The 57,671-nt window shown below is 41.1% G+C and carries 39 protein-coding genes and 2 tRNA genes (1 of these 41 only partly in view); 28 read left to right on the forward strand and 13 right to left on the reverse strand.

Annotated elements, in window-relative coordinates; genetic code table 11:
* The 3 genes from ACYQ28_RS07950 to ACYQ28_RS07960 all read left to right on the forward strand — a co-directional run.
* Positions 1 to 1,189 carry the 3' portion of a lipoprotein-releasing ABC transporter permease subunit gene (locus tag ACYQ28_RS07950; protein WP_460049436.1) on the forward strand. 80 nt of this gene lie to the left of the window's left edge, so the window shows 1,189 of its 1,269 coding nt (coding positions 81-1,269); its start codon lies beyond the left edge, outside the window; the stop codon is at positions 1,187 to 1,189.
* A gap of 386 nt (positions 1,190 to 1,575) precedes the next feature.
* On the forward strand, positions 1,576 to 2,298 hold the full coding sequence (lolD, locus tag ACYQ28_RS07955; protein ID WP_460049435.1) for a lipoprotein-releasing ABC transporter ATP-binding protein LolD: 723 nt from the start codon (positions 1,576 to 1,578) through the stop codon (positions 2,296 to 2,298).
* A gap of 63 nt (positions 2,299 to 2,361) precedes the next feature.
* Positions 2,362 to 3,630: a lipoprotein-releasing ABC transporter permease subunit gene (locus ACYQ28_RS07960; protein ID WP_460049434.1), complete on the forward strand. Its 1,269-nt coding sequence runs from the start codon at positions 2,362 to 2,364 to the stop codon at positions 3,628 to 3,630.
* Here ACYQ28_RS07960 and ACYQ28_RS07965 read toward each other — a convergent pair.
* On the reverse strand, positions 3,627 to 4,166 hold the full coding sequence (locus tag ACYQ28_RS07965; protein WP_460049433.1) for a DUF2062 domain-containing protein: 540 nt from the start codon (positions 4,164 to 4,166) through the stop codon (positions 3,627 to 3,629). The two genes, ACYQ28_RS07960 and ACYQ28_RS07965, sit on opposite strands and share 4 nt — an antisense overlap.
* A gap of 276 nt (positions 4,167 to 4,442) precedes the next feature.
* Between ACYQ28_RS07965 and ACYQ28_RS07970 the strand changes: the two genes are divergently transcribed.
* The 10 genes from ACYQ28_RS07970 (at position 4,443) to pgsA (ending at position 16,246) form a co-directional block, all read left to right on the forward strand.
* A complete protein-coding gene (locus tag ACYQ28_RS07970) occupies positions 4,443 to 7,055 on the forward strand; it encodes a DNA internalization-related competence protein ComEC/Rec2 (RefSeq protein ID WP_460049432.1) in 2,613 nt (870 codons plus the stop codon).
* Positions 7,056 to 7,197: 142 nt separating this feature from the next.
* Positions 7,198 to 7,824: a MotA/TolQ/ExbB proton channel family protein gene (locus ACYQ28_RS07975; RefSeq protein WP_460049431.1), complete on the forward strand. Its 627-nt coding sequence runs from the start codon at positions 7,198 to 7,200 to the stop codon at positions 7,822 to 7,824.
* A gap of 18 nt (positions 7,825 to 7,842) precedes the next feature.
* On the forward strand, positions 7,843 to 8,259 hold the full coding sequence (locus tag ACYQ28_RS07980; protein ID WP_460049430.1) for an ExbD/TolR family protein: 417 nt from the start codon (positions 7,843 to 7,845) through the stop codon (positions 8,257 to 8,259).
* Positions 8,260 to 8,274: 15 nt separating this feature from the next.
* On the forward strand, positions 8,275 to 9,324 hold the full coding sequence (gene lpxK, locus ACYQ28_RS07985; RefSeq protein ID WP_460049429.1) for a tetraacyldisaccharide 4'-kinase: 1,050 nt from the start codon (positions 8,275 to 8,277) through the stop codon (positions 9,322 to 9,324).
* Between the two features lie 32 nt (positions 9,325 to 9,356).
* Positions 9,357 to 10,112, forward strand: a complete 756-nt coding sequence (gene kdsB / locus ACYQ28_RS07990) for a 3-deoxy-manno-octulosonate cytidylyltransferase (RefSeq protein WP_460049428.1) — start codon at positions 9,357 to 9,359, stop codon at positions 10,110 to 10,112.
* 68 nt (positions 10,113 to 10,180) lie between these two features.
* Positions 10,181 to 10,684 carry a low molecular weight protein-tyrosine-phosphatase gene (locus tag ACYQ28_RS07995; RefSeq protein ID WP_460049427.1) on the forward strand — a complete coding sequence of 168 codons (504 nt, stop codon included), beginning with the start codon at positions 10,181 to 10,183 and terminating at the stop codon, positions 10,682 to 10,684.
* Positions 10,677 to 11,699, forward strand: a complete 1,023-nt coding sequence (gene murB / locus ACYQ28_RS08000) for a UDP-N-acetylmuramate dehydrogenase (protein WP_460049426.1) — start codon at positions 10,677 to 10,679, stop codon at positions 11,697 to 11,699. The genes ACYQ28_RS07995 and murB overlap by 8 nt, the downstream gene beginning before the upstream one ends.
* 1,277 nt (positions 11,700 to 12,976) lie before the next feature.
* On the forward strand, positions 12,977 to 13,621 hold the full coding sequence (uvrY, locus tag ACYQ28_RS08005) for a UvrY/SirA/GacA family response regulator transcription factor (protein ID WP_460049425.1): 645 nt from the start codon (positions 12,977 to 12,979) through the stop codon (positions 13,619 to 13,621).
* Positions 13,622 to 13,707: 86 nt separating this feature from the next.
* The gene (uvrC, locus tag ACYQ28_RS08010) at positions 13,708 to 15,555 is read left to right on the forward strand and encodes an excinuclease ABC subunit UvrC (protein ID WP_460049424.1); all 1,848 of its coding nucleotides are present in this window, start codon (positions 13,708 to 13,710) and stop codon (positions 15,553 to 15,555) included.
* 136 nt (positions 15,556 to 15,691) lie between these two features.
* On the forward strand, positions 15,692 to 16,246 hold the full coding sequence (pgsA, locus tag ACYQ28_RS08015; RefSeq protein ID WP_460049423.1) for a CDP-diacylglycerol--glycerol-3-phosphate 3-phosphatidyltransferase: 555 nt from the start codon (positions 15,692 to 15,694) through the stop codon (positions 16,244 to 16,246).
* A 200-nt stretch (positions 16,247 to 16,446) separates the two neighbouring features.
* Here pgsA and ACYQ28_RS08020 read toward each other — a convergent pair whose 3' ends face one another.
* Positions 16,447 to 16,854: a hypothetical protein gene (locus ACYQ28_RS08020; RefSeq protein ID WP_460049422.1), complete on the reverse strand. Its 408-nt coding sequence runs from the start codon at positions 16,852 to 16,854 to the stop codon at positions 16,447 to 16,449.
* Between the two features lie 752 nt (positions 16,855 to 17,606).
* Between ACYQ28_RS08020 and ACYQ28_RS08025 the strand changes: the two genes are divergently transcribed.
* On the forward strand, positions 17,607 to 18,293 hold the full coding sequence (locus ACYQ28_RS08025; RefSeq protein ID WP_460049421.1) for a hypothetical protein: 687 nt from the start codon (positions 17,607 to 17,609) through the stop codon (positions 18,291 to 18,293).
* Between the two features lie 286 nt (positions 18,294 to 18,579).
* Here the strand turns inward: ACYQ28_RS08025 and ACYQ28_RS08030 are convergent.
* Positions 18,580 to 18,666 (reverse strand) — tRNA-Leu (locus ACYQ28_RS08030).
* A gap of 357 nt (positions 18,667 to 19,023) precedes the next feature.
* On the opposite strand from ACYQ28_RS08030, the gene queA reads away from it, so the two are divergent.
* The 6 genes from queA (at position 19,024) to ACYQ28_RS08060 (ending at position 29,200) form a co-directional block, all read left to right on the forward strand.
* Entirely contained in the window at positions 19,024 to 20,061 is a 1,038-nt protein-coding gene (gene queA, locus ACYQ28_RS08035) for a tRNA preQ1(34) S-adenosylmethionine ribosyltransferase-isomerase QueA (protein ID WP_460049420.1), read from the forward strand.
* A 105-nt stretch (positions 20,062 to 20,166) separates the two neighbouring features.
* Positions 20,167 to 21,321, forward strand: coding sequence for a tRNA guanosine(34) transglycosylase Tgt (gene tgt, locus ACYQ28_RS08040; RefSeq protein ID WP_460049481.1), 1,155 nt, complete (start codon positions 20,167 to 20,169; stop codon positions 21,319 to 21,321).
* 208 nt (positions 21,322 to 21,529) lie between these two features.
* Complete coding sequence (gene secD / locus ACYQ28_RS08045; RefSeq protein WP_460049419.1) at positions 21,530 to 23,404, forward strand: protein translocase subunit SecD; 1,875 nt, start codon at positions 21,530 to 21,532, stop codon at positions 23,402 to 23,404.
* Positions 23,405 to 23,502: 98 nt separating this feature from the next.
* Entirely contained in the window at positions 23,503 to 24,495 is a 993-nt protein-coding gene (gene secF / locus ACYQ28_RS08050) for a protein translocase subunit SecF (protein ID WP_460049418.1), read from the forward strand.
* A gap of 236 nt (positions 24,496 to 24,731) precedes the next feature.
* The gene (locus ACYQ28_RS08055) at positions 24,732 to 26,921 is read left to right on the forward strand and encodes a hybrid sensor histidine kinase/response regulator (RefSeq protein ID WP_460049417.1); all 2,190 of its coding nucleotides are present in this window, start codon (positions 24,732 to 24,734) and stop codon (positions 26,919 to 26,921) included.
* Between the two features lie 35 nt (positions 26,922 to 26,956).
* On the forward strand, positions 26,957 to 29,200 hold the full coding sequence (locus tag ACYQ28_RS08060; RefSeq protein WP_460049416.1) for a PAS domain-containing protein: 2,244 nt from the start codon (positions 26,957 to 26,959) through the stop codon (positions 29,198 to 29,200).
* A 294-nt stretch (positions 29,201 to 29,494) separates the two neighbouring features.
* On the opposite strand, the gene ACYQ28_RS08065 is transcribed toward ACYQ28_RS08060, so the two are convergent.
* Positions 29,495 to 30,298, reverse strand: a complete 804-nt coding sequence (locus ACYQ28_RS08065) for an inositol monophosphatase family protein (protein WP_460049415.1) — start codon at positions 30,296 to 30,298, stop codon at positions 29,495 to 29,497.
* Positions 30,299 to 30,497: 199 nt separating this feature from the next.
* Between ACYQ28_RS08065 and trmJ the strand changes: the two genes are divergently transcribed.
* A complete protein-coding gene (trmJ, locus tag ACYQ28_RS08070; protein WP_460049414.1) occupies positions 30,498 to 31,304 on the forward strand; it encodes a tRNA (cytosine(32)/uridine(32)-2'-O)-methyltransferase TrmJ in 807 nt (268 codons plus the stop codon).
* Positions 31,305 to 31,419: 115 nt separating this feature from the next.
* Positions 31,420 to 31,496 (forward strand) — tRNA-Arg (locus tag ACYQ28_RS08075).
* A gap of 609 nt (positions 31,497 to 32,105) precedes the next feature.
* Here the strand turns inward: ACYQ28_RS08075 and ACYQ28_RS08080 are convergent.
* Positions 32,106 to 32,432 (reverse strand): hypothetical protein, encoded by a 327-nt coding sequence (locus tag ACYQ28_RS08080; protein ID WP_460049413.1) that lies wholly within the window; start codon positions 32,430 to 32,432, stop codon positions 32,106 to 32,108.
* Positions 32,433 to 33,189: 757 nt separating this feature from the next.
* Here ACYQ28_RS08080 and nhaD point away from each other — a divergent pair.
* Positions 33,190 to 34,437 (forward strand): sodium:proton antiporter NhaD, encoded by a 1,248-nt coding sequence (gene nhaD / locus ACYQ28_RS08085; protein WP_460049412.1) that lies wholly within the window; start codon positions 33,190 to 33,192, stop codon positions 34,435 to 34,437.
* Positions 34,438 to 34,504: 67 nt separating this feature from the next.
* Here the strand turns inward: nhaD and ACYQ28_RS08090 are convergent, their stop codons facing one another.
* The 5 genes from ACYQ28_RS08090 to ACYQ28_RS08110 form a co-directional block, all read right to left on the reverse strand.
* Complete coding sequence (locus ACYQ28_RS08090; protein WP_460049411.1) at positions 34,505 to 35,485, reverse strand: zinc transporter ZntB; 981 nt, start codon at positions 35,483 to 35,485, stop codon at positions 34,505 to 34,507.
* Between the two features lie 2 nt (positions 35,486 to 35,487).
* Positions 35,488 to 39,045: a translocation/assembly module TamB domain-containing protein gene (locus ACYQ28_RS08095; RefSeq protein ID WP_460049410.1), complete on the reverse strand. Its 3,558-nt coding sequence runs from the start codon at positions 39,043 to 39,045 to the stop codon at positions 35,488 to 35,490.
* A complete protein-coding gene (locus tag ACYQ28_RS08100) occupies positions 39,045 to 40,883 on the reverse strand; it encodes an autotransporter assembly complex protein TamA (RefSeq protein WP_460049409.1) in 1,839 nt (612 codons plus the stop codon). Before ACYQ28_RS08100 ends, ACYQ28_RS08095 begins: the two co-directional genes overlap by 1 nt.
* 923 nt (positions 40,884 to 41,806) lie before the next feature.
* The gene (gene ggpS, locus ACYQ28_RS08105) at positions 41,807 to 44,044 is read right to left on the reverse strand and encodes a glucosylglycerol-phosphate synthase (RefSeq protein ID WP_460049408.1); all 2,238 of its coding nucleotides are present in this window, start codon (positions 44,042 to 44,044) and stop codon (positions 41,807 to 41,809) included.
* 156 nt (positions 44,045 to 44,200) lie between these two features.
* Positions 44,201 to 45,622 (reverse strand): MFS transporter, encoded by a 1,422-nt coding sequence (locus ACYQ28_RS08110; RefSeq protein ID WP_460049407.1) that lies wholly within the window; start codon positions 45,620 to 45,622, stop codon positions 44,201 to 44,203.
* A gap of 775 nt (positions 45,623 to 46,397) precedes the next feature.
* Here ACYQ28_RS08110 and ACYQ28_RS08115 point away from each other — a divergent pair.
* The 3 genes from ACYQ28_RS08115 to pgl all read left to right on the forward strand — a co-directional run bounded on the left by ACYQ28_RS08115 (position 46,398) and on the right by pgl (position 50,334).
* On the forward strand, positions 46,398 to 47,012 hold the full coding sequence (locus ACYQ28_RS08115; protein WP_460049406.1) for a class I SAM-dependent methyltransferase: 615 nt from the start codon (positions 46,398 to 46,400) through the stop codon (positions 47,010 to 47,012).
* 1,190 nt (positions 47,013 to 48,202) lie between these two features.
* Entirely contained in the window at positions 48,203 to 49,642 is a 1,440-nt protein-coding gene (zwf, locus tag ACYQ28_RS08120; protein WP_460049405.1) for a glucose-6-phosphate dehydrogenase, read from the forward strand.
* Positions 49,639 to 50,334, forward strand: coding sequence for a 6-phosphogluconolactonase (gene pgl, locus ACYQ28_RS08125; RefSeq protein ID WP_460049404.1), 696 nt, complete (start codon positions 49,639 to 49,641; stop codon positions 50,332 to 50,334). The genes zwf and pgl overlap by 4 nt, the downstream gene beginning before the upstream one ends.
* A 735-nt stretch (positions 50,335 to 51,069) precedes the next feature.
* On the opposite strand, the gene ACYQ28_RS08130 is transcribed toward pgl, so the two are convergent.
* The 3 genes from ACYQ28_RS08130 to ACYQ28_RS08140 all read right to left on the reverse strand — a co-directional run bounded on the left by ACYQ28_RS08130 (position 51,070) and on the right by ACYQ28_RS08140 (position 53,279).
* The gene (locus ACYQ28_RS08130; RefSeq protein ID WP_460049403.1) at positions 51,070 to 51,507 is read right to left on the reverse strand and encodes an ion channel; all 438 of its coding nucleotides are present in this window, start codon (positions 51,505 to 51,507) and stop codon (positions 51,070 to 51,072) included.
* Between the two features lie 28 nt (positions 51,508 to 51,535).
* Positions 51,536 to 51,802, reverse strand: coding sequence for a DUF4404 family protein (locus ACYQ28_RS08135; RefSeq protein WP_460049402.1), 267 nt, complete (start codon positions 51,800 to 51,802; stop codon positions 51,536 to 51,538).
* Positions 51,803 to 52,076: 274 nt separating this feature from the next.
* Complete coding sequence (locus ACYQ28_RS08140; protein WP_460049401.1) at positions 52,077 to 53,279, reverse strand: extracellular solute-binding protein; 1,203 nt, start codon at positions 53,277 to 53,279, stop codon at positions 52,077 to 52,079.
* A 651-nt stretch (positions 53,280 to 53,930) separates the two neighbouring features.
* Here ACYQ28_RS08140 and rnr point away from each other — a divergent pair.
* Entirely contained in the window at positions 53,931 to 56,615 is a 2,685-nt protein-coding gene (rnr, locus tag ACYQ28_RS08145; protein ID WP_460049480.1) for a ribonuclease R, read from the forward strand.
* 215 nt (positions 56,616 to 56,830) lie between these two features.
* Positions 56,831 to 57,568, forward strand: a complete 738-nt coding sequence (gene rlmB / locus ACYQ28_RS08150) for a 23S rRNA (guanosine(2251)-2'-O)-methyltransferase RlmB (protein ID WP_460049400.1) — start codon at positions 56,831 to 56,833, stop codon at positions 57,566 to 57,568.
* The last annotated feature ends 103 nt before the right edge of the window (positions 57,569 to 57,671 follow it).

Consider the following 57,671-nt stretch of genomic DNA (forward strand, 5'->3'; position numbering starts at 1 on the left):
GTTTATCAGCACCTTTTCTTTGATCGGTATGGCGTTTGGCGTATTCGCGCTGATTGTGGTTTTGTCTGTTATGAATGGCTTTGATCGCGAAATCAAAGAACGCATTTTAAGTGTTGTGCCACACGGTTTTGTGCGCTCGGAACAGGGAATTGATGACTGGAGTTCTTTGCGAGACGAGGTCTTTCGTGATCCCGATGTAACTGGAGCGGCGCCTTACATAGAAGGCTATGGTTTACTGAATTATGGTTACGGTATTCAAGGCGTCAATATTCAGGGAATTGATCCCAGTATTGAGCCTAGCGTATCGAGTGTTGCTGAAAAAATGGTTGTAGGCGAACTCGATAATCTTCAGCCCGGTGAATTTGGGATTGTCATCGGACGTTTATTAGCTCGTTATTTAGGGGTTACCACCGGCGATAAAATCACCTTGGTGCTGCCTCAAGTTAGCATTACTCCAGCCGGCGTTTTTCCTCGGCAGAAACGTGTAATCGTGGTTGGGGTTTTCGAAATTGGCGCACAGCAGGACCAAACATTGGCGCTGATAAATATTCACGATGCGCAAAAACTGTTCAGATTTGATGCCGAAGCTGAAGGTTTACGAATTGCGACCTCCGACCTGTACAGCGCTCAGGCAGTTTTAAGTCGTTTACAATCGACCGTGAGCCAAGAAACAACATCCTCTCACAAGCTTGAATTTCTTGACTGGAGCCAAACCCAAGGCGGGCTTTTTCAAGCCGTTAAAATGGAAAAAATAGTCGTTGGCAGTTTGTTGATGATTATCATTGCGGTGGCTGCGTTCAACATTATTACCAGCTTGATTCTGATGGTTTCTGACAAGCGTTCAGACATAGCGGTACTTAGAACAATGGGTTTAAGTGCCGCCGAGGTTATGGCTATCTTTATTGTTCAGGGTACTGCGGTTGGTGTAATTGGGATTCTAATGGGTGGTGTTTTAGGCAGTTTATGCGCAGTTTACGTTGGCGATATTGTGCAATTTTTTGAATCCGTTGTTGGTACACCGGTTTTTGATCCAAACGTATATTTTGTTTCAAAACTCCCATCGTTAGTAATGATCAATGATGTTTTCACGGTTGCCGGCGTGGGATTTGTTTTAGCGACATTGGCGACGCTTTATCCAGCCAGGCAGGCTGCGAAAATTCAACCCGCCGATGCACTTCGCTACGAATAGCTTCGGGAGCTAGCGATAAACTGATCGCGATGTGTTTTTAAAATACGTAGTCAGCTCGTACGAACCTTGAATTTCTAGCGGCGCCAAGATATGTCGCTACTTTTAAGAGTTGATAGTAATTAAGAGTTGATAGTAATTAAGAGTTGATAGTAATTAAGAGTTGATAGTAATTAAGAGTTGAAAATAATTAAGGGTCGTAAGTAATTGAAATTGTTAGTAATTGAGAATCATATTTTCAATTGCTACTCTCTGATTAAATCCTTGCAGAGTGAATTTTAGGTTCTCTTTTCTGGGTTCTCTTACTGAAAGTTTGAAATGATTCAAACGTATCAATTTAGCAAACTTAAGTAGCTGTATTTTTATATTTGATTTCTGGATATTTATTTATGAACAGTGCAGAAAGTACCATCCGTTCCAATCAAAAGTCCTCTGCACGAGTAGTTTTGCAATGTCAAAACTTATCAAAGGTGTACCTTTCAGGTCCTGAACCAGTAAAAGTCTTAAACAATATCAATGTTTCTATTTTTGCTGGCGAGACCATTGCCATTGTTGGTTCTTCTGGCGCGGGTAAGTCTACGTTGTTGAATATTCTCGGCGGTTTGGATTTGCCGACCGAGGGAACTGTATCTCTATTAGGAAATGATTTTGCCAAACTTGATGAGGTAGAGCGCAGTCGGCTTCGAAATAAGCAGCTGGGTTTTGTTTATCAGTTCCATCATTTACTACCCGAATTTAGCGCACTGGAAAATGTCGCCATGCCGCTAATTATAGGCAAACTATCTAAGAACGAAGCGCAAGAGCGTGCGAAAGACGTGCTCGATAAGGTTAATTTATCAGCTCGAATTAAACATCGTCCATCTGAGCTGTCTGGCGGAGAACGTCAACGCGTCGCCATTGCTAGGGCAATTGTCTCTAATCCGGCTTGCGTTTTAATGGATGAACCGACTGGAAACCTCGATAGAAAAACCGCCGAGTCCATTCAAGATTTAATGCAGTCTCTAAACACAGCCTACGATACTAGCTTTGTTATTGTGACGCACGACGAGGCTTTAGCCGAACAGCAAAACAGAATTTTGTTTTTATCGGATGGTGTTTTACAAGAAAAATAACACTCTGTCTGCGGTAGTACCTATTTCAAACTTACTTTATCCAATCCATTACTAAGAGTTCCTATGGCTTCTGGTGGCAATTCTACTTCTTCGATATCTTTGGCATGGTTTGTCGGTAGACGATTCGGCTCGGTAAAGAGCGTTAATCAATTAGTCAGTTTTATTTCAAGAATCTCGATGATTGGCCTCGTCGTTGGTGTGGCAATGCTTGTGGTTGTCGTGGCGGTCATGAATGGATTTGATCGAGATTTACGCACTAAAATTCTAGCAATTGTGCCCCAAGCTTCGTTATTTCATCGTCAGGGACTAGAGAACTGGTCTGAGCAAATCGAGTATTTGAAATCTTTGCCTTCAGCTGAAGATATTCAAGCTATGGCTCCCTTTGTTCATCTAGAAGGCATGTTGAAGTTTGGAACAGGCGTAGAACCTGTGTTGATCTATGGTGTAGAACCCAAGTTAGAGGTAAATGTTTCGGATATAGCTCTTTATTTGCAGCAGGGTGACCTGGCGTCATTAGAAAACACACCTAACGGTTTAGCACTAGGCTCCGGGCTTGCAAAAAAATTGGGTTTAAAGTTGGGTGATTCCATTTCTTTTATTGTTCCTAAGGTGAACCAGTCTCGGCAAGCGGCAGGTATAAAACAGCTTACCCTCGTTGCATTGCTAGACAGTGGTACAGAGTTGGATCACAAAATTGGTGTTATTTCACTGTCGGATGCTTCTGAGCTTGCACCAATACCCGGTACAGTTACCGGAATTCGACTGAAGCTGAACGATTTATTTGATGCGCCATGGGTAGTGAGAGAAGTCGCTACTGATCTTCCTTACGGATTCTATACCAGTGATTGGACCCGAACTCACGGGAATCTTTATCACGCCGTTAAAATGTCTTCGAACTTAGTGTCTGTTTTATTGGTGTTAATTATTGGTATTGCGGTTTTCAATGTGGTTTCTACGTTGGTTTTAGCGGTTGTAGAAAAGCAGGGCGATATCGCTATCTTAAGAACACTCGGAGCAACACCCAATGAAATTTTGAAAATCTTTATGGTGCAGGGTTGTTCAATTGGGGTTTATGGAACGGTATTTGGCGTAATAATAGGCGTGCTTCTAACGATATTAGCGCCTTTTTTGCTGAATTTTATTGAGTGGGCGACAGCTACCGAAGTGTTACGCTCAGACATTTACCCAGTGAGCGAGTTACCGATTGATAACCGAATCTCTGACATTGTTTTTATTGCCGTCACCGCGTTGATTTTGAGCTTAATTGCGTCGATTTATCCGGCCTGGCGAGCTAGTAGAATTCAGCCAGCTGAAGCATTGCGTTACGATTAAGCATTGTTGGCGTTGTTTCTCTCTTCGCGATCTTTTTTACGTTTTTCCCAACTGCGAATCACGTTCCAGCGCCACAATACTTGCATTGCTAGGTAGCCAAAGGCACCTAGCACCAAACCACTCAATACGGAGCCTACAAATAAAGGCGCCCATATCTTGCCGACTTCATTGACTAACCAATCCCAACTCATTTCAAACGTAAATTCGTGAACGGGAGTGTTTAATATCCATGTGCCTATTAAGTAGGTGGTGAAAAAGATAGGGCCAAAGGTGAGCGGGTTGCTGATCCAAATAAGGCCGATGGTGATGGGTAGATTACACCTTGCAACAACTGCCAATATTGCGCCAACGATTAACTGTCCTGGAAAGGGCAGTAACATGCAAAATAAACCAGCAAAAAACGCAACGGAAACGGAATGTCTATTCAGATGAAATAGATTGGGATCGTGAAGAATGTCACCCAAAAATGAAAAGCCAGGAATTTGTTTGACTTTAGCGGGGTCGGGCATCCATCTTTTTAAAAATTTCTTCGCCATTATAAATTCGTTGGCTCTAACAGGGGCGCGTATTATGCACTGAAAGGAATTACGACTTCTACCGTAACCTGACCGAATACCTTTAAAAACCATCGGATGGTTAAAACCTGTTCAGGTTTTGAGTCTAAATTCCAATCATATGAAGTCCGATCAAGTATAAAGTTTAGTTTTTACAGATTTTGGTGCTCTTAAATACACAATATGATTGCATATTGATCTTTTATTCCAAAGTTTAAACTCCGTACCCAACTTTCAATGACGTTTGAAGTTGGCTAGATGATTGACGTAAACCCAAGAACTCAAAAAGACAGTAAGGTGTTTGTAAGAAGCGCCGCACTACCTCCTTTCATTTCATCATGGTCATTTCGGTTAGCACTGGTTAATTCTGGTTACGTAGTCACCGGATTTTTATCCAAATTGCCAGACATCACACTGTGTTCGGTGGCCATAGTTATAAGTTTACTGCTGGGGAGAACAAATCCCAGTTCAATTTTAAGAGGTATCTTGCTTTCTGCTGTATGTGTATTGATTGGTGTGGTGATCGCTAGTTGGAGGTCGCAACAGGTCATTGATCGACAACTGCCTAAAGCATTAGACCGTGAAGCTATATGGTTGACCGGTTGGATTAGTGATTTGGCTGATCTGCCCGAAGAGAACCAAGATAATTTCAAAATATCTATATATGTTAACGAGTTATCTAGGTCTTCGTGTGTAAATTCTAGTAATTTAGACCTCCAGTCTACCTATTCTGTGGCCGGTAGTATTCGCCTTACTTGGAGCTCAGAGTTTCAAGACCCAGATCAAGCAGCCTCACAAAAACAATTTTTTGAACATTTGAAGCCCGCAGACCAATTCTGCATTCAGGCTAAGCTAAAGCGGCCTAGAGGTTTGGCGAATCCTGCAGGCCATGACTATCAGCTGTGGCTGCTAAGTGAAGGGTATATTGCCACCGGTTACATACTTGATATTTATCCCTATGAGCGAAGATTGGCTCGATCACTCAGCCAATCCATAAAAATTACTTTTAATCAATTGCGTTACCAGTTAAGGCAGAAACTGCTTCCGGTACTCTCTGAGAAACGGAATTTGGCGGCCATCTTGGCATTAAGTATCGGCGATGATCACCTGTTGGATGATCACGATTGGGAAGTTTTAAAGCAGACCGGAACCTTACATCTATTGGTAATATCTGGGCTGCATGTTGGCCTGATCGCAGCGCTGGGCTTTTGGTTGGGACAAGGCATTGCCAGAATTTTTGGGACTTTCGTTGGGCGGTACCCACTGGTAATTCCCGTCGTTTGTTCTGTGCTCTGCACGCTTGCCTATGCTTTGTTGGCTGGCTATTCGTTGCCCACCCAGCGAGCTATGATCATGGTAGTGGTCGCTGGTTTATTGTTAGTGTGTGGGCGTATCCGCCAGATATGGTTCGGTTACTGGCTATCAATGTTGTTGGTGCTGATCAACAATCCCTTCGCAATGCATCAGATAGGATTTGTCTTATCGTTTGGTGTTGTATTTGTAATCTTAACCACGTTATTAACCCAGAGACATCATTCAAAGCTAGGCCTATTTGTAGGATTACAAACTCGCATTTATTTTATGATGTTAATTCCTCTGGTTTTAACGACAGAAACGTTTAGCGTTGCTTCTTGGTTCTCAAACCTCATCGCTATTCCTTATGTTTCTCTTTTATTAGTACCTCTGACCTTAATTAGCTCATGCCTTGCTTTTCTATCACCAGAAACTGTGCTGTTTGAATGGAGCATTCAGTTAACGAACTTCGCTGTTACTGGGTTTTGGATGTTTTTGGATACGCTCGCAAGTTTAAACTTTACCGAAAGTTATGCTTTTTCGGGACAGCTCAGCGGGCAGTCAGACAGATCTTTTTATGTGGGATTAGGAGTGGTACCAACACTAAACTGGGTATTCTCGTTAGCGATTGTGGTTGCATTATTGCTCCCGATTTGGAGCTTTCCGCATAAATTAGCGTTGATTGGTTCGATTCTGATCGTTTTATGGTTTCCAGCATATGAATCGAATCCGCTCAAGCTCGTTGTGTTCGACGTTGGGCAAGGTTTTTCTGCGTTAATTACTACGCAAACTACCATGCAAACTACCACGCAAACTATTACCGACCTAGATCGAGGAATCGAGGCCAGTGATGTTCATTCCTTTGAACATCATTTGTACGATACCGGTCCTAGGTTTGGTGAAAGTTCATCCGCTATAGAGGCCGTATTAACGCCCTATTTAAAGTTTAATCGCATTGATCGGATTCATAATTTAGTGATCAGCCATGGGGATGAAGATCACTCCTATCTAGCCGAGCACTTGAGTGAGATAGCATCTGTTAGTGTCGATAACACTTACGTGGGTGAACCGCATCGATATTTTCTTCCGGCGCAATCGTGTCAAAAAGGGCAGTCTTGGCGCTCGGGAAACGTAAGTTTTAAGATTTTGTGGCCAGATAAGAGCTTTATTGCCGATAAAGCTAACGATGCTTCGTGTGTACTACTGGTCTCATACAACGATTTCACCATTTTATTTGCTGGCGATATCAGTAAATCTGTTGAATGGAAGCTCGAACAAGCCGGTTTACCGAAAATAGATGTGCTTATGGCCGCGCATCACGGCAGTAACTCATCTTCCAGTTTAAGATTTTTGCACGCGTTACAACCAAAACACATCGTATTTAGCTCCGGTTTTGGTAATTTTTATCGGCATCCTTCCGAAAAAGTCATTCAGCGTATTCGTCAGCACCTTCCTAACGCTCAGTTGTGGAATACTGCAGTCGATGGCGCAATCATCATCACAGTCGATCAATCCAATCAGCTTCTTGTAAACGGCTATCGCAAAAATCACAAACGGTTTTGGTATGAGCTTGATTAGTATTGGGTGAACTAATTTGCTGTGCTAAAGTCCCAGCCCGAAATTAAATAAGCCAATCGCTTGTTTTAACAGCAAAAAATAGCGTGGCGGGTGTTTTGACCATGCCTATTATTTATCAGTTTGAAGGTTGGGGGATTAACAAGTGTTTGAAGTCATCGCCGCTGGTGGTTGGTTGATGTTGCCAATAATTTTGTGTTCGCTTGCGGTTGTAGGCATTACTTTTGAGCGATATTGGACGTTATCACCTCAAAAAATAGCGCCCAAACACTTGCTTGGTGAAGTTTGGGAGAGCATCTCTAAAAAGAAAATGACCGCAGATACCCTAAAAGAGCTTAAGTATGGCTCTGCTCTTGGTGCAATTTTGGCTGCTGGGATCAGTAATTCTCGCCACGGCCGTGACGTGATGAAAGACAGTATCGAAGAAGCTGCAAGCTCGGTCATTCATGATATGGAGCGTTATCTAGGACTGTTGGGAACTATTGCTGCTGTGGCACCACTGTTGGGTCTTTTAGGTACAGTAATCGGTATGATCAATGTGTTTACTGCGATTATGATTCAAGGAGCAGGCAACACCGGTGCTTTAGCAGGAGGCATCTCCGAAGCGTTAATCACAACCGCTGCGGGTTTGTGTGTCGCTATTCCCGCGATGATGGCACACAGATTTTTCCAGCGTCGCATTGATTCTCTTGTCGTCACCATGGAGCAAGAAGCTGTTAAGCTGGTAGATGCGATTCATGGCGACCGAAAAGTCGATGTTAAGGTTGTTTAAGCTCAAAGGAGTAGTAAGTTGAAGTTTAAACGCCAGTCCAATGCCGAAGATTCCATCAATTTGACACCATTAATTGATGTCGTATTTTTGTTGCTCATCTTTTTTATGGTTTCTACTACTTTCACTAAAGAAACGCATCTAAAAGTTGATTTACCCGAAGCCAGCGCAGAGCCTAATACCGAACAACCTAAGGTTATTGAGATATTAATCGGTCGCGATGGCAGCTATGCGATTAATGGTCAATCGCTTGTGAACAGTAAAATTCCCACTCTCAAACGTGCGCTCTCAGAAGAATCGTCTGGCGATTTGACGCGTCCGTTGGTCATTACAGCTGACGCCAATACTCCGCACCAAGCTGTTGTAACGGCTATGGATGTAGCAGGGCAGCTCGGTTTTTCGCACTTGAGTATTACCACACGTTCTCCTGCTGGATAGAGTAATCCTTAATCGATGAGTGGCATAAAAACCTGGCTTGAAAAAGCCGTAAATGCCAGTTGGTATGGGCGCATTCCTTGGACCTATGCGCTCAAACCGCTGGAATACTTATCGCACCATCACATCAGTAAGCGTCGCCGATTGCGTAAATCACCACAGAAAGGTCCTATTATTGTCGTTGTGGGCAACATCACCGTCGGCGGTACCGGCAAAACGCCAATCTTAATCTCTCTCGCAAAATCTCTTCATAAAGCCGGCTTGCGCGTAGGTATTGTGGCCCGTGGTTATGGAGGTTCGAACGACCGATATCCACTGCAGGTGACAGAGAACACATCAGTTACACAATGCGGTGACGAAGCTAAATTACTTGCTATGGCTACGGGTTGTGATGTTTGGGTTGATCCAAAACGCCGCCGTGCCCTCGAAGCTTTACTGTCAAACTCGTCTGTTGATGTTGTGTTAAGTGATGATGGCCTACAACACTATGAACTCGAACGTGATATCGAGGTGTGCGTTATCGATGGTCAAAGGGGATTTGGAAATCAGCAGTGCTTGCCAACGGGCCCCTTACGAGAACCTTTGGATCGCTTAAGCGATGTTGACTTTATCGTTATCAACGGCAACCAAGGGGCCGTCGATAATTTTAAAGAAAGATATAGCGTCGAGTCGTATCTTAATAATCGAGATCTTCACTGCGCAACCATTCAACCAAACACGTTCATTGCGTTAAAAAGTGGTGACTCTATCCCATTGAAGGAATTTCCAAGGTTGAAGACCTATTCGGCAGTAACGGGAATTGGCAATCCGCAACGATTTTTTGATACGCTATCATCGCTTTCTATAAGCTATAACGAACATATTTTTCCTGATCATTATCGATATCAGAAAAAGGATTTTGCCACTTTGCATTCTCCAATTCTGATGACGGAGAAAGACGCAGTAAAATGTCTTGGTTTTGCCGAAGAAGATTGGTTTTACCTTAATGTTTATGCGAGCTTCTCGACGCCATTTTTCGATCATCTAGTCACTAAAATTCAAGCGCTTCAAAGCAGTCGTGGGCGCTAATAGACAATCTTTAAAAAGGTAATTACCAGCAGATGAGTGATTTTACGGTAATCATTCCAGCCCGATTTGCGTCGACTCGATTTCCCGGCAAACCATTGGTTGATATTCATGGTAAAACCATGGTTCAACGAGTTTACGAGCAAGCAAAGCAAAGTAGTGCGATTAGAGTGTGTATCGCTACTGATGACTCCCGAATATTTGATCATGTTGAGAGCTTCGGCGGTGAGGTTATTCTTACCGGTGCAAATCATGTGTCTGGTACAGATCGATTACAAGAAGCCGCTAATCTTTTGAATTTGGATGACCAGCATATTGTCGTCAATGTACAAGGCGATGAGCCCATGATTCCGCCTTCGGTCATTGACCAAGTTGCGCGCAATTTAGCAGGCGCTAAAGATGCACTTGCGGCAACCTTGGCAGAGCCCATTGACTCGGTAGATGATTTTCTAAATCCAAACATCGTTAAAGTAGTTGCAGACCAAGAAGGCTACGCACATTACTTTAGTCGAGCTCCAATACCTTGGCCGCGAGATGCTTTCGCTAGCGAAAAAGTTCTGCCAGAGAATTATCCCTGTCTGCGTCATTTAGGCATTTATGCGTATCGAGTAAGCTTGTTGAATTTGTTCGTAAGTTGGCCGGTATCACTTTTAGAACGCTACGAAAGCCTTGAGCAATTGCGAATAATCGATCACGGCAAGAAAATTCACATTGAAACTTCCTGTGAGCCTGTGCCAGGTGGAATTGACACGCCTGAAGATCTTGAAAAATTGCGCGCCTTTTTGCGTTGATTGCAGCATCGTTTGGCTGTTGAAAAAAACGCCATCAGTTTAACAAACCTAGTCCCAGTTCAGTTGTTATGAAATCTGTAAAATCACCGCTTTCGGTTTTATTTGTTTGCTTGGGAAATATCTGCCGCTCACCGACCGCAGAGGCAGTGTTTAGGCAGATTATTGTGAACCGAATGAATGAAGGTAGTCTGTTACGCGATATGAGTATCGATTCTGCGGGCACAGGTGCTTGGCACATTGGTAGCCAGCCGGATTCTAGAGCGATAGCGGCAGGGCGTACGCGTGGGTACGATTTATCTTCTTTAAGAGCTCGGCAAGTATCGAATCAAGATTTCTCTCAATTTGATTTCATTTTAGCCATGGATAATGACAACCTACGCAATCTTCGCAATTTGTCGTCTTTGAACAATTTTCGAGGCCATCTAGGGTTATTTTTGGATTTTTCTCCTTCTTCAGAAACTGAGGTTCCTGATCCTTACTATGGCGGTAGTGAAGGATTCGATCACGTCTTGGATTTGATTGAATCGGCAAGCCATGGATTTATTGATTATTTGATTAAAACTTGTGACTAATAGCAACAGCCCTAAAATTTCACTGAAAACCTACAACAGTTTCCAGTTAGATGTATCTGCCCCCTGCATTTTTGAATTCGATCATGTTGATGCGCTTAAACGACAGATAGAAAAAAACGGTTCCGACTTTATCTTACTGGGTGGTGGAAGTAATGTTTTGCTTCTTGGAGATCTAGATGTTCCTGTGTTTATCAATAGGATAAAAGGCACTCGGGTAACATCTAGTGATGACAAAAACGTTTATATCACTGTCGGTGCTGGTGAGAACTGGTCGGATTTTGTCGAATATTCGGTTGCGAACAATTTCTGGGGCCTCGAAAATCTGGCATTGATTCCCGGTACCGTTGGCGCAGCTCCGGTTCAAAATATCGGTGCGTACGGTGTTGAAGTTGAATCTTGTTTTTTCAGTGCAACCTTATTAGATCGATACTCGTGCCAAGAAATTATTGTCACAAAACAAGACTGCAATTTTGGTTACCGTGAAAGTCGATTTAAATCACAATGGAAAGATCAATACGTTATCTTAGATGTTACCTTTCAGCTTTCCCGTACCGCCAAACCCACGCTTGAGTATCCGGGTTTAAAAGATTTTTTTTCAGCAGATCAGCCAATCATTTCACAAAGAGCGATTTTTGATCGAGTTTGTTTTTTGCGCAATTCAAAACTCCCCGATCCGCGGCGCCTACCCAACGTTGGTAGTTTTTTTAAAAATCCTGTTGTGCAAAAACCTACCTTTGTTGAATTAAAAGAAAAATTTCCAAATATTGCCAGTTTTGCTTTCGGTGATGATTTTAAAATAGCTGCCGGCTGGTTAATCGATCAAGCTGGATGGCGAGGTAAGTGTTTGAATACCGTCGGTATGCATGAACATCAAGCGCTAGTCATGGTTAATCACGGCGGAGCGGTCCCGAGTGATGTTCGAGCTTTGTATGAAGAAATTCAACGTGATGTATTAAAACAGTATGGGATTTTTCTTGAAGTAGAACCCACGATCTTTCCAACCTTAAAAATTTAACGTTGCAAAAATGCAATTAAATCGATACGCCCAAATTTACTGACTTTACTGAATATTCTGATTAAGCCAAGGTTCGCCATAGCACAGGTATGTCTAGTCAATCTCAATAATGATAAGTGATTGAAATGGTGAATAAATTAGAGGTTGAAATGTCAATTGTTATCATCTCATTAAATCAAAGCGGGCTTAATCAAACACTTTTATTATTTTCGACATACTATTTTCCATAAATTTATAAATAGCTCGTCGTAATTCATACACGGCTCGATAGAGTATTTTTGAATATACAATTTGAGCGATCATTTTGTCTGCCCACTATTAACGTTAAGCGTTAATCACATATCTAAATCAGAATATTCAAACTCAGTTGTGAGCTCCGCCAATTTTTGTCGAAATGCGTTGTAATAGCCGAATGCTTACAATGTATAAAGCTGAAAATGCTGAAATTATCCGATTTATTTAATTCTATTTTAATCTGGAAGAAACAAAGTTGAGATTATTTTCAGATATGGTGCACCCAATAAGTCGTCGTTAGAAAAATATTGCTTATTATTGGGCGCCTTAGAATTTGTGAACAAAAAAACATTAAATCAACCTAATTAAAAAAAACTAAATATGAAATTGTCTCAATTATCGTTTTTAGTGTATCTGTTAAAAAAGTTGAGTCGCAAAACAGTTGTTGTGAATTCATGTCATTCTAAAAGCCAATACCAAACTTTGTGAGAATATGATTTGCTATGCTTACGGCAATTATTAACATGATAACAATAAAAATAGACCGTTCATTCAACTTGTGAAACAGGGTGTTTCTCAAACGGGCAAAAAATTTCCTAGCGAAAGAATTTTAAACACGTTTCTACCAGATTTGGTTTGTAGTAGTGTAATAGGCGAGATAGAAGTAAAAGTTTTGTTAATCCGTTAAGATTAGAATCTGTTTTTATCCTAAATCGGATGTTTTTTAGTATAAAATTTTGAATCAATTTGGGATTGCTTACTTCCATGGCATCCGAAAAATTCACAATCTAAGATTTTATTGATAGATTCACAAAGCATGTATGTTAGGAAAATTGCCAAAGCACTGTTAAAAACATTCTGACTAAACCGTTTAAGCTACTATAAAATAAAGCTACTAGGACAAGATAAATACGGAATTTTGAAGGTGCGTTAATCGATATGTTTATCTGAATTTAACGCATAACACTAAACATTAAATTCGAATCAGGTCAGCACTAGTTTGAGTCAATTAAATAAGCTTGTTGCGTGTTGGGGTCAATAACGTGATTAAAATTTTGGTGGTGGACGACCACGACTTAGTAAGAACCGGCTTTGTGCGCATGCTCGGTGATATTGACGGTTTTGATGTGGTAGGTGAGGCCGACAGTGGTGAAAAAGCCGTTGTTCTTGCACGTGAGCTTCAACCAGATATCGTTTTGATGGATGTCAAAATGCCAGGAATTGGCGGACTAGAAGCTACTAAAAAGTTAATCAATGCGCACGAAGGTTTGCGTGTTATTGTGGTAACAGCGTTAGACGATGCTATGTATCCAAGTCGGCTGATGCAGGCCGGTGCCTATGGTTATCTGACAAAAGGGACTGCACTTGATGAAATGGTGATGGCCATAAAAACCGTTCATAAAGGCAAGCACTACATGAGCAACAACATTGCTCAACAAATGGCACTAAAAAGTTATGCCAAAGATACGCGTACTCCCTTTGAGAAATTATCAGAGCGAGAGTTACAAACCGCGCTCATGATCGCTAACGGACAAAAACCTCAAGCCATTGCAAATACCTTTAACGTCAGCCCAAAAACCGTAAACAGTTATCGCTATCGCATTTTTGATAAGCTTGAAATTAGCAGTGATGTAGAGTTGGCATTGTTAGCGGTAAAGCATGGCGTGCTTGATGTTGAGATTGAATAACCGTTGGAATGGAAGCCAATTAAAATCTCTTTTCTCTTGAATACATAACGCTATTTTGCCGTTGAAGATCGCGCTATTATCGCGCCATGACTGAAACAGATAGCTCCCTAAATAACATATTCGATCACAAACGTTTTTTGGCTAACATTGGCGTTGACGCTGGTGTTTACCAAATGTTTGATTCTAATAGTCAACCTTTGTATGTAGGAAAGGCTAAGAATCTCAAAAACCGTCTCTCTAGTTATTTCCGAAAGACCGGACTAACACCAAAAACAGAAGCTCTTGTTAAGAGAATTGCCAGTATTCAAGTCACTCTTACGCGGACTGAAACTGAGGCCCTAATTCTCGAACAGAATCTTATTAAATCGCAACGTCCTCCGTACAATATTCTATTAAGGGATGACAAGTCCTATCCTTACGTATTTTTGTCGTCTAATGATTCATATCCAAGAATAGCCTTGCATAGAGGCGCCAAAAAAAAGAAAGGACGTTATTTCGGACCTTTTCCGAATGTGAGTTCGGTACGTGAGAGTCTGAATCTTCTACAAAAAACATTTCGAATTCGCCAGTGCGAAGACAGTGTTTTTAAAAATAGATCGCGTCCTTGTTTACAGTATCAAATTAACCGCTGCACCGGGCCTTGTGTGAATTTGATTTCTGAATCCGATTACGCAAAAGATGTACACTTTACGGAATTGTTCTTGGACGGTAAGAGTCAGCAACTGCTCAACGAACTCGCCGAGCAAATGGAACAGGCTGCTCGTGAATTGAACTTCGAAAAAGCCGCCGACTATCGCGATCAAATTGCTTCTTTGCGACAAATCCAGGCTGATCGAGTCGTTGAGGGCGAACAGGGTGATGCCGACGTATTTGCGATTGCAGAGGCTAGGGGTGGCTTTTGTGTGCACGTTTTATTTATTAGAAACGGTCGAGTGCTGGGTAGTAAGAGTTACTTCCCCCAAGAGAAGCTTGGGCAAAGTGTTGACCAAGTCTTATCGGCATTCTTACCACAATTTTATTTAGCAAATACCAACCGTGAAGTTCCCTCGGAAGTATTATTACCTTGTGAGATTGAAGACGAGGCGGCTCTGAGCGAGGCACTAAAACAATTACGTTCTGTAAAAGTTGCTATTAAACATAATGTGCGTGGCCAGCGTTTGAAATGGTTACAGTTGGCGTTACAGTCGGCTCAACAAAATATTTTATCGAGGATTAGTAGTCACGATAAAGTTCAGAAAAAGTACGAAGCCTTACAAGACGCTTTGTCTTTATCGGAGCTTCCTTCGCGTATGGAATGTTTTGATATCAGCCACAGCTCTGGAGAGAGAACGGTGGCATCTTGTGTTGTTTTTGACCAAGGTGGTGCCAATCCCTCTGATTATCGTCGTTTTAATATCAGTGATATAACCGCTGGTGATGACTATGCAGCTATGCGTCAGGCGTTGACTCGTCGCTATAAGCGCTTGCGAGAAGGCGAAGACAAAATGCCAGATATTCTGTTGGTCGACGGCGGTAAAGGTCAGTTTAATATCGCAAAAGAGGTCTTAGAAGAACTAGGCGTAAGCGGTGTTGAGTTAGTTGGTATTGCCAAGGGAACGACGCGAAAGGCTGGTTTTGAAACACTGATTGTCGATGGCGGAAGTCGAGAGCTAACCCTAGACTCTACTTCAGCGGCACTTCATTTGTTGCAAGAGATACGCGACGAAGCTCATCGATTTGCCATTACCGGACATCGTAATCGACGCGACAAAGCTCGTAAGACATCAACGCTAGAATCAATCCCCGGTATAGGTGCAAAACGTCGGCAAGAGTTGCTTAAGCACTTTGGTGGTTTACAAGGTGTAAAAGGCGCAAGCATTGAAGATTTAGCCAAGGTACCGGGTATCAGCAAAAGCCTTGCCGAGGAGATTTATCACGGCGTACGCATGTCGTAATCTTTAGCGCTTAACGTTAGAGTGATCATTATTATTGTCAAAAGATTTTATTCGTAATATTGGGAGTAGATTACTTGTGCCAATATTCTGTTAAACTTAAAAACCAGTCCACTATAGAAGTACAAGAAATATCTGCATGACTCTCGCAAATCAACTCACACTCCTGAGAATTGTATTAATTCCTGCCCTGATACTTGTCTTTTATTTACCTTTCAAAACGAGTGCGTTTTTTTCAGCACTGATTTTTTCGATAGCCGCAATAACCGATTGGGCTGATGGCTATATCGCGCGAAAGTACAATCAAAGTACGCCGTTTGGTGCTTTTTTAGATCCCGTTGCAGACAAACTGATGGTTGCGGTTGCGCTGGTGTTGCTGGTAGAAGTGCATGGCAGCCCTTGGTTCGCGATTCCTGCGGTTGTAATTGTGGGCAGAGAAATTGTAATTTCGGCGTTACGGGAATGGATGGCCGAACTTGGTAAGCGCAAAACGGTTGCCGTTTCTACTATTGGTAAAGTAAAAACAACCTGCCAAATGATATCTATTATCGTGTTGTTATTATTCCGCCCCGGCGTCAATGTCTACATGACTTGGATCGGTTATATAACTCTTTATTCAGCGGCCGTGCTAACGTTATGGTCGATGATGCGTTACCTGAAAGCTGCTTGGCCGGATCTCAAGCCGCAAGAATAATAAAACTCTTTACTTCTTGCGGCGCAGCCATATCTCGACACGACCAAAGGCTTTCTGTGTTCTATAACTTTGTGTAATCGAAATTTATCGCGTAAATACTCAATGAGTTGTGCGAAGAAAAATTATGAGCAGCTTTTCACGCGGTTAAATAAGTTTATTCGCGTTGCAGATAGTTACTTTTTTATTTAGTAATTTTGGCTTTATTGAGTAATTTTGGCGAGATCTTGTAGGTAAATTCTTTTTGCTGACTTTAGCTCGGTCGTATAAGAGGCAACATCTCCTGATGTAAGATTATGTCCGGTTTTCCAGTTATCTCTAACCCATTTCCAAACCGTTTCAAAACTGTTCGCCGATAAACTCTTGGTTCCTCGGTGATTCTTCAATTGCATCTCCATATTAATTCCACCGTTTCTGTGCTGGCGAATTCTAAATCCTATCAAGCGTCCACAATTAGAAAATACTCTCGTTGGTTTCAATGCCGCAAGAGCATCTAATTCTCTTTGTTTAGCTTCGGCAATTTTGCGATCTCTGGAATATATTTGCACCTCAACACCATTGATTTTTTTATAAGCGCGGTGTCCGCCAGTAGGATGTGGTCTGCATGCCATAAGTTTTACTTCTTTGACGTTAGGAGAGTTAGACAATTTGTTGCCATCAACTTAAACAACCTTCATGCCAATGAAATGATACAGGGATTATCTTTAATAAATAGGCAATGAGCTGAGTGTAATGACCAAAAAATATCAGAATTAATACGTATACCGGTTTAATTTGGCGATTGGATGTTTCAAGAAAAGGATTAAATTTACAAATTAGCCACAAAAAACCTGGTTATTAAAGGTTTTAAATGAATTATTTACATTGGATTTGTAATCTTGGATAAGGTAACGGGTATTAAAGCAAGATGATACTGTAAAGAGGGACTATTTATGGTACCAGAGGTTGTACGCAGTACGGTCAACACAATACACCTTTATATTACCGGTATTAGTAGATTAGGACTTACTAACTGCGTGATTTTGTCTGCGTTTACAAAACAGGTACAGTCTCAACTTCAATACTAAATTCTACACTTTAACTAAGATGAATAGAAGTTTAATAAAATTACATTGTAGCTATATCCGAGTGTTGGCGTGTTAATTCAGATCGTACCAACTACGGTAATCAAGTTTTTTGATTTTGAAATATCAGTTAGGTATTTTTTGTTCTTAGTGTTATTAAAGTGTTTATCTATATGCTTATTACTTGATCAAGTTTCTCTATTCGATTTACTATATTTTAGATGTTTATTATAAAAACTATTCTAATTTACTAATACGATATAATATTTAGACAGGATATTAATGTGAGGGATCATTAAGTGAAGAATGTAGAAGTTTTGAGTGGGCAATTGGTTGGCAACTTTCTTGAGTTTGATGTCGTAAAAGAGCGCTTCTTTACTGGGGTCTTAACTCTTTCGATTTATCCATTTCGAGAGATTTCAAAAGTAAGTTTAGTTAGTGAAGATGAAAAATTCGTTGTAGTAGATGTTTCGTTTAATGAAAAAATTGATGCTCGTCTAAAGCTATCATGTGCTCAATATAAGTTATTTATTCAATGTTTGAAGGGTTATAAAACGGGGCCGAGAGGGCTGGACTTACCCATCCGGGAAGTGAGTTCGGTTGTGTGGATTTGGAGCGCTGTATTCATTCTTATTATAGTTATCGGGCTCAGCGGATCTGATCCTGCTCCTAATACTACACCTGCTCCTGCGGTTCTGAGTGGTGTTACCAAGGTGGACGTATGTAAAGCTGCGATTCAATACCTCTCTACAATGCGTGGTGATCAAAATGAGGCAGTTGATAAAGGTAGCATGGTAAGAATTAATCAAATTCGTGCTAGTGATGGAAAGCGTTTCTATTACGATTGTAAAATACAGGGGAGTAATATTATTTGGAGAATGAATCAAGCTGATGGAGTTATGGGCCGATGGCGAGATACAGCTTATGACCCTGAGGTTACATTTACGGTTTCGAACGGGCGTATATTGATAAAAGAAAACTACTAGATATTTCTATGTATAAGGAGCCGAAGCTTACTTTGTGGCTCTTCATTTTCTTCTTTAAACTATTACTTGCGCTGTGGCCATTTGGCACGTGATAACAAGATAATTTTATCCAAAAAATTAACGAATATTTTCAACTGTTCTAGGTGTAAACAGTAAGTTTTATTTCTATTAAAGGGGAACCTAATCTGGCAGTAGCGAATTATTGTTGCTAAGAAATAACTTGAAGAAAGATAAAAATAATACGAGAAATGCTTTGCTTTTCGACAAACCAAAACTTGTATTTGCATGGTACCAGAGGCCGGACTCGAACCGGCACGCTTTTAAGGGCGGGGGATTTTGAATCCCCTGTGTCTACCAATTTCACCACTCTGGCACATCGTGAGTACAGAAATTTTTACTTAATAAACAAGATGTTAGCACTTGTTTGTAGCTGCACTGCGAAGGAGGGCGTATTATAACTACGGTTTTGATGCCGTCAATAGTTTTACGAAAATTCTTTCGAAAGAATAGCACTCTGCTTTAAGTGTGGCGGGTTTTTAATCAATCTGTATCTATTAACTACCTAACTCCAGAGCGCACATCAACGACGCGATCTAGTTTGCAAAATTCATTCGTTTAAGAAATTAAAAGCATCTTTCGAGTTGTTGGCCGTCTAAAAACACAAGCCTCGCAAATACGACAAATTTTCGATAGGCTGTGCCGCTTTTAACTGGTTAGCCTAATGTAATTTATGCAGCGTCAAGATTTTAACTTTGATCTACCTGAAGCACTCATTGCCTCTAAACCGCTTGAGAAACGCACATCGAGTCGGCTACTCGTTCTGGATGGTAATACAGGTAGTCTTCAACATCGGATTTTTACCGATATTCTTGAAATGGTTTCTCCCGGCGATTTGATGGTTTTCAACAACACCAAAGTCATTCCCGCCCGTTTATTTGGTAAAAAATCAACCGGTGGCCAGGTCGAAATATTAATTGAACGTATTACTGGTGATGATACTGCTCTTGCGCATGTACGTTCTAGTCGTTCGCCAAAACCTGGAAGTCAATTGCATCTTGAAAATGGTGCTGTGATTAACGTGGTAGGTCGAGCCGAAAATCTGTTCAAGCTCGAAATTAAAGAGCATTCCTTTATTAGTGTTCTAGAAGACATTGGGCACATTCCGCTGCCACCTTATATTCAGCGTGAAGACGACGAGTCCGATCGGCAACGTTACCAAACGGTATACAGTCGCGATGATAAAAAAGGTGCGGTCGCGGCACCAACGGCGGGATTGCATTTCGATCAGTCGCTATTAGAAAGTTTAAAGAGTAAAGGGGTAGAGCTAGGGTTTGTTACTTTGCACGTTGGTGCCGGTACGTTTCAGCCTGTAAAGGTCGAAAAAATTGAAGAACACACCATGCACAGTGAATGGATCGAAGTCGATGAGCATTTGTGCGAGCAAGTTCGAGCAGCTAAGGCTCGGGGTAATCGAGTTATTGCCGTTGGTACTACCAGCGTACGATGTTTGGAAAGTGCTTCTTCAACAGGGGCCATCAATCCCATGACAGGTGATACCAATATCTTTATTTATCCGGGATATGAATTTAAAACCGTCGATGCCATGGTAACTAACTTCCATTTACCCGAATCAACTCTAATTATGCTGGTTTCTGCATTTGCAGGTATTGAACATACAAAAACTGCCTACCGTGTTGCAATTGAAGAGCAGTATCGATTTTTTAGTTATGGCGATGCGATGTTTGTTACCAAACAGCGTCCAGTTTAAGCCCGTGAGTTAACCAGAGCTTTCCCAGATTAACCCTAAACAAGATTATTGAGCAGTTGAGTGACTGAATTAGAAAATACTCCCAATACTTCCCGCCAGTGCTTTATGTCGTTTGAATGCGATACCACTGATGGTAATGCCCGTCGAGGTCGTTTGAAATTCCCACGCGGTGTGGTTGAAACTCCAGCCTTTATGCCCGTTGGCACCTACGGCACGGTAAAAGGTATGTTGCCGCGAGATGTTGAAGAAATAGGCGCGCATATTATTCTAGGCAATACTTTCCACCTTATGCTTCGCCCGGGTACAGAAGTCGTTAAAAAACACGGCGACTTACACGACTTTATGCAATGGTCAAAACCAATCCTTACGGATTCTGGTGGCTTCCAAGTGTTTAGTCTTGGTGATATGCGAAAAATCACTGAGGAGGGTGTTGCCTTTCGATCGCCAATCGATGGCAGTAAAGTATTCATCGATCCAGAAACATCCATGCAAGTTCAACGTGATCTGGGTTCTGATATCGTCATGATTTTTGACGAATGTACGCCTTACCCTGCAACCGAAGAAGAAGCAAAAACCTCCATGGAGCTTTCTCTTCGTTGGGCTAAACGCAGCAAAATCGCTCATGGTGATAGTCCTTCGGCATTATTCGGAATCATTCAGGGCGGCATGTATAAAAATCTTCGCGAGATTTCTTTAAACGGCCTAACCGATATCGACTTCGATGGCTACGCCATTGGCGGACTCTCGGTTGGTGAGCCCAAAGAAGAAATGATCAAGGTTCTGGATTATCTTCCAGAAACTATGCCGGCGAATAAACCCCGCTATTTGATGGGCGTTGGCAAGCCCGAAGATATTGTTGAGTCTGTCTTACGTGGCGTTGATATGTTTGACTGTGTAATGCCAACGCGTAATGCGCGTAACGGGCATTTATTCACCAGTGAAGGTGTTATCAAAATTCGTAACGCCAAACATCGCGGCGATACCAATCCTTTAGATAGCCAATGTGATTGCTACACCTGTAAGAATTTCAGTCGTGGTTATCTGTATCATCTAGACAAGTGTGGCGAAATTTTAGGTGCTCAATTAAACACCATTCATAATTTACGCTTTTATCAGACACTCATGTCTCGGTTAAGATTAGTCATCGAAGAGCATCGTTTAGATGAATTCGTACAACAGTTTTATGCTGAACAGCGAATCGAACGACCAGAGTTTGCCAAGCATTTTCAGCCGCAGGCGCTCAATAACGACATTCTTTAGGCAATTCGATAAGCACAGGGCTTGATATAAAATTTTTCAGCCTAATTTTGTAAAAGCTTTTATTTATATGGTTATAATCCAAGCCCTTTAAGTAGCGCTAGATGTATTGTGTTGACTCTTTATAACGATTTGACCAGTACTTCTGTCGTTCAACAGTAATATTCGAAGAAAAACTGGCTTTGTTTGCAAAGTCTGATGGAACTGACTAATGCTCAACCGTTACCCGCTGTGGAAATACATACTGATCCTGCTTGTGATCGTTTTGGGGTTTATCTACGCAGCCCCCAATCTCTATTCACCTGATCCTGCTATTCAGATTACTGGACAGTCCAGTAGCCTAGTGGTTGATCAGACTGCACTCACAAAAGCCAAAAAAGCATTAGATGACAAGGGAATTGCTTATTTTGGCGAGACGCTTGGCGAAAAATCGATATTAATTCGATTTGCGTCGGCAGAAGTTCAACGAGAAGCGCGTGAAACCGTGCAACTTGCGCTAAGCCGTGATTACGTTGTGGCGCTAAACCAAGCTTCTAATACACCCGACTGGTTACAAAGCTTAGGTGCTTCACCAATGAAGTTAGGTCTTGACCTTTCTGGTGGTGTTCACTTTTTATTAGAAGTCGACACCTTAGATGCCGTCAGCAAACGTCAAGAGACCAACGCCACGGAGTTACGTCGTCAATGGCGTGAAGCTGAAGCTCGATACGAAGGCCGTGTAGTTGCAGACAGCAACAATGTTATTGAAGCGCGTTTTCCCGATGCAGATGAACGCAGCAAAGCTATTAGCGTGGTTCGTAGTGAATTTCCACAGTTGGTTTGGACAACCGACGAGCGTAACGACAAGTACTTCCTTCAGTTAACTATGTCTGAAACTGCCATTCGTGAAATCGAAGATTATGCAGTTTCGCAAAACTTAGTCACTCTGCGTAACCGTGTTAACGAATTGGGTGTGAGCGAGCCTTTGGTTCAGCGCCAAGGCCGTAATCGTATCGTTGTTGAATTACCGGGTGTACAAGATACCGCTGAAGCTAAGCGTGTTATTGGTAAAACCGCTAACCTAGAGTTCCGTTTAGAGGCAGAACCCAATACTCCAGTAACTCAGAGAGAAGAATTTGGCTTTCGCAGCGATGAAGGCTCTCGCTTTGGTAGAACCGCATGGCTAGAGCGTACGCCAATTATTACTGGTGAGAATGTATCTAACGCAAAACCTAACACCGACTTCCAAACAGGGTTACCAAAGGTTGATATCACTCTCGATAGTGAAGGTGGTACCAAAATGCATCGTGCGACACGAAATAACATCGGTCGTGCTATGGGCGTATTGTTTGTTGAGACTAAAACCGAAGATAAGAGGTCGTTCAACAGCGAAGGTGAAGAGGTAATCATCTCAGAACGAGTTGTTGAAAAGAAAATTATCAGTTTGGCAACAATTCAAGGCGCTCTCGGTGTTCAGTTCCAAATTACTGGCCTAGACAGTCCCGCAGAAGCGTCTGAACTCGCATTGTTATTACGTGCTGGTGCTTTGGCTGCGCCAATGTTCTTTGTTCAAGAAAGCACCATTGGTCCGTCATTGGGTGCCGAAAATATCGAACTAGGTTTGATATCGGTACAGCTTGGTCTTGCCTTAGTCCTGTTGTTCATGTTCATTTGTTATCGAGTTTTCGGCTTTGCCGCCAACATCGCCCTTGCCGCCAACATTGTTTTGCTCGTGGCAATCATGTCGATATTTGGGGCAACGCTTACGCTTCCTGGTATAGCGGGTATTGTATTAACCGTGGGTATGGCGGTAGATGCTAACGTGTTGATCTTCTCTCGAGTTCGAGAAGAGCTGAAAAATGGTTTGCAGGCTCAATCGGCGATCAGTGCTGGCTTTGATCGCGCATTTACGACCATCTTAGATGCAAACATCACTACATTTATTGTGGCAGTGATCTTATTTGGTATTGGTTCTGGCCCCGTCAAGGGCTTTGCGGTAACACTTATGATCGGTATTTTAACGTCGATGTTTACCGCTATTTTGGTGACACGTGCCGTAGTGAACCTCATTTATGGTGGTAAAAAAGTCCAAAAACTTTGGATTTAAGACGGGCATTAAACCCTTCTTCCGCTGCACATTACCCAATAATTCAACGCCGAACAAAATAAACGGTTTGGCGTTAAAAGGTTAAAAAGGCTCTCTCGATGTCTGAAACGAACGCAAAAAATATTTCTGGGAAAAGCGCAATTTCCTTCATGAAATTCAGAAAGCTCGCAATGAGCTTTTCCTTAATTTTAATCATTATTTCACTGGTATCTTTATCGGTAAAAGGTCTCAAATTTGGCCTAGACTTTACCGGCGGAACACAAGTTGAAGTTGAATACGACAAGCCCGCCGATTTGACAAAAGTTCGCCAACAGCTTGCTGACGCTGGGCATGATGATGCTGTGGTTGTCTACTTTGGTGTCGAAACAGAAATTCTTATTCGTCTGCAAGCAGAAGACTCCCAAGCCGCTGATCGAACTCAGGTTGGTCAAGAAGATGAGGGCAGCTCTGACCAGTCACTCGGAGATGAGATCATATCTGTTCTTGAAGCCGATGGTAGTAAGGTTACGCTCAAACGAATTGAATTTGTTGGACCCCAAGTAGGTGACGAGCTTCGCGAAGACGGCGGTCTTGGAATGCTATTCGCGCTGCTTGTTGTTATGGGTTACGTGGCATTTCGCTTCCAGTACAAATTCTCTGTCGGCGCTGTTGTTGCCTTGATTCACGACGTCATCATTGTTCTGGGTGTTTTTTCAATTTTAGGTTTGGATTTTGACCTTACGGTTTTGGCCGCAGTACTTGCGGTTATTGGTTATTCGCTTAACGATACCATCGTAGTAGCTGACAGAATTCGTGAAAATTTCCGTCGCGTTCGTCAATCCAGTCCTCTTGAGATCATCGATATCTCGTTAAACGAAACCCTCGGTCGTACTCTTATGACCTCTTTAACAACGTTATTGGTATTGTTCGCCTTGTTCTTTGTGGGTGGAGAATTAATTCGAGGTTTCTCAATTGCGCTTATCGTTGGTGTTGGTATTGGTACCTATTCTTCGATTTACGTTGCGGCCAACATTTTATTGTTGATGGGTTTAACCCCACAAGATCTGATTGAGCCGGTGAAAGAAGGCAGTGAAGTTGACGATATGCCTTAAGCGATTCAGAGTGAGGCGTTTTGGTTTACGTCTTCTGTGTCAATCAGTTACCCGAGCTTAGCCTCGGGTAATTTTTTTGTGCGAATAAAAAACTTCTCGCTAATTTTTCCACGGATTTTTCTTGAATTTTAAATGCTCATTAAAAATCGTAGTTAATTTCTTCTTTTCTCTGTGTTGTTTGAAGTTGGTAGCTGGGTTAGATTGAACGATTGAATTCGTTAGATACTCGGTTTCACATGACGCAGTCCGATAACCTAGAACCCAACAGCGCCAACCACAAATTACAGTGGTTACAGCATCTACAGATGACCAACGAGCAAATTGCTCTGGTTAAACGCTACCGTTGTTTAGTAGGAATCGACGGATTCGGTTTTTGGCAATGGAATTACGCAAACCAATCATTTCATTGCCACGGACAACTCTATTTCGACGCCGGTTACACAACCGAAGACATAGAATCCCTTGAAAACGCTACCGAGGTTCGTGGCTACATTCATCCCGACGATCTTGACCGATCCATAGTCATCGTTCGTCACCACGTGCAACGCCAATCGCCCATACACTTTACATTCAGATTGCTCCGCAAGTCTGGAGACTATTTATGGGTTACAACTATAGGGAGTTCTATTCGCGACGAACATGGCCGAATAGCTACCATCGTAGGTGTTGTCTTTGATGCAACCAATCTTAGGGCCAGTCAAGAAGCACTTAGAGAAGCGGAACTCAGATTGCAGCGCATTATGAGCGCATCCAACGACGGTATTTGGGAATGGAAAGCAAATAATCCTCAGGTCGAGTTTTCTGAGCGAGTGCTTCAGCATTTGGGATTTGAACACGTCAATGAACTTGTCGATGGGAACGAAAGTTTAATTTCTGCGTGGATCAAACGGATACACCCGTCTGATCAACGAAAGTTTAAAGTAAAGCTGAAGTCGGCCCTTAAACACAGGAAATTTCTCGACGTTGATTATCGAATAGCCGATAAGAATAATGTCTATCGATGGGTTAGAACCCGAGCCAACGCGCGTTTTAATGCTCAAGGTCGACCCATTGTTATCTCGGGCACCAATATTGATATTACCGATATTAAATTAGCGCAAAGTAAGCTCTCGGCCGCTCGTGATCAGGCGGAGCAAGCAAACCAATCAAAATCTAAATTTCTCTCGGGCATGAGTCGGCATTTAAGAACGCCCATGAACGCCATATTGGGTTATGCGCAGCTGTTTGAATACGATCATAATTTAACTCAGCAACAACGCGACAACATGCGTGAAGTGAGAAAGGCTGGCGAGCATTTAATACAACTAATTGACGACGTGTTGGACCTTTCTAAAATTGAATCTGGCAATATCACTTTAACGAATGAACCAACACTAGTGAGTGATATTGTTAGAGATTGTATTAACCTCAGCCATCCACAAGCCAACAAATATGGCGTTTCTATTACCTCTGAAATTGATGAGACCGAGGCCTTATACGCCGACTGCGATCGCGTTCGATTGAAGCAAATTTTGTTAAACCTCATTAGCAACGGTATTAAATACAATCGGCCTTCTGGTTGGGTCAATATTAAAGTGTTTATACTCGATGAAAATGAGCTGTGTATCAGCGTTGAAGACAACGGATTTGGTATTGCAGAAGAAGAAAAAGGTAAATTATTTCAGCCGTTTAACCGATTGGGCGCAGAAAAAACAACCATCGAAGGCAGTGGCGTTGGCTTGGTTATTACTAAAAATCTAGTTGAAATGATGCATGGTGCCATCAGCTTTTATACCCAAGAAGGCGTGGGCAGCTGCTTTGAAATTCATCTAAAACGCTGCGATGACCTTTCTGAAGTCGCACCAGAGACCATTGGCAAAATTTTAAAAGAACAACGCAGTATTCAACTTAATATAGCGTCGACAAAAACTGTTTTATACATTGAAGATAACACCGCCAATCTCCGTTTAATGGAGAAATTTATTGAGCATATCGACAACGTCGAACTCGAAGTTGCGACAGACCCGTTATTGGGTGTCTATAAAGCTCGAAGACTGCAACCTAATTTAATTTTACTCGATTTAGAAATTCCAGGACTGAATGCTCCAGAAATCATTGAGATTTTAAAATCGGATTCTGCAACAGCAACGATTCCCGTAGTTGCTTTGTCTTCAAACCGTGAAGAAGGTAAAAATTTCTCTAAAAGAAACCAGTACGCCGGTAAAAAAATTCGCCCTGAATTAATGTCCGAATTTCCGTTAGAAGACAAGTCAATTCCCAGTTTATTGGATCATTCGGCATCTAACTTTGCCGGTTCGGATTTTTATTCTTATTTAGTAAAACCTTGGAATATTGATCAGATCGTTAGTTTGCTTGAGAGCGTTTTTGTTGAGCCAAATGCAGAAGGCTCGGTTGCGCAACTTGATTTACCTTTGCAAGGTGAGTAACTGTATGATTACCAGCACTTTGGAATTACGTCATTATGGATAAAAACATCGACAAAACCGATAGTGATCCAATATTAACTCAGTCTGCAACAAACACTGAGAAGGATTCTATTGCAGTCGATAATGCAGCCGGTAAAAACAAGCCCGATGATTCGAAAAATCCATCAACAAATCCACCTAATCAAAGCCTTTATTCAAAATATTCACCAACATTTCCAGTACTTGGCCAAGCGATTGATGTCAGTCGCCATATTCCGCTATCGCGTAATATCGCGTTAGCTCCTTTATTTCCTGCTGGTGTTTCCTATTCACAGAAAAATAGTCACAAAGAAATCGCTCATATTTCTGATCGATTCTCAAAAATGCAAAATATTTCTGGGTTTGGCTATTGGGAGTGGAATTTTGAAACAAATGTTTTTCGGGTATTTCCAGGGCAACTCTGGCGAGAAATGGGTTATTCATTAGGTGATATGGGCCGCATTAAATCTATTGATGACGCCTACGAGTTTGTTCACCCAGAAGACCAAGAAAAAATATCGGCCTGCGCGCAGAGGCATTTTGAATTTAATGCGCCTTACAGCGAGTCGTACAGAATGCGTAACCGCGACGGTTCATATCGTTGGGTGCAAGGGCAGGCCAGCTCTATTCGCAATCGAAACAACGAAGTTATTTACTTTGCCGGTGTTAATTACGATATTACCGAAGAAAAACGCGTTGAATTTGCGTTACGAGAAAGCCAAATTCGTTTTGCACGTATTCTAGAATCATCAAACGATGGCGTTTGGGAATGGAGCCGCAAAGATAGAACCATTAATTTCTCGCAAGGTTGCTGGGCCTTGTTGGGCTTTAGTATCGACGATTTGGAAATGGGTAATAACCAAACGCGAAAGTGGTTAATTCGAATTCATCCTCAAGACCGAGCCAGGGTTGAGAATGAGATTTATCAGAAGGTCAAAAATGCGCAAGCGTTTGATTTAGAATATCGGATTTTAAATCGTACCGGACAGTGGCAGTGGATTCGTACACGAGGTGATGTAATCACGAATTCGCAAGGCGAGGTAGAGTTTTTATCTGGTGCTCATGTGGATATTACCGAAATTAAAAATTCACAAGAGCGAATTCTTGCAGCAAAAAATATGGCCGATAAAGCCAATAGGGCGAAATCGGAATTCTTGTCGAGCATGAGTCACGAATTACGCACGCCCATGAATGCTATTCTCGGCTTTACTCAGCTTTTTGACAGAGACAAAAACTTAACACCTGATCAAGCTGAGAACATTGTTGAAATAAAAAAAGCTGGCAAACAGTTGCTTAGATTAATCAACGATGTTTTAGAGTTTTCAAAAATTGAAGCCGGAAAGATGCTACCGCAACTTCGGCCTACCAAGCTCGAAAGTGTTATTTCTGAGGTGGTTGAACAATTACGTTCATTAGCAAATAAGCATTCCGTTAAAGTAAGCTTTACCCAAGATGAATCCAATACCACCTTTGTCAATGCTGATAGAAACTGTTTGAAACAAGCATTAATTAAGTTATTGACCAATGCGATTTTGTACAACTCAAAAAACGGTTCGGTAGCAATTTATTTAACAGATATGGCTCCCGATTACGTCACCATATCTGTGAACGATACAGGCAAAGGAATTCCGAAAAAATATCATGCGCAATTGTTTGAGCCGTTTGCTGAATTTGAAAACAGATCTTCTTCACCGCCGGGTAATGGTGTGGGTTTGGCCATTTGTAAACAACTGGTCGAATTAATGGATGGACGTATTACTTTCGAAAGCTCGGAGGATGTAGGCAGTAGCTTCAAAATTTGTTTACCTGTAGCCAGTAACGTTGTTAACGAAACGCAGCTTACGGGAGAGTTTAAAGCAACCGATTTTGTGAATTTTGACCAAAACCTTTTTCAATCGAAAAAGATTTTATACGTTGACGATGATGCTAAAAGTCGGAATTCTTTAACGCAATATTTTAGTAGTTTCAAAGATTTAACATTTATTGTTGCAGCTGAGGGTATTAAAGGCTTGTTCGAAGCAAGAAATACTCGGCCAGATATTATTTTTTATGATCTGCATATGCCAGGTGTCGATGGTTATGAGTTTATTAAAATCATTCGTAATGATCCCAACACACGATTAATCCCGATTATCGCGTTGTCTGAAATCGTGAATAAACAGCAAATGCGGGATGTAATTGAGGCAGGTTTTAACGATGTGCTTTCAAAACCCTTAGATATTGAACAACTGACGGTGATCGCATTACAGCTTATAAATTAGAGGCCGATGGCGCAGCATCTGAGTGTTTAGGAAACTCTGATTAACCTAGAGTTTCTCGCGACACAAGGATGTGTCGCCAATTTCAAGAACTGTAAGTGATTGAAATTGTGAAGAAATTGGAAATCACATTTTCAATTTCTGCCCTCTGATTAAATCAAGGATGAGTTAATCAGAGGTTCCTTTATGTTAGTTGGTGATAAAGCCTTGATGGCAAACGCTCTGATCAATTCACATAGGACTTAATCAGAGCTTTCTGTGTTTAAACCAAGCAGATATGATCTTAACGAATGGTGTTTAAACAATTTTTCCCATATGTTTTTCAACAATTTGCAGTAACGGCTTGAATACGCGAGGGCCGCCACAAACAACGTGTCCGGTATTTAGGTGCGTTGCGCCACCTTTAAAATCACTGACAAGACCACCTGCTTCCTGAACTAACAAACATCCGGCGGCAATATCCCACTCTTTAAGGTTCATCTCCCAAAAGCCATCGAAGCGACCCGCTGCTACATAAGCCAGATCAAGGGCTGCGGATCCAGCACGACGAATACCCGCTGTTTGACCGGCAATTTCTTCCAATGCTTTTAAATACGGGCCAATATTTTCCAGCGCAAAGCCACTGAAGGGAATGCCTGTACCGATCAAAGCGCCTTCCATGCCACGTCTTTCGCTAACACGGATACGGCGGTCATTTAGCGTTGCACCTTTACCTCGACTTGCGGTGAATTCTTCGCGTTTTACGGGATCGAGAACCAAGCCATGTTGGACTTGCCCTTTATATTTGCACGCAATTGAAATCGCAAAGTGAGGAATTCCATGAATGAAGTTGGTCGTGCCGTCTAATGGATCAATAACCCATTCGTAATCTGGATTTTCACCTTTCAAATAACCGCTTTCTTCACCGACAAATGAATGATCAGGGTAGGCCTTTTTCAGGTGATAGATAATTTCTTTTTCGCTCGCTCGGTCAACTTCGGTGACAAAGTCGTTGCGACTTTTTTCTTCAATATCGATAACGTCAACGCGTTCTAAGTAGCGTTCAATTTTTTCAGCGGCTTTTCGGGCAGCTCTCAACGCGATATTGAGCATTGGTTCCATAGGTGTTTCCCACTAGTTCAATTGGAATTGGACTTGAATTGTTGCAAAAGGGCGCGATTGTAACAGCCACTCTATGACTAAACTAGCACGGCTGTTAAAGTATCGCGCCTTAATTGGTGATTCGAACGCAAATTAATCAAATTAATATTTGCTAATATCATCAGTACACACTGTAGAAGGTAAATTTAAGAAGTTAACTATGAGTACCGTCAAGCCCAACAACGATCCAGATTGTTTCAACCGAGTTCGCATTGTTCTAGTCAATACTACGCATCCCGGCAACATTGGTGCCGCAGCTAGAGCTATGAAAAATATGGGGTTAAGCCAATTATATTTGGTTGAACCCAAAGAATTTCCTTCAGAAACAGCAGTATGGCGCGCTGCTGGTGCCGCCGAGCTACTCGATTCTGCGATTGTAGTAAATACTTTAGATGAAGCTATATCAGAATGTAGATTAGTTGTTGGCACCAGTGCACGTGAAAGACGTATTCCTTGGCCGCTGTTAACGCCACGGGAATTTGGTGATAGGGCGTATTTCGAAAGCCAGCAGCACGATGTGGCCGTTGTTTTTGGCCGAGAAGACAGGGGCTTAACCAATGAAGAGCTTCACAAGTGTAACTATCATGTCCACATTCCCGCTAATCCAGAATACAGCGCACTTAACATAGCGACCGCGGTTCAAGTGCTGTGTTATGAGTATCGAATGTCTGTTCTTGCCGCCGAACAGGGTGGGCCGGTACATTTTGACGATTGGGACCAACCACCAGCGGACAATAAAATGCTGGAGGCTTATTATCATCACCTACAAGAGACGCTAGAACGCCTTAGTTTTCTTGAGCCGGGCAACCCACGCCAAACCATGACTCGATTAAGACGCTTGTACAATCGCACTCGATTGGATGAGATGGAGCTGAATATTCTGCGCGGTGTTTTAACAGCCATGCAGAATTATATTTTTCACACTGAGAAGAAATTAGAAAATCTGGACAACTCGTCTGAAAAATAAGCAGATTTGTGTATAAAAGCGCGTAAAATTAGCAAAGTGTGTCAGAACAACAACTTATCAAACTTTCTGAGTTGTTATCTTGAGGTAACACTGGTATCTTACGCGCCTCTTCCGTGCATCCGTAGCTCAGCTGGATAGAGTAGGTGGCTTCGAACCACTTGGTCGGGGGTTCGAATCCCTCCGGATGCGCCAACAAAATCAATGACTTACGCTATTTTTCCAAAAACCTTAAACATTAACTCGTGAGTTTCGCGTGACTTCAACGGGCACGTATTTTGCGAAAACTATCCAGATCTCATTCTCTCGCGGCCTACATCCAATCGCATTTTTTGGTTTGTCTCATAGATGTCGATTTGTCTCATAGCATTTCAAAAATTACCCATTTGCATTGATTTGCACGCGGATCAAAAACTACCATTTTTCGAAACTTCTATTGATTCGCAGAGCCGCCTATCATTACCTTAAAATAGGTTCTCGGGAAATCCTGCTATTATTTGCGTCAACGGAATAAAATTAAACATCTAGAAAAATGTAATAAAAAAATAAATACATAAGAATCCAGAAAAATAATAAACAACTGATTCTAAAAATGTAGCTATTTATATGGTTATGAATACAGTTTGTTGATTAAGTATTCGATAAATAACCTTTAAACATTTATTAATGATTCCTGAGTGATAAATACATTGGTATTTTTAGGTATTTAGGGTTATCAACCCAGAAAAATAATACTCAGGTGAGTCTATAAATTACGATGTGTAATGTTCAGTTTATTAACGCATGGGCCATTAATTTATTAAATTAATGCAGCGTTTTCTCTATTCTAGTGTGTCGGTCAAAATAAAACGACAACGCCGATAACGTCATTAAATGATCAATACCGTCGACCTGCTCAGACATTAAGAGCAATGTTGCGCCAATATCCCCATCGCTGTTGTATTCGCTTTTTTCGGCTTCTTGAATAATTTCCTGCATGAGTGGCTCAAATAAATCGCCAAGAGCTTCGTGGATTTTATTCTCTATCATTTTCAAGTTATCTGACATTTGCAGAGTTAAATCACGGTATTCTTTCATGGTCATTGTTCCTGGTATAAATTCTAGGCCGCTTGCTGTGGAAATGTTGGTCATATATAAACCCCGAATATTGTCTATTAAAAAAGTAACGCTTAGCACCTGTAAAGGTTGACTTTTATAACGATAAATTGAGATTTAAATCGCAAAACTTGCATTCAATTTATTCGGTAAACATTAGCTTTTGCTAAGCAACTTGCTTTCAATACTTTAGTGCGAGAAGTCTCTGAAAAGTCCTGTAAAACTTTATTTTACAATTGGCATTCGTGCCCTAGCGGCGGAAAACAACCAAAACAAGTCGATTATTAGAAAGGTTTACATTAGATGAATTAGCGAATCTCATTGAGCTAGAGATCAGTGAGTTATCAGTAAATAATTCAACAAGAATAAAAAATTAAATATTGAATTAAATAAACTATTTAAGGAAAAATCTTTTAATAAGTTTTTAAAAATTTCTGGATTTAATTTTTTTAAATAGGTGATTTTTAGGTGTCGAAATTTAATCGTAAGAATTCGTCTTATATTGATATTTTACGAGATGATTACACTTGTATGAAATTTTACGGGTAATAAATTTTGAACGAAATCTAGCGCTGTTTCATGAATAAAATGAAATATACAAACATACTGTCAGTTTTATACGCAGTGGTTAAAATTTGATCCAAAACAAGATCTTTTCTTTTATAGCAAAAAAGAGTATCTTAGCCAGCCGGGAGTTCCTGCCGCATATATAAATAAAATAATTTTTCCAGGACTTTAGATGCACTTTTTTCTGTTTGCCGTTTAAAAACAGTTCCAACCTGGATTTGCAAAGATGTTACATTATTTTTTGATGGGCCTAGCAGTGCTTGCATTATTGAGCATTGTGTTTGAAGAAGTTATTCACGTTAATAAAGCCAAAACCACCTTATTCTTTGGTTGTATTTCGTGGGTTCTTTTATTTTTCTTTGCTGAGAGCGACCAGCAAAGAGAAAGCACCACTCATTTTTTAAATGAGAACCTGTTAGAAATTGCTACTTTGTGGCTGTTTTTAATGTCTACCATGACCTTCGTTGCTTATTTAAATGCTAAAGGTCTTATTCAAACTTTTGTTCAAAAGTTATTTCCCCATACTTTATCAAAACGCTTACTGCTCATTCTCGTTGCATTGTTCGCACTTGTGCTTTCTGCCATTTGTGACAACGTTACAGCAACATTAGTGAGTATTGGCCTTGTCCAATCTTTCAATTTAGAGAAACCGGATAAATTGAAAATGGCTGCGCTAATTGTGTTTGCCGTAAACTCCGGCGGCGTTGCGTTAATTACTGGCGATGTAACCACACTAATGATTTTCTTGGGTGGCCACGTTCATATGGGCGAGTTGTTAATCCTGTTAATTCCTTCAGCTGTGAGTGTTACTGCACTTGCATTGATGTTTAGTGTTGGAATGAAAGGTCAGGTTACAACTGAAATCGTTGAAAGAAAATTCAACGGAGTTGACTTAACAATCGCTGGAACGTTTTTCTCTACCATCCTGTGTACAATGCTTTTCAACGTGTTGTTCTCGGTTCCCCCAGTTCTTACATTTATGACGGGCCTGTCTATTATGTTCTTGGTTGGTCGTATGGCTCAGACCGATGACGAACAAACTCAAATTTTGGAATACATTCGAAAAATTGAGTACGACACCTTGTTGTTCTTTTTGGGAATTTTGTTGTTAGTGGGTATGCTGCAAGAGATTCATGTTCTGGCAAAAGTAGCGGAGTGGTATTCTGAAATTGCTCCAATCTACTCAAACTACATTGCTGGTGCTGTTTCTGCATTGCTTGACAACGTTCCGTTGACAGCTGCGTTATTGAAAGCTAACCCAGAATTAAGTACTACCGATTGGCTCGGCCTAACTTATTCTGTTGGTGTGGGTGGTTCTTTGTTGATTATTGGTTCTGCTGCGGGAATTATTACAATGAGCAAAGTTGAAGGGATGACCTTCGGTGCTTATTTGAAGTTTTTCCCAGCGCTGCTCATTTGTTACACCATCGGCTATTCACTATCTATTTATCTTCCATCGCTGTTTTTCTCTTAAGCAGTTAAAGTGATCTAAATTCCCTGTCCATGCATTCGGTAATTTTGAATGCATGGACTGTTTTATATTAGAACCATTTAAATATCTTAAATAGAACAATTTGGATCGCGACCAATACGCCTAGAATCATGGTGAAATTAAAAAACGCAGCCTGATTTTCTACACCTGGCATTCCACCAATATTAATTCCGAATAATCCGGTTAAAAATCCCAGCGGTAAAAATATTGCGGTAATAACCGAGAGAACATAAAGATTACGGTTGAGTTTTTCTGATAGAGCACTGGCCAATTCGTCCATGATGACCTGGGAACGTTCTCGTACTGAATCAAGATTTTCGATAGTACGTATCATTCCGTCTTGAATCTCTTGCAAACGCCGATTAATTTTACCGCCAGTCCAATCCATTTCGATCAGTCGCAATTGTGTTAAAGCTTCTCTCTGAGGTGCGACGTAGCGTCGTAGTAATACTGCGCTGATACGAACTTCAGAAATATTATGACGTAGGGATCGACCGGGATCTTCGAGAACCAATGATTCCAGTTCATCAAGGCGTTCATCGAGTTGATTGACACTTGTTTCAATAAACCGAATTAATAATTGGCTAATTTGTGTAACCACTTCACCGATATTTTTAGGCCCGGTTTTTGTGTCTAGACTTTCTGATACGGTCATTAATGCTTTGGATTTTCGATACCTCAAACTGATAATTCTGCTATTGGTAATCCATAGGCGAACGCCAATCATATCTTCCGGCTCTGCACCTTCGTTATGATTAATGCCACGTAAAATAATTAGAACTCCGTTTTCAAGTTTTAATACGCGTGGGCGGGCGTCAACGTCGAATAAGGCGCTTAAGGTATGTTCGTCCATGTCTGGAAATGCATTTTGCATTTCCTCGCGAGCTGTAGGTTGATTTGCGTCGAAATGCATCCATAGCGGTTTGGCACTTTTAGGAATCTCGCTTAAGCTCTTAAAGGCCGTGCAACCGCCGGCTTCATCGAGTTCTTTGGCAAAAATTAACGAGCTTGTCGAAATATCTGTATTCATAATTAGTAATCTTTTTTCCAAATAATTTCAGCACTGTCGATACCACTGGTGCCACCGGTAGAGCTTTGTAAATTAATTCTTGGGCTAAGTTCTATTTCGATAGTACCTTTCCAAGGTTGGGAAGGATTTGGCGTGCGCTCTAATTCTAGATAGACCTTATCGTTAATATATTTACCTATACCAACGTTTAATCCGTCTTCTCCGTCTGCGGTAGTTTCTGTGTCAACGGTTAGCGTATCTACGCCGAGAAGCTCGCGCGTAGTAGCGAGGGTATTAAACACGGCACCTTCACCTCCGCCACTGAGTGTTTGTACCGCAGAGGCAAGTTGCAAGGCTTTGATGGGCGTAATATCGGTTACTGATTCGCCGAAAATGATGAACGACAATATTTCGTCTTCAGGAAGACTCGGTATAGAACTGAGTTTTAATTTGTAGTCACCGTTTTGGCCGCTCATGTCTGCCTGAATCCGGAGATCATTTTTGTTATAAACCCCAGTAATAGCGATGGCCACCGCATTATTGACGAATCCAACGTTGCCTTGCTCCAATTGAAATGTTTTACCAAATACTTCGAATTGGCCGCGTACAGTTTTAAAATCGCCGTTATATTGAGGCTCGTCAACAGTGCCTGATAGCTTAATTTCGCCAGACAGCTCGGCTTCTACGCCACGGCCGCGTAAATAGGCTTGCCGATCCGCGGTTATAATTAAATCGAGATGAACTATTGGTGATTTATTTTCTAAATATTGTTGTGTTGAGTTTTCTTGCGCTTCATAAACTTCTTCAACCTCAATTTGAGCAACGCTGGTATTGGTGGTGTTTTTTAGAACCGCCTGAAGCGGCGAAACATTCAGTTTTCCTGCCGCAGTAAGTTCTTTAAATGACCCTTTAACTGAGATATTGCCAGTCGTCTCACTTTCAACTTCGGGTCGACGAATTATACTGGCAGCATTGGCAATTAATGTTATATCAATTTCGCCAGAGTCTTTTCCGTTTGTTAACGGTAAAACAATACCACCGGTAATATCGTATTGACCTTTACCACCATCATTTGCTGTGCAGACGTCGAACTCAAACTGATAGTTTTTTGAATTAATTAGGCATTCAATTTTATCAATAACGGTTCCTGTTAATACGTTTTGATATCTACCGTTGGTTAACTCAATTGATCCCACAATTTTGGGTGCCGTTAATTCACCGCTAATATCTGTATTGGCCTTAAGCCTGCCATGAATACGATGAATGTCTGGGTCGACAAAAAACGATAATGTTTGCAAGCCTATTTCGGCGTTTACGCTCGCATCAATCGGAATAGCGTTGCTGAGAGAGTTATTTAACGCTAAATCAATGTAGCGATAAAAGGGCGCTTTAATATTGATAAATCCAGGTGGATTATTATCTCTTTTAATGGTGGAGTTTATGATAATGTTTTCATCGTTGTTATGAAAATCAACTCCCAAACTTAGACCCACTTTTTGAGAATCGCCAGTTCGTGAATAGCCGTCAAACGTTGTTTTGTACAATAGGTTTCCTATAACAACGGGTCTTTTAATGCTTCCATTCGCGTCGATTTTTGCTTGGAAATTACCGGGTTTTATTGGAATAGCAAGAGCTTGCAGCAGTTGAGTAGGTAGTTGATCTGCTTCTACAGAAACCTGAAACTCTTCGCCTTGATATTGGCCATGTGCATTTAATACTTGTTGTTGATACGCAAATACCGTCAATTCATTTAATAGGTATTTTTGGGTATCTGAACTGCCTATTAAATTTGCTTTAAAGGGAATATCTTGAAATTGACCTTGTGTCTTAATATTGGCTTCTACGGTTGGATTTTTGAGATTGCCCGAAGCAGTAAAGGTACCATTGAAAATAGCACTCAGACTTTCTGGTAACTCGATTCCCGCGGCACTTGCGAGATAAAGCGGTAATTCATTGATGCTACCCGTTAAGTTGCCTTCTAATGTATCGATATCGATAAAACCTTCAACATGACTTTTGCCTTCGGGCAAAATGACATCTAAGGACCGAATAGATACCTTGTTCTGTTGTTTGCTGCCGTTTATGTGTGTGGTAAACGAGTTTGCTTGGTATTTTCCTTGACCTTCTAAAACGATATTACCGTTAGGGTTCAGATAATTACCTAGCAAGCTGCCCTGGGCGTGGTTGATTTTATAATAGAGATCTTTAGGTAATTGGTCGTAAAATTTTGCGACTAAATGTGTGTCGATGTTGTCGCCAATAAAATTAATATCCAAGTCTTTATCTTCAATATTTATGTTTCCATTGACTGCTAATTTACTGTTATTAGAGGTAACCTGAGCATCGTCTAACGATACTGCTTTCAAACTGCCAACACCTTGTAAACTTACTGCAACCGGTATTTGGTTGTAGTTAGAATTTGCGGCAAGTGTGCCTTTGAATTTAGGTTCTTTAATTGTGCCTGAAATATTAGACTCAGTATTGATGCTACCACCTTGAATTTGAGGAACCCATGGTGACACTAATCGTATTGGGAATTCGTTTACATCAACGTCTAAATTGATAATTGGGTAGGTAATTGCGCCGCTAAAATGATGTTCGGTTCCACTTAAATTTAACGTAGAAGATTTTATATTCAACTGCCAGGTATGTTCAGGTGTACTTGCAGAGTTATTGCTAACAGGCACTTGCGGAACAAAATCAAGATTTGCCACCAGCGACAATTGCTCTTGAGCAATGGGTAATTTAAGTTGTGCAATATCAAAAGTGTAGGTTTTATCGTGCTTTTTCACACCTATATCTACGGTAACATCTATTTTTTGACTGCCAGGTACTTTTAATAACTTAGACGTTATGCCTCCCGCGGGTTCGGTTAAATTTCCTGTTATTCGATGTTCATTTATAGATACCGAATCGGTTTTAACAGAAAGGCTCGGAAATTGTTCGAGCAACGGCTGTGCGTTTAATACAACTGCGAGAGTTTTATGACTATCGAATTCTACATTGGTCGAAAATTTATAATGGATTCGGTTTTCGATATCCAGCTCGGCACGGGTTGTTTCCGGTAATAGATTACGAATATCCAGAGCCTGAATGGTTAAGTCATCTAAAGAGACCATTGTTATGTATTGCTCAATATTAAAAGAGCTTTCTTTCGCGGTTGAATCTGTATTGTTGGTCGTAGTTTGAGAAAGTTGGTGATCGTAAAATATGCGATCAGACGTAAGAGTTTTTATGTGCAGACGTTTGTTAAATATTTCGTCGAGCGACCAATGAAAAACAAAGTTATCAATCTCAATCCATATCTTTTCGTGCTTTTTTATGGAGAGTTTTTTAAACGTTAAAATATCCAAACTGGTAAAGGTTGGATCACTTAATTCAATAATGAGTTGTTGATTTTTAAACGTACTTGAACTGTTCAACCAATCAAGACCGGAGGTTAATGTCCATTCTCTACCGGCTTGCGTGAAAACCAATGTGTACAACAAGCTGCTTAAAAATAATAGCAACGCGATTATGCCTATAAAAATATACAACAGGCTTTGTGCGATGCTTTTAGGAGTTACTGCGGAAAGGTTCATTAAAATGCTTGACCTAAACTGATATAAATTTGAAAGCTGTCATCAATTTCTTCTCGTCTGTCTAGAGGAAAGGCAACGTCGAAACGAATAGGGGCAAAGCTGGTATAAAATCTTAACCCAACGCCCGTACCAAACCGTAAATCTTCTCCTAGGCGCGGTAATTCACCGTTGTAGGCGTTACCTCCATCTAGAAAAACGACACCGCCCCAAGTATCACCCCAGTGCAATCGGGTTTCGAATGAGACTTCTGTGTAGGACAGTCCGCCTTCAGGATCATTGCCATCCAATGGACCTAATGTTTGGTAAGGATAGCCGCGCACAGAACCACCGCCGCCGACGTAAAATCGTTCTGTGGCAGGTACTTCGTCGCGAGTTGTGCCCGAAATAGAGCCAACGGCACCTCGAACAGCGAATGTGGGTTTCCAAAAGGTGTTATTGAACGTTTTATAATAGCTACCTGCGGCGGTAGTTTTTAAAAATCGAATATTGGTGTCGGTGATATTCAAGAAAGGTTGAAGACCGACACCAGCGACCCAGCCGGTTCTTGGATCAAGAGCTGCATTTCGTTTGTCGTATTCGGCATTAAAGGGCAACGAAACTAACGCGAAGTCATCTCGATCACCGTCACTTTCGGTGACTTGAGAAAGGTCGGTTTGTATACCCAGCGAAGCGCGCAGCGGATCGCTGATTTGGCGGCTCAGTTCAACACCAAAGCTGGCTGTATCAGAGTCAAAAGCATCGGTCTGTTCAGATTCGATCTCGGCAAACAATGTCAACGACTGCTCATCAAAACGATAATGTGGGATAGTGTAATTGGATGTTAATGCTTGTCGGTTTTGAGCTATGTAGGCATTTAGGTCTAAGTTTTCGGCTCGACCGAAGAGATTTCTGTGTTCCCATCCGGTAGATACACCAAAGCCTTCATCGGTTCGAAATCCGAAACCGGCGGATATCGTACGGTGATTTCGCTCGGTAACATCAATTGTAATAGGAACGCCGTCATCGGTAATCTCTCCCGTTGAAATCAACGCACTTGCTAAAAGATTACTCTGTAGCAACACCAGTCGAAACTCATCCAGTTGAGCACGGTTATAGCATTCGCCGCTGGTAAAATTCATTCGATCACGAAGGTAAGCTTCGTCGATACTTTTCAATCCTGAAAAGGTAACCGGGCCAAAGGTGGTTGCTGGGCTGGGTGATGTGCTGTAAGTAAGCGTGGCATTGCCAGTCTCAGGAAAAATCTTGGCTTTGTACACAACCTTTACTTGATACAAACAACTGTTGCTTTTTACCCAGGTGGTTAGATTGTCTTGAATAATCAGCACTTTTTCGGCAACAAGAGGATCGCCTGTTTTTAATAACACATAATTATCGGGTATGGGTGGCAGCCCTTCGGGTAATTCAATGTCGATCTTGTTGATCACATAGAGTTTGCCGGGTTGTATAACGTGGCTTATTTTTCCATCTACTTGTTGTGAAGATATTTTGGCGGAGTAATAGCCTTTAGAACGTAGAAACTCGTTAAGTAGTGTTCTTTCGTAATTGGCTATTTTATTTTGATTGCTGTATAGCTTTAAAATCTCATTGTCTCTATGTTGCCTGCTAAGCTCTTCTTGCAACATTTTTTTTAAGAGCGTTGCGTCTTTTTCACCGCCAATGGTTTCAATTTTAATTTCACTGCGACTTGAATTATCGTCAAATAAAGCCAGCGCGCTGACTTGATACGCTGGGATAAAAGATGCAACTAATCCTAGGCAGGTGTAACCAATCGCGTATACCAAACCCTGTGTGTTTGATCGTAACTTTCTAAATAGCGGTTTATTATTAGAATAGGCCAAACTAATATGCATTCCAATTGTAGGGTTTATTCCATATGCGCAGATTTAGCGCAGCCAATATAAACATTATTGTAACGTGACCGCCTTAATAAGTAGATATAAGAAGCTCTGATTAACCTAGAGTTTCCGGTAACACAAGTATGTATCGCCAATTTTAAGAACGGTAAGTCATTGAAATTGGGAAGAAACTGGAAATCACGTTTTCAATTTCTATCCTCCGATTGAATCAAGGATGCGTTAATCAGAGGTTTCTCTTGTTAATCAATACGAGTTTTCTAATGTACGGTAATTTTAACGAATCATCTTACGGTGCTAATAACATCGTCAATACGCTGAACAGACAATGAATAATTAATTCCTCAGCAGAAACATTAGAAGTCTGAGATGCTCTCATCTGAAATTTAACCAATGTACGAAAATTAAAACCTGTGTATGTATTTTGTTCAATTCGTTGCCGGGTTTCATTTGTCTTAAAGCATGGAGAATTTGATACTCTTTATAATCATTAATTCCATGAATAATTGTCGTTCACGCGATTACCGAATCATAGAACCCGCAAATTCCTAAACGCTGAAAAAATAATAAAAATAATAGTGGTTGGGCAACATTCGGCGTTAAGTCGCTTATTTACCATTCAGAATTTACCATGCAGAGTATTGTCGAATATGAAACGAAGCTAGAAGATTTTACTGAGAAGATCGGTGATAGAGGATTGTGTTGCTTAATATAACAACTTTTAATTAAGGGCTCGGTGATTTAATTAGAGGTCAGAAATTGGCAATACCATTTTCAATTTCTTTACAAGTTCAATCACTGATCATTTTTGAAGTTCGCGATTGTCCCTTTACCGCTGGAGATTCTAAGTAAATCTGAATTTTAGGTAAAAAAACCGCACAAAATTGTGCGGTTTAAGATGCTGCTATTTAGGCTTTATCGTCTACTTTTTTCATGGTTTCCATGAACTCTCGTCCCCACGCTTGTATGTCATAGCGATCAACCACCCAAAAAGCTTCACGTATTCTTGAGGCGGCTTCGTCTTTGTCCATATTAAGCGCTTGAAAACAAGTTGCTGCCAGATCGTGCTTGTCGTGTGGGTTGGTGAGTAGGGCACCTCGTAATTCCGCAGCCGCACCAGCAAATTCTGATAGCACCAGTACGCCTCGACCATCGGTTAGTCCCTGTGCGGCTATGAACTCTTTTGCGACCAAATTAAGTCCGTCACGCAAAGGTGTAATCCACATAACATCGGCCATGCTGTAATAGGCGACCAAATCATTAAACGGAAATGTTTGAAAGAAAAATTGCACGGGTGTCCAGCCAACTTTAGCAAAGCGGCCGTTAATTCTTCCCACCACTTGTTCAATTTGCGTCTGTAGGTCTTGGTAAATAGTCATCTCTTTTGCTGCTGGAACACAGATGGTTAAAAGAGTCACTTGACCTTTCAGTTCGGGATGTTGGGTCAGTAGCAGTTCAAAAGCTTCCAGTTTTTGCAAAATTCCTTTGGTGTAATCTAGCCTTTCAACCGATAAAATTAATCGGCTTTTACCTAAGGCATTTTCCAATGCTTTGGTTTTGTCTAAGAATTTGGGGTTATCCAAAGCTCTGTGGATACGTTTTAAGTCGAGTCCGACAGGCATTGCGCCCAAATGAATATCTCGACCATTAACCTCAATGAGCGTTGTCATTTCGTCAACACCCACCGCACAGCCGTAGGTTAAAAAACGAGGGGCACAGCTGTTGCGTTCTTTAACGGTCAACGGCGTTACACCTTGGGCGACATCTAAAAAGTTTTCTGACTGGCGAGGAATGTGAAAACCAACAAAATCACATTGTAATAAACTGCCAACGATATCTCGTCGCCAAGGCAACACATTAAATACATCTGCCGACGGAAAATACGTATGATGGAAAAAAGCGATTTTTAAATCTGGTCGCAGTTCTCGTAAAAAAGCGGGAACCATCCAAAGATTGTAATCGTGAATCCAAACCAAGGCCCCATTGGCGGCTTCTTTGGCAGTTTGTTCGGCAAATTTTTTGTTTACCTTTAAAAATACTTTCCAGTGATCTTCCCGAAAAGTGGCTTGTTCCCAAAATGTGTGTAAAGTTGGCCAAAAAGCTTCTTTCGAAAATTGCTTATAGAAAATATCCACTTCGTTTTTACTGAGCGTGACCCTAGATGCAGTTAGGTTAGGGTAGAGCTCATCATCGACGGTGGTCTTTGCTTGATAATTCTCAACTTCATCTGCAAGCGTCGTCCAGGCAATCCACGAGCCTTTTTTGCCGTCACCAAAGAAACTTAACAACGTAGGAATAATACCGTTAGGTGATTTAGGGTTTCGCTGTTTAACCGCTCCGTCATCAATAAATTCTTCAAACGGCAAACGGTGATAAACAATAACTAACTCTGCTTCACCTAAAAAAACAGATTGTTGATTTGACGAAATGGCTTTTTTTGCGTTCAAAAATCCAAAATGATCAATAGCTTCGATAATGCCTCCGCATCCAGATGCGGTTGCATGATAGACATTATCGTAGCCATCGGTCTGTTGGAGAAGTTCTTTTTCTGATTTACCCACACACACGCCCATAAATCCATGCTCATACATAGATAAATCGTTTAATGTGTCACCGGCTACTAAAATATCGTCTTTTGGTATTTCTAGGTGTTCAGCTAGGGCTGTTAGTGTTGCACCCTTGTTAACGTTTTTCGGTAAAAAATCCAAGTAACGACCGGCGGAGTAGAGTAGATCGCAATCAAAACTCTTAGCAATTTTCTCGAAATCTTCGTGCAACGCCGATGCTTCACAAAAATAAGAACAGCGACGTTCTTGAGGTACGTCTTGACGGACAGCATGAGGGAAATCACTCATAGCCTGTTCAATTTTCCACTCTCCAGGCCAGCGTGAATTTATATCGGATTGAATTGGTTGTATGGGTTGCAGTGTTTCACCGTTAACTACGGTCGCGCCAACATCGCAAATAATATAGTCGGGCTGAGGTATGGTTGGATCGGATAACAAGGGTAAAACCGATTCAAGCCCACGACCGGTAACAAATGCCAAATCGATATCAGGGTGAAGAGAAATAAGTTGGTACAACTGGTGTCGTTTTTCTGAGTCTCCTGCTAAAAATGTACCGTCTAAATCAGTGGCAAGTAACATTTAAGCCTCCTACAGCTATTTGAGTATTTCTGTACTTCAGAAATGTGAATACAAAATAGTATTCGATTTACGCAATAAAAATTTTTCTTTGGCTACTGCAGAATTTAAACAATCGCAGTATTTAAAAAGATCCTATCTTTTAAGTTAATAATGCTCTTAGTGATCTGAGATATGTTTTTGGTTGTTCCGTGTGTCGAGCTCATCGGATTCAAAATCAGTATTTAGCTCGGAATTATTTGGTTCTCTCAGTTCAGTTTGATCAATGTCTAGATTTTCATCGGTTTCAGTTGGGTTGTGACTTATATCATTGCCGCCCCATACCGAGGTTGAGTCTTCGATAATTTCTCCGTCTTCGTTTTGTTCTGGCGGCAACATCTCAAATGCCATGGGCGATGTACGAAGCATCGGAACAAAGTCAGCGTTATGATCTTCTGGATTTTCTTGTTTTGAGCGCGCGATAAACCAATAACTTGAAAGGGCCAATATCGCCAAGGCAACAGACCAAAATATCGGCAGGCTATTTACCCCGAAAATTTCCATAAGTTGGCCAGCTAAAGCAGGGCCCATCATTGAACCAATACCGTTGATTAACAGCAGTTGACTGCTGCCTCCAAGCATATCTTTTGCATCAAGGTGATCGACCAGATGCGCTACCGCAACAGGGTAAATTGCAAAAGCAAGGCCGCCGTAGACAGCAATTACCACAAACATTGCATAGGGCAAACTGGATATCACAGACAACAACAAAGCTACGACGGCAGCGGCAGCGCTGATGATAAAAATAACTTTTCGTCGATCTTGGCCGTCTGAGAATTTACCCAAAGGGAATTGGAAAACAGCACCACCAACAATGGCGCAAGTAACAAAAGTTGCAACAGAAGAACTTTGGAATCCTATTTTAGAAGCATATGCAGCAGCTAGACCCCAAAATGCTCCCATAGCTAACCCGGAAAAAGCAGAGCTCAACACAGCAACTGGAGCCGCTTTAAATACCTGCGATAATTTTATGCGTGAAATATCGGTAACTTCGGGTTGTTTCATTCGAGTCCACGTTATCGGTGTTAAACTCAAACAAATCAAAATACTTGAAATTGCAAACAGCAAAAAAGTAATGGATGGATCGATACGCAGCAACTGCTGGGCGACTGCAAGAGCGCCAAGGTTTACGGTCATATAAATGGCAAACACTTTGCCGCGTTGTTCACTGGGTGTTTGTCCGTTTAACCAACTTTCAATCACTGTATACAAAATAACGAGAGAAATACCGGTAAATACGCGTAATAACATCCATGCGATTGGGTTTACAAATATCTCATGAGCTAACACTGTTGCTGCGGCAATGGCAGCACAAAATGCAAAAGCTCTGATGTGGCCCATACGGCTGATGATTGGTAGGGCTAAGTAGGTACCAACAAAGAACCCCGCAAAATAGCTCGACATGATCAAACCTAGGGTTGTAGAACTATACCCTTCAATGCTGCTTCTTAACGCTAGAATTGTATTTAATAAGCCTGTACCAAGTAGTAATAACGCAACTCCGGCGAGAAGTGCGCCAATTGGAATAATTAGTGGAACCATAACAATGTGATTTTTGACAATTTGAGTGGTAAGACAATCAATTCAAAACATGAGTTGACTACGAGTTTTTCTATAGAATAGCTTGAAAAACGCTCTTTCATACTTGAGCACTCTTCAATCTACAACGAACAACTGTTTAGCTCTGCTCGTATACTGGACTGATTATACTTAACCTATAAATGCTTACTACGATTGTTATGAAACAATTACATAAAAAAATTCGTATGCATGTAATGACTAAAGCGATTAACGTGCCAATAAAAATTGTATTTTAATTTTATCTATTAAATGACGAAAAATAGAGTTCGAAGTTCTAATTGTGGCGCAAATAGCACTTTAATTTTGTGTTGCAGAGGTTGGGGATGAAAATAAACCCGTCAATATTTGAGATGTTTTTATAGAATTAACCTTCGAGTTGTAAATTTTACAAAAATCACTCTAATTTGAATAAACTGTAATTTCGTCAAAGTAGGTATTCGAAGTTTGTGCTTTTCTCAATACTTAATTCCACTTTCAATTGGTGTTGAATGTAAGTGACGTATTGAATTTTTTTAGATGAAGATTTAAATATTATCATGCAATGCATTTAAAATTTAATATGTCTTATTTATGCTTGTAGCCTATTGTTCGTCATATACAGTAGGCTTATTGATGTTAATTCTCAAATGAACGATATTGCGTACAATTAGCGCTCATTTGGGTGTAAATTTAATCATTTGTCAGTTTTTATGTTTTCTTAGGTTTAGGTTTTCTTAGGTTTAGATTGGAGAGCACGTTGAGCGAGATAGAAAAAGTACTGGGTATTTATACCTTATCGAAAAAAAGTCCGACTTTGGCCAATCTAAAACAAGCGCTGCCAGAACCCAGTATCCACGGTTATCAAGTCTGGTCATCAAGTTTTTTAATTATGGATTACCTTAATCAAGATCCGTTAAACAAAGGGTCGAAAGTACTTGATATTGGCTGTGGTTGGGGCATGTTAAGCATATTTTGTGCAAAAACATTTAAAGCAAAAGTTACCTCAGTAGACGCAGACGAGTGGGTTTTCCCTTATTTACGAGTTCATGCTGCAATGAATTCGGTAAAAATAACTACCAAAACTTGTCGATATGAAGATATTGATTCAACTTTATTAAAAAAACAAAATTTCATGGCCGGCGGAGATATCTGCTTTTGGGACGACTTAGTAAATCCTTTGTTTACGGTGATTAGTAATGCCGTTGAAAATGGAGTTGAACGCATAATTATCGCAGATCCGGGAAGATCGCCCTTTATGAAGCTCTCAAAAAAATGTAAGAAAGCCTTCGGCGGTAAGTTAATCTCTTGGTCGATTACTTCGCCTAAAAAATACAATGGCTATTTGCTAGAGATAGACAATAGGAAACTCTGATTAACCTAGAGTTTCCCGCGACACAAGGAAGTGTCGCCAATTTCAAGAACTGTAAGTGATTGAAATTGTGAAGAAATTGGAAATCACATTTTCAATTTCTGTCCTCTGATTAAATCATGGATGAGTTAATCAGAGGATCCAATAGAAAGAACAAATAAGTCGATGTAATTTAGTTTTATACTTAGACTTTAAAACAATTACGGAAATCCACTTTTACTGTGAGTTTTGGTAGGCGGGAATGCATCATCGGCCTCTAGAGTTGTAGATTATTGAGTTGTGAATTATTTAAGTGGTGCAGAAACTGAAAATCCTATTTTCAATTTTTGCCCTTTATTTAAATCCTGTTAAATCAAGAACGAGTTAATCAAGGGTATTTATCCAGAGAGATACTTATCGTCTAGTCAAGGGTCGAGATAGATACTCATGGTTTGACCCGCTATTTCTGTAACTCAATAAGCTCAAAAAAACCAGAGTCGTTCTCGACAGTATTAAAACCACTGACTATGGTGATTTATCGGAGAATCCGTGTTAACCACTTGTTTTTTAGCAACCATTTTCTAGCAAATAGATCAAACTTACACATGTAAAGTATCACATTCATTTTTTTGTACATTCGAGACGAATTTATTCAGTTAGAGTGATCATTAAACGAGTTTAGTACGTAAATCCGTTTGTTAGATAACACCCTTTTATTTTTTGATTATTTTTATTTCCGTCAATTTTAAAGTAATGCTTTTTCAAAAAGTATATACCTTAACCATTAAATTATTTTTAAACGTGTACTTTTACTGCAATTATTTTCGTGCCAAGAAATTAATTGTACCATTTTTTATTATAAACACTAAGTTGTGCAGTGGATAACTCTGAAGCAATTATAGAAAACTCTGATTAACCCGGAGTTTTCATCGGCACAACGCTGTGTCATCAATATCGAGAACGGTAAGTGATTGAAATTGTGAAGAAATTGGAAATCGCATTGTCAATTTCTATCTTATGATTAAATCAGAGATGAGTTAATCATAGGTTCTTATAGATTCTCATTCATTATTGTGGTTAGGTGTCTTAGCATCGTCAAATTAGAGGTATTTATTCAGAGCCAATCGTTTGACGACGATAAAATCAATTTTTTCTTTAATAAGCAAAATTTAGTCTAGACTGACGTTAACGACCTTAAGGAAGGTTTTATTTTCATGACCCATGAAATACTGATCATTGGTGGCGACGGTGATCTAGCTTTACGTAAGCTTTATCCGGCGTTATTTGCTTTAGAAGTAGCTGATCAGCTGATTGATGTGGGGAAGATTACTGGCGTGTCTCGGGCGCTGGCCAGTAGAGAAGATCTTCTGGAACGTATGTTGCCTTGGCTTAAGTCACAAGCAACGTTTTCTGAAACAGCTTGGCTGCGTTTTCAGGACCGGATCACCTGTTTACAAGGTGATGCTACTAATCCCAGCACGTTAGAAATATTCAAACAGAATTGTGATGAAACCAGTTCAGTCATTGTATATTTTGCCATTCCACCGAAAATCTTTGGTGCAGTCTGTAGATCTTTAAAAGAAGCAGGACTTGCTAAACCAAGTACACGGCTGGTAGTAGAAAAACCACTAGGTTCAAGTTTGGAGACGTTCCTTGGCGTAAACGCAGAGATGCGTAATGGATTTTCAGAAGATCAGATTTATCGCATAGATCACTATTTAGGTAAGGAGCCGGTACAGAATTTATTGGCATTGCGTTTTGCGAATATCATGTTTGGCGCGGTTTGGAGTAATAACTTCATTGATCATATTCAGATAACCGTTGCCGAACGCGTTGGATTGGAAGGAAGAAAAGACTTTTATAATGATATCGGTGCACTTCGCGACATGGTGCAAAATCATCTTCTACAGGTTGTTTGTTTGGTAGCGATGGAGCCACCAGCAAGTCGTGATCCGTTTATGATTCGCGCCGAAAAACTCAAAGTTTTGAAGTGTTTGCGGCCAATTACTGCCGATAATGTGAAAAAATCTACCGTACGTGGCCAGTATACAGAAGGCTCGGTCAAGGGTGAGGTTGTTCCTTCGTATAATGAGGAACTCAATTCAGCCGATAAATCGGACACTGAGACATTTGTGGCGCTGCGCGCCGAAATAGATAACTGGCGATGGGCGGGAGTACCGTTTTATTTGCGCACTGGCAAGCGTATGCAAACCCATAAGTCCGAAATTTTGATTCAGTTTAAACCACCAAAGCATGTAATTTTTGGAGCAATGCACGAAATGAGTCCAAATCAGTTGCGTATACAGTTGCAGCCTGACGAGGGTATTACGTTGCATTTTTTACGTAAACAACCAGGGCTTGAAGAGTTAACACTTGAAGAAGTGGAATTGAATCTAACAGTACCTGAAGCAAGAAAAAAATACAGTTACGACGCTTATGCTCGATTAATGGTCGAAGTATTAAAGGGTGATCAAACCTTATTTGTAAGCGCAGAAGAAGTTGAAGCCTCTTGGCAATGGATTGATCAAATCATTGAACAATGGCAAAAAGCGGGCATGAAAGTTCAGTCATATGCAGCAGGCACGGCAGGCCCGGTCGATGCTGCTGTGATGATGGCCCATGACGACCGTCAGTGGAGCACTTTAGAATCATGACTTTTGAATTTAACGAGTTTAACAGCCGCCACGAATTAGAAATAAATCTTACCGAAAAGGTCGTAGCGTCACTTACAGCTGCCATTGAAAGCAAAGGTGTAGCGACTTTGATTCTATCCGGTGGGAACACGCCACAGGCATTTTTACACAATCTATCCGAACAGGATTTAGATTGGTCCAGTGTGTATGTCACCTTGGCCGATGAGCGTTGTGTGATGGAGTCTCATCCCGACAGTAACGCTGGCATGGTCAAACGAACTCTAATGCAAAATCTCGCAAAAGAAGTAAATTTTGTACCCTTATACATTCAGGGCGAATCGCAACTCAATTGTCATCAACGCTTTATTAATCACCGAGTTTTATGTGAAACCTATGACGTCGTTATTTTAGGTCTTGGTGAAGATGGACATACAGCATCGATATTTCCGAAAGCCATTGAACGCGATCAAGCGCTTAACATTGATACCATGTTTAATGTACTTTTAACGAATCCGGTTACCGTTAAACCATTACGATTGACCCAAACCAGAAAACGTTTGTTAAATACTAAAAATCTACTGTTGCATTTTGTCGGTGAAACCAAGAAAAATATCTTTGATTTAGCAGCTCGTGAACTTAACCCTAATTTACCTATCAGTTATTTTATTCATCAAAAAATAACGCCTTTATCAGTTTATTATTCACAGTCGTAATAGGAAACTCTGATTAACCTAGAGTTTCTCGCGACACAAGGATGTGTCGCCAATTTCAAGAACGGTAAGTGATTGAAATTGTGAAGAAATTGGAAATCGCATTTTCAATTTCTGTCCTCTGATTAAATCATGGATGAGTTAATCAGAGGTTCCAATAGTTTTTTATTAGCAGTTGAATTAATTATTAATAAAAAATAGCGTAAGCCTAGCAGTCAGTCGCTCTGCAAATATACGTATTGAATGGTGTGGTCAAAATACTAAATGAATTACGAGACTATTCAGCGAGTAACGTAATTCATTATTCAGAGAAGTCATCGATCTCGACAAGAATATCTTTGGCGAACGCAAAATGCATTGTAGAACACGCCGCCAAGAAAAACTGTAGTTCTGAGATTTAACCTATACTGCCGCTTCGAGTTCTGACTGTGGACAGTTTAAATTTGCTCTCAGTATTTTTCTGAATTATTTCCCAATATCAGTTTTGACCCAACAGAAGCAGTTTACCTACAAATTGCGTCAACGTTTTTCAGCAAAAAACGTTGTTTGTGTGGCCGATTATTGGATAGGAATTTCTGCCACCTGATTAATACATGGATGCGTTAATCAAAGGTTCCGATAGTGTCAAAGATGGAATAGATATTTACGACGAGTTAAAAACTACTGAATTATCAAATGCCGCATGTGCCTTTAAAAGGCCACGACAAGTGTCTTTAAAAGGCGGTAAATAAATTGAGTTTATTTATTACTATCGAATTCAAATGCCCAATATTTTTGCATTTCTAAGAACATAAACGAGGCCGACCAAGTAATTAATACCAATCCACAAAGTGCTTCGATGCCCGATAAAAATCGAATAGGACCAAAGGGTTCGATATCGCCCGTTCCTAAAGAAGTGAAATTGGTCAATGAATAGTAGGCGCAATCGAGTAACGAACCATCAAAATTACCACGCAACTCGCCAATACCATCGTATTGCAATAGTCCATAATAAAACACAGCAAAAACCCAAACTTCTATGGTATGCGCTGTCATATTACCAAGTACACCTAGAACTATTTTTAAGCGAGGTCGAACGGCGAGTAGGGGTAATTTTTTAAATAAAAATCGTAAAATTTCGTAATGAATAATAACCGTAAGAGAAACAACAATACTATTGATCAGTAAAATTAACACGATTTAACGATATTTCTTCTAAATTAGTTTAAATGCCCATTTTTCCCAAAATATCCATAACTTCACGAATAAGTCGCGCTGCATCAGGATGATCGGTTTCTAGCTCGGCAGTCTTTTGATTCCAATGTTCAAGTAATCCTTCGTCGAGGTCCGTACTAAGAACGGGTTCGTTCATTTTTGTTAAAACTTCGTCGATGAGGTTTAAATGCTGATCAGTTTGAGCGTGTACTAATGCTTTTTTTTCCGCTTCTAAGGCTGCTTTCAACTCAATTAAACTATCGTTATTGTTGCTCATAAGTAAAACTCCGGTCTATCACTTATTTTAGCGGTAGATTATCAGAAATTACCACACCGTGCTTGGCTTTGGTTAAATGATTCTAAACCAAGCGACTCCGATTTTATGGTCACATTCACAGGTCTTGATAGAATTCAAAGCTTAGATAGAGAGATTCTTAAGAATAAAACTGAATTAGATGTGCGAGGATTGTTTGTCGGTTTTGAGGTTACGAATTATTGAAGTGCATTAACGAAAAAGGCCGCAGTTACGCGGCCTTGAAGAATACATTGGATTATTTCTGCAACAGGTTCTCAGAAGCATCTTGCCAAAGCTTTTCGGAATTTTGCGTATTGTGGTCAAGTTTATCCGGATTAAATGGCTCTGGATGATAACGCAGGTATTCAGATATTACATTTCCCCATGATTGCTCAATGGTTCTGCGAATACGAATACTGCGGCGGCCACTTTGGAATAGCTTGGCTTGGATATCGGGAGTAGGGTAGATGGTAGGATCGTTTTTGATCTCGTCATCTACATACTGAAGTGAATTAGTAACGGCATTTGCATACCAAATGTAATTGGTATTTTTTGCAGCAATTTCGGGACGAAGCAAAAAGTCGATAAACTTAAGCGCGGCGTCTTCGTTACGAGTTAATTCGGGAATGGCCAGCATGTCTACCCAAAAAACTGTGCCTTCTTTTGGAATAACATATTTGATTTTGACACCGTTATCAGATTCTTCGGCATTAGCCATGGCTTGGAAAATATCACCACTCCAACCAATAGCAACGCAAATCTTACCGTTAGAAAGATTGTCCAGAAAATCTGCGGAATCGAATACGTTCACGTACTGAGACAATTGTTTGAAAAAGTCACCAGCAACATTTAGGTAGTCTGAAGTTTCTTCAGAGTTGGGGTCTTTTTTCAGGTAATTTAAACCAATTGAAAGCATTTCTGTGGGTTCATCTAAGAACGATACACCGCAAGCACTCAATTTTTTTAGATTTTCGGGTTTAAAGATTAGGTCCCAGGAGTTTACCGGCGCATTAGGTCCAAGAATTTTACGGACCTGCTCTACGTTGTAGCCGAAACCGGTTGTGCCCCACATATAAGGTACGCCATGGGCGTTTTCGGTATCGAGTTTTGCAATATTTTTTAAAAACGTTGGATCAAGCTCGCTGTAATTTTTTAATTTACTTTTGTCGATCTGTCTAAATAATCCGCGTCGAAGTTGCTTGGCCATAAAATCAAGGGAAGGTACCACGACATCGTAATTGCCGCCGCCAAGGTTGATTTTTTCTTCAACTTCAAGATTACTGTCATAAGTATCATAGATGACATCGATACCAGTTTCTTCTTCAAACTGACTGACAACGCCTTCGCCGATGTAATCACTCCAGTTGTAGACTCTCAGAGTGTTGGAATCATCTTGAGCGATTGTGTTTAAACTTATCGAGGCTAAAAAAGTAGCGGTTAAAAAACCTAGCTTCCTCATGTCGTTAAATCTCCTTGCGCGCAATTTAAACCCTTTTATGCCTACTAGAGTAATATTTGCTCAAGTTAGCGGGAATATATGGATTTTTACGGTTTAATGTTTGACGGACTTCAAATAAATTCGCGAAAACGCGATACTCTAGCGTATATTTTTTAGGGTGCAATGATTCTTTAAAATGTTTTTGATTTTTTGATTGAATAATCAAAAAAATATAAATTTTTCAGAGTTAAATTCCACTATCAAAGAAGAGATCCTTTATTCACACGACCGGAGCCTATTTGTACGTTATTTTTGTCTAGCGTGAATAATAATCTGGAACGTTTTCGATATCACGCAGAGATTAATCGATCAAAGAACTGGCTAATAAGCACTTTATGCAGTAGTTTTACGTATATATGCTAAGACTGACAGTATAGCTACTTTTAAATAACCACAAACAGCAACAATTACTTATTGTTATTTTGGTATTTTGCCCTAAACATCTAGAAAACCGCCAACGCCATAGCGTTTGGTTATGAACTGCTGGGAAACATTACCGCTCAAGTGTTCGTTTAATGTTCGACGAGAAAACAGCAGAAACACGTAAATGGAAAGAGAATTTTGCCCAGAAAAAAAACTGTAGATAAAAACAACAATTCTAATAGCACATCAATACCCGCGGTCGACCCTCACGCTACCCGCGAGGCCGAACGCTACGAAAATCCCGTCCCCAGTCGCGAATACCTACTTGAAGTAATAACTAATCATCAGGGCCCCATTACCCACGAGCAGATGTGTGAGGTTTTGGCGATTACCGATGAAGATTTAGTCGAAGGCGTTCGCCGGCGTTTAATTGCTATGAGCCGCGATGGACAAATAATCAGTAATCGACGCGGCGCGTTTGGCGCACTCAGTAAAATGGACTTGATTCGCGGACGCGTTCAAGGGCACAAAGATGGTTACGGTTTTGTTATCGACAATGAAGGCGGTGAAGACGTCTATTTAGCAAATCGCCAAATGCGAGCAGTATTTGATGGCGATGAAGTAGTGGTTCGTGCCGACCGACGCGATAGACGCGGCCGTAAAGAAGGTACCATTGTTGAAGTTATAACCCACAACACGACGCAAATTGTCGGTCGCGTTTTTAGCGAGTCTGGAATCCATTTTGTACGCCCAGACAATCCTCGACTGACCCACGACGTTATGGTAACCAAAGAAATGCTCTGCGGTGCTAAGCGCGGTGAGTATGTTGTCGTAAAAATTCTACAACAGCCCAGTAAAGACAGTTTGCCCACTGGTGAAATCACTGAAGTGCTAGGCGCCCATATGGCACCGGGCATGGAAATCGACGTAGCAATAAGAAGTCACGGTATTCCGAGCATCTGGCCTTCAGATGTATCTGCCGAAGCCGACTTGTTACCCGATGAGGTCGATGATCTCGATAAGCGTAAACGCGTTGATTTGAGGCATTTGCCTTTTATTACCATTGATGGCGAAGACGCTCGTGATTTCGATGACGCCGTGTACGCGGAGAAAAAACGCGCGGGCGGATGGCGATTGTTTGTTGCCATTGCCGATGTGTCTCACTATGTAAAACCTAACAGTGCTTTAGATCGAGAAGCCATTAACCGTGGTAATTCCGTTTACTTTCCCGATTTTGTAGTGCCGATGCTTCCCGAGGCATTATCAAACGGTTTGTGTTCGCTCAATCCTCACGTCGATCGCTTGTGTTTGGTTTGCGAAATGACGGTAAGTGCACAAGGCAAGGTCAGTGGTTTCCAATTCTACGAGAGCGTTATTCATTCTCACGAGCGCTTAACCTATACCAAGGTTGGGCAGATGATTGACCAGAAGAGCGATATCAATAGCGGTATCCGCAAACAGTATCATCACGTCGTTGGGGTAACCGACGAGCTTTATCAGCTCTATCTAAGTCTTCGTGCAGAAAGAGATCAACGCGGCGCGATTAATTTTGAAACCGTTGAAACTCGAATCTTGTTTGATCAAAACCGAAAAATTGAAAAGATTGTTCCTGTTCAACGCAACGACGCACACAAACTCATTGAGGAGTGTATGCTCTGCGCGAATGTTTGTGCGGCAAAACTGCTTGAAAAAGTCGAGTTAGAATCATTATTTCGCGTTCATGAAGGGCCTTCTGACGAAAAGCTGGAAAATCTTCGAGAGTTTCTTGCCAGCAACGGTATTTCCATGCGCGGCCGAGGTAAGCCTAAACCTTCGGACTATCAAACCATTTTGGATTTGATCAGTGATCGACCCGATGCGCATTTAATTCAAACAGTAATGCTAAGAAGCATGTCGCAGGCGAAATACCAGCCCGATAATCAGGGCCACTTCGGTTTATCGTACAGTTCTTATACACATTTCACGTCTCCCATTCGTCGCTATCCAGACTTATTGGTGCACCGTGCGATTCGGTTCTTGTTGCGTAATAGTGCCGATGCAGCGGCATACGTCGAGTTAGCACCGAAAAATTTAAAGTCCATCAAAGGTGCCGCAAAACTCAAACGTGAGCAAATCTATCCTTATGACATGGCCGCTATGCTGCAATTGGGCGAACAATGCTCTCTTACAGAACGTCGTGCCGATGATGCAACGCGAGAAGTGGTAAGTTGGCTGAAGTGCGAGTATCTGCAAGATCGTGTCGGCCAGGAGTTCGAAGGTATTGTTAGTGCCGTAACCAATTTTGGCTTATTTGTTGAGCTTAAAGATCTGTACGTAGAAGGTTTGATTCATGTAACGGCGTTACCTGGCGACTATTATCACTACGAACCCGCACATCACCGTTTAATTGGCGAAAGAACGCGCAAAGTCTTTCGTTTGGGTGACGAGTTAGCGGTTAAAGTTGTTGCCGTTAACTTAGATGAGCGCAAGGTAGATTTCGAATTAGTGCGAGAAAAATCTACCGGTAAGAAGAGCACTAAAATCAGCCCCAAAGCGAAATTACTCGCTGGCATGAACTCGCAAGGGCGCCAGAGTAAATCTGATGGAAAAAAACCGGCAGCTGCGGCTAATGGTTCCCGAAAACGTACAGCCAGCCAGACGCCAACGAGTGATTCAAGAGCGCTGAAAAAAAACCTAATGGCCCAGGCGCGTCAAGAACAAAAGCAAGCTGCTGAGATCTCAAAAGACTCTTCTTCAGAAAGTCGCACAAAGCCTAAGCGGGCAACCCTGCAATTGAGCAATTTTGTAGACACAGCTCCCGACGGTCGGAAATCTAAGTCGTCAAAACGGCCAGCCGTGGCCGCAAAGGCAGGCCAACCCAAAAAGTCCTCGGGTAAGAAAAAAACGTCAAATGCTAAAAGCGCGGTTAAAACCGGTAGAAAGCCAAAGTCGTGAATCCTTAAGTGGCTCAATATTGAGGTCGTCTACTCACTTTAGGAGCCACTTATTCCTGCAATTGACGGTCAATTCGCGGACTTGGATTTACAGATTCTAATCTGCCTACGTGGTCTTGTTTTAATACCGAATCGTTTCAGATACGAATTCAATTAACAGCTTGAGCAAAAAGTCTTTAAAATGCGCGCTTTACTGCATTGAGAAGAGAATTTGCTTTGTCTAATTTAGAATCCGTTTTTGGATTGCACGCCGTTCATTCGTTGCTCAAATCCGCTCCACATAGGGTGGTAGAACTTCGTGTTCTTAAAGATCGTAATGATCGTCGTATTCAGCAAATTTTAAGTCTTGCTGAGCAAAATGCCATTCCTGTTCAAACGCTTAAACGCGCTACTTTAGATCAGCAAATTGATGGTAATCATCAAGGCGTTGTTGCACTCGCCAAACCCGGTGAAACCTACGACGAATCACATCTAGGCACCTTATTAACGGCTGTTGGTAGCAGAGCATTGTTCTTAGTGCTCGATGGCGTAACGGATCCTCATAATTTGGGCGCGTGTTTACGAAGTGCCGAAGCCGCGGGTGCTCATGCTGTAATTGCGCCTAAAGATAATTCTGCTTCACTAAACACCATTGCCCGAAAAGTCTCCAGCGGCGCTGCGGATACCATTCCGTACATCACGGTAACTAACCTAGCTCGTACTTTAAAATCTTTACAAGAACAGGGCGTTTGGGTGATTGGGGCGGCAGGCGAAGCAGAGACGGAATTATATTCCATGGATCTCTCAGGCTCCGTTGCCTTGGTAATGGGCGCAGAGGGCAAAGGGCTGCGTCGTCTAACGCGCGAGACCTGTGATTATTTAGCAAAACTGCCCATGGCCGGTGAAGTGTCTAGTTTGAATGTTTCAGTTGCCGCAGGAATTTTTCTGTTTGAGGCTGTGCGCCAACGTCGATAAGACTAAATTTTTTTATCTTGCGTTATTAGTCAATAATTCGTCTATTGATAACGCTAACCTTAAAAAATGTGCACGGTAGTCGAAGTAGCTTGTGGTTTTGAAT

This window comes from Sessilibacter sp. MAH1 (genome assembly GCF_054658315.1).

Coding starts and splice junctions, on each gene's coding strand:
- ACYQ28_RS07960 (WP_460049434.1), top strand. CDS start 2,362: ATGGCTTCTGGTGGCAATTCTACTTCTTCGATATCTTTGGCATGGTTT.
- pgsA (WP_460049423.1), top strand. CDS start 15,692: ATGACTCTCGCAAATCAACTCACACTCCTGAGAATTGTATTAATTCCT.
- zwf (WP_460049405.1), top strand. CDS start 48,203: ATGACCCATGAAATACTGATCATTGGTGGCGACGGTGATCTAGCTTTA.
- ACYQ28_RS08090 (WP_460049411.1), bottom strand. CDS start 35,485: ATGAATACAGATATTTCGACAAGCTCGTTAATTTTTGCCAAAGAACTC.
- trmJ (WP_460049414.1), top strand. CDS start 30,498: ATGAGTACCGTCAAGCCCAACAACGATCCAGATTGTTTCAACCGAGTT.
- ACYQ28_RS08135 (WP_460049402.1), bottom strand. CDS start 51,802: ATGAGCAACAATAACGATAGTTTAATTGAGTTGAAAGCAGCCTTAGAA.
- pgl (WP_460049404.1), top strand. CDS start 49,639: ATGACTTTTGAATTTAACGAGTTTAACAGCCGCCACGAATTAGAAATA.
- ACYQ28_RS08110 (WP_460049407.1), bottom strand. CDS start 45,622: ATGGTTCCACTAATTATTCCAATTGGCGCACTTCTCGCCGGAGTTGCG.
- secD (WP_460049419.1), top strand. CDS start 21,530: ATGCTCAACCGTTACCCGCTGTGGAAATACATACTGATCCTGCTTGTG.
- kdsB (WP_460049428.1), top strand. CDS start 9,357: ATGAGTGATTTTACGGTAATCATTCCAGCCCGATTTGCGTCGACTCGA.
- ACYQ28_RS08020 (WP_460049422.1), bottom strand. CDS start 16,854: ATGGCATGCAGACCACATCCTACTGGCGGACACCGCGCTTATAAAAAA.
- ACYQ28_RS08080 (WP_460049413.1), bottom strand. CDS start 32,432: ATGACCAACATTTCCACAGCAAGCGGCCTAGAATTTATACCAGGAACA.
- lolD (WP_460049435.1), top strand. CDS start 1,576: ATGAACAGTGCAGAAAGTACCATCCGTTCCAATCAAAAGTCCTCTGCA.
- ACYQ28_RS08140 (WP_460049401.1), bottom strand. CDS start 53,279: ATGAGGAAGCTAGGTTTTTTAACCGCTACTTTTTTAGCCTCGATAAGT.
- uvrC (WP_460049424.1), top strand. CDS start 13,708: ATGACTGAAACAGATAGCTCCCTAAATAACATATTCGATCACAAACGT.
- nhaD (WP_460049412.1), top strand. CDS start 33,190: ATGTTACATTATTTTTTGATGGGCCTAGCAGTGCTTGCATTATTGAGC.
- ACYQ28_RS07965 (WP_460049433.1), bottom strand. CDS start 4,166: ATGGCGAAGAAATTTTTAAAAAGATGGATGCCCGACCCCGCTAAAGTC.
- ACYQ28_RS08060 (WP_460049416.1), top strand. CDS start 26,957: ATGGATAAAAACATCGACAAAACCGATAGTGATCCAATATTAACTCAG.
- ACYQ28_RS08055 (WP_460049417.1), top strand. CDS start 24,732: ATGACGCAGTCCGATAACCTAGAACCCAACAGCGCCAACCACAAATTA.
- ACYQ28_RS08065 (WP_460049415.1), bottom strand. CDS start 30,298: ATGGAACCAATGCTCAATATCGCGTTGAGAGCTGCCCGAAAAGCCGCT.
- secF (WP_460049418.1), top strand. CDS start 23,503: ATGTCTGAAACGAACGCAAAAAATATTTCTGGGAAAAGCGCAATTTCC.
- tgt (WP_460049481.1), top strand. CDS start 20,167: ATGTCGTTTGAATGCGATACCACTGATGGTAATGCCCGTCGAGGTCGT.
- queA (WP_460049420.1), top strand. CDS start 19,024: ATGCAGCGTCAAGATTTTAACTTTGATCTACCTGAAGCACTCATTGCC.
- lpxK (WP_460049429.1), top strand. CDS start 8,275: ATGAGTGGCATAAAAACCTGGCTTGAAAAAGCCGTAAATGCCAGTTGG.
- ggpS (WP_460049408.1), bottom strand. CDS start 44,044: ATGTTACTTGCCACTGATTTAGACGGTACATTTTTAGCAGGAGACTCA.
- ACYQ28_RS07970 (WP_460049432.1), top strand. CDS start 4,443: ATGATTGACGTAAACCCAAGAACTCAAAAAGACAGTAAGGTGTTTGTA.
- ACYQ28_RS08095 (WP_460049410.1), bottom strand. CDS start 39,045: ATGAACCTTTCCGCAGTAACTCCTAAAAGCATCGCACAAAGCCTGTTG.
- ACYQ28_RS07995 (WP_460049427.1), top strand. CDS start 10,181: ATGAAATCTGTAAAATCACCGCTTTCGGTTTTATTTGTTTGCTTGGGA.